Source organism: Leucobacter exalbidus (assembly GCF_017834145.1).
Classification (GTDB): Bacteria; Actinomycetota; Actinomycetes; order Actinomycetales; family Microbacteriaceae; genus Leucobacter; species Leucobacter exalbidus.
Map to the genome: position 1 here is coordinate 2,765,543 of NZ_JAFIDA010000001.1, position 57,366 is coordinate 2,822,908.

The 57,366-nt window shown below is 58.5% G+C and carries 54 protein-coding genes (2 of these 54 only partly in view); 34 read left to right on the top strand and 20 right to left on the bottom strand.

Annotation, left to right across the window (positions count from 1 at the left end):
• Together JOF28_RS12565 and JOF28_RS12570 are read left to right on the top strand one after the other, a co-directional pair.
• Positions 1 to 1,148: the 3' portion of an MFS transporter gene (locus tag JOF28_RS12565; protein ID WP_209706049.1), read on the top strand. Its footprint begins 238 nt before the window's first position; only the last 1,148 of its 1,386 coding nucleotides appear in the window; the start codon falls outside the window, past its left edge; its stop codon occupies positions 1,146 to 1,148.
• 77 nt (positions 1,149 to 1,225) lie between these two features.
• Positions 1,226 to 2,599, top strand: coding sequence for an FAD-binding oxidoreductase (locus JOF28_RS12570; RefSeq protein WP_209706050.1), 1,374 nt, complete (start codon positions 1,226 to 1,228; stop codon positions 2,597 to 2,599).
• A gap of 49 nt (positions 2,600 to 2,648) precedes the next feature.
• On the opposite strand, the gene JOF28_RS12575 is transcribed toward JOF28_RS12570, so the two are convergent.
• Complete coding sequence (locus tag JOF28_RS12575) at positions 2,649 to 4,751, bottom strand: acyltransferase family protein (protein WP_209706051.1); 2,103 nt, start codon at positions 4,749 to 4,751, stop codon at positions 2,649 to 2,651.
• A 118-nt stretch (positions 4,752 to 4,869) separates the two neighbouring features.
• Between JOF28_RS12575 and truA the strand changes: the two genes are divergently transcribed.
• From truA to JOF28_RS12605, 6 genes are all read left to right on the top strand, one after another.
• Positions 4,870 to 5,721, top strand: a complete 852-nt coding sequence (truA, locus tag JOF28_RS12580; RefSeq protein ID WP_209706052.1) for a tRNA pseudouridine(38-40) synthase TruA — start codon at positions 4,870 to 4,872, stop codon at positions 5,719 to 5,721.
• A 127-nt stretch (positions 5,722 to 5,848) separates the two neighbouring features.
• On the top strand, positions 5,849 to 6,295 hold the full coding sequence (gene rplM, locus JOF28_RS12585; protein ID WP_209706053.1) for a 50S ribosomal protein L13: 447 nt from the start codon (positions 5,849 to 5,851) through the stop codon (positions 6,293 to 6,295).
• A 36-nt stretch (positions 6,296 to 6,331) separates the two neighbouring features.
• Positions 6,332 to 6,811 carry a 30S ribosomal protein S9 gene (rpsI, locus tag JOF28_RS12590; RefSeq protein WP_209706054.1) on the top strand — a complete coding sequence of 160 codons (480 nt, stop codon included), beginning with the start codon at positions 6,332 to 6,334 and terminating at the stop codon, positions 6,809 to 6,811.
• 14 nt (positions 6,812 to 6,825) lie between these two features.
• A complete protein-coding gene (gene glmM / locus JOF28_RS12595) occupies positions 6,826 to 8,175 on the top strand; it encodes a phosphoglucosamine mutase (protein ID WP_209706055.1) in 1,350 nt (449 codons plus the stop codon).
• A gap of 190 nt (positions 8,176 to 8,365) precedes the next feature.
• Entirely contained in the window at positions 8,366 to 8,782 is a 417-nt protein-coding gene (locus JOF28_RS12600) for a Zn-ribbon domain-containing OB-fold protein (protein WP_209706056.1), read from the top strand.
• 197 nt (positions 8,783 to 8,979) lie between these two features.
• Positions 8,980 to 9,972: a thiolase family protein gene (locus JOF28_RS12605; RefSeq protein ID WP_209706057.1), complete on the top strand. Its 993-nt coding sequence runs from the start codon at positions 8,980 to 8,982 to the stop codon at positions 9,970 to 9,972.
• A 50-nt stretch (positions 9,973 to 10,022) separates the two neighbouring features.
• Here JOF28_RS12605 and JOF28_RS12610 read toward each other — a convergent pair whose 3' ends face one another.
• From JOF28_RS12610 to JOF28_RS12625, 4 genes are all read right to left on the bottom strand, one after another.
• On the bottom strand, positions 10,023 to 10,808 hold the full coding sequence (locus JOF28_RS12610) for a crotonase/enoyl-CoA hydratase family protein (protein ID WP_209706058.1): 786 nt from the start codon (positions 10,806 to 10,808) through the stop codon (positions 10,023 to 10,025).
• A 66-nt stretch (positions 10,809 to 10,874) separates the two neighbouring features.
• Positions 10,875 to 11,630, bottom strand: a complete 756-nt coding sequence (locus JOF28_RS12615) for a FadR/GntR family transcriptional regulator (protein ID WP_209706059.1) — start codon at positions 11,628 to 11,630, stop codon at positions 10,875 to 10,877.
• Entirely contained in the window at positions 11,627 to 12,523 is an 897-nt protein-coding gene (locus tag JOF28_RS12620) for an enoyl-CoA hydratase (protein ID WP_209706060.1), read from the bottom strand. Before JOF28_RS12620 ends, JOF28_RS12615 begins: the two co-directional genes overlap by 4 nt.
• The gene (locus tag JOF28_RS12625; RefSeq protein ID WP_209706061.1) at positions 12,520 to 13,614 is read right to left on the bottom strand and encodes a phosphotransferase family protein; all 1,095 of its coding nucleotides are present in this window, start codon (positions 13,612 to 13,614) and stop codon (positions 12,520 to 12,522) included. The genes JOF28_RS12620 and JOF28_RS12625 overlap by 4 nt, the downstream gene beginning before the upstream one ends.
• 273 nt (positions 13,615 to 13,887) lie before the next feature.
• Between JOF28_RS12625 and JOF28_RS12630 the strand changes: the two genes are divergently transcribed.
• From JOF28_RS12630 to JOF28_RS12680, 11 genes are all read left to right on the top strand, one after another.
• On the top strand, positions 13,888 to 15,357 hold the full coding sequence (locus JOF28_RS12630; protein WP_245190353.1) for a class I adenylate-forming enzyme family protein: 1,470 nt from the start codon (positions 13,888 to 13,890) through the stop codon (positions 15,355 to 15,357).
• Between the two features lie 23 nt (positions 15,358 to 15,380).
• Entirely contained in the window at positions 15,381 to 16,568 is a 1,188-nt protein-coding gene (locus JOF28_RS12635; RefSeq protein ID WP_209706063.1) for a thiolase family protein, read from the top strand.
• A 75-nt stretch (positions 16,569 to 16,643) separates the two neighbouring features.
• Positions 16,644 to 17,417: an SDR family NAD(P)-dependent oxidoreductase gene (locus JOF28_RS12640; protein WP_209706064.1), complete on the top strand. Its 774-nt coding sequence runs from the start codon at positions 16,644 to 16,646 to the stop codon at positions 17,415 to 17,417.
• A gap of 45 nt (positions 17,418 to 17,462) precedes the next feature.
• A complete protein-coding gene (locus JOF28_RS12645) occupies positions 17,463 to 18,449 on the top strand; it encodes a zinc-binding dehydrogenase (RefSeq protein ID WP_209706065.1) in 987 nt (328 codons plus the stop codon).
• Positions 18,450 to 18,552: 103 nt separating this feature from the next.
• On the top strand, positions 18,553 to 19,332 hold the full coding sequence (locus JOF28_RS12650) for an SDR family NAD(P)-dependent oxidoreductase (protein WP_342452173.1): 780 nt from the start codon (positions 18,553 to 18,555) through the stop codon (positions 19,330 to 19,332).
• 67 nt (positions 19,333 to 19,399) lie between these two features.
• Positions 19,400 to 20,695, top strand: a complete 1,296-nt coding sequence (locus tag JOF28_RS12655; protein WP_209706067.1) for an acyl-CoA dehydrogenase family protein — start codon at positions 19,400 to 19,402, stop codon at positions 20,693 to 20,695.
• Positions 20,696 to 20,820: 125 nt separating this feature from the next.
• Positions 20,821 to 20,964: a hypothetical protein gene (locus JOF28_RS12660; RefSeq protein WP_209706068.1), complete on the top strand. Its 144-nt coding sequence runs from the start codon at positions 20,821 to 20,823 to the stop codon at positions 20,962 to 20,964.
• A gap of 246 nt (positions 20,965 to 21,210) precedes the next feature.
• Positions 21,211 to 23,574: a CaiB/BaiF CoA transferase family protein gene (locus JOF28_RS12665; protein WP_209706069.1), complete on the top strand. Its 2,364-nt coding sequence runs from the start codon at positions 21,211 to 21,213 to the stop codon at positions 23,572 to 23,574.
• A 5-nt stretch (positions 23,575 to 23,579) separates the two neighbouring features.
• Positions 23,580 to 24,833, top strand: coding sequence for an acyl-CoA dehydrogenase family protein (locus tag JOF28_RS12670; RefSeq protein WP_209706070.1), 1,254 nt, complete (start codon positions 23,580 to 23,582; stop codon positions 24,831 to 24,833).
• Positions 24,834 to 24,850: 17 nt separating this feature from the next.
• Positions 24,851 to 25,942 (top strand): acyl-CoA dehydrogenase family protein, encoded by a 1,092-nt coding sequence (locus JOF28_RS12675; RefSeq protein ID WP_209706071.1) that lies wholly within the window; start codon positions 24,851 to 24,853, stop codon positions 25,940 to 25,942.
• Between the two features lie 46 nt (positions 25,943 to 25,988).
• Entirely contained in the window at positions 25,989 to 27,212 is a 1,224-nt protein-coding gene (locus JOF28_RS12680) for a cytochrome P450 (RefSeq protein WP_209706072.1), read from the top strand.
• 84 nt (positions 27,213 to 27,296) lie between these two features.
• On the opposite strand, the gene fabG is transcribed toward JOF28_RS12680, so the two are convergent.
• The 4 genes from fabG to JOF28_RS12700 are packed head-to-tail and all read right to left on the bottom strand — an operon-like array spanning position 27,297 to position 31,455.
• Positions 27,297 to 28,040, bottom strand: coding sequence for a 3-oxoacyl-ACP reductase FabG (fabG, locus tag JOF28_RS12685; RefSeq protein WP_209706073.1), 744 nt, complete (start codon positions 28,038 to 28,040; stop codon positions 27,297 to 27,299).
• A gap of 12 nt (positions 28,041 to 28,052) precedes the next feature.
• Positions 28,053 to 29,294: a CoA transferase gene (locus tag JOF28_RS12690; protein ID WP_209706074.1), complete on the bottom strand. Its 1,242-nt coding sequence runs from the start codon at positions 29,292 to 29,294 to the stop codon at positions 28,053 to 28,055.
• 2 nt (positions 29,295 to 29,296) lie between these two features.
• A complete protein-coding gene (locus tag JOF28_RS12695; protein ID WP_209706075.1) occupies positions 29,297 to 30,493 on the bottom strand; it encodes an acetyl-CoA C-acetyltransferase in 1,197 nt (398 codons plus the stop codon).
• A gap of 56 nt (positions 30,494 to 30,549) precedes the next feature.
• The gene (locus JOF28_RS12700) at positions 30,550 to 31,455 is read right to left on the bottom strand and encodes an HTD2 family dehydratase (protein WP_209706076.1); all 906 of its coding nucleotides are present in this window, start codon (positions 31,453 to 31,455) and stop codon (positions 30,550 to 30,552) included.
• A gap of 253 nt (positions 31,456 to 31,708) precedes the next feature.
• Here JOF28_RS12700 and JOF28_RS12705 point away from each other — a divergent pair, with 253 nt between their 5' ends.
• Positions 31,709 to 32,521, top strand: a complete 813-nt coding sequence (locus JOF28_RS12705) for an HpcH/HpaI aldolase/citrate lyase family protein (RefSeq protein WP_209706077.1) — start codon at positions 31,709 to 31,711, stop codon at positions 32,519 to 32,521.
• A 56-nt stretch (positions 32,522 to 32,577) separates the two neighbouring features.
• Positions 32,578 to 33,475, top strand: a protein-coding gene (locus tag JOF28_RS12710) for an IS5 family transposase (RefSeq protein ID WP_209705613.1) whose coding sequence is annotated in 2 segments (ribosomal slippage) — positions 32,578 to 32,934 and positions 32,936 to 33,475 — 897 coding nt in all. Because the reading frame shifts where the segments join, the coding sequence is not laid out codon by codon here.
• On the opposite strand, the gene JOF28_RS12715 is transcribed toward JOF28_RS12710, so the two are convergent.
• The 3 genes from JOF28_RS12715 to JOF28_RS12725 form a co-directional block, all read right to left on the bottom strand.
• Complete coding sequence (locus tag JOF28_RS12715) at positions 33,472 to 33,942, bottom strand: flavodoxin domain-containing protein (protein ID WP_209706078.1); 471 nt, start codon at positions 33,940 to 33,942, stop codon at positions 33,472 to 33,474. The genes JOF28_RS12710 and JOF28_RS12715 overlap by 4 nt on opposite strands.
• 46 nt (positions 33,943 to 33,988) lie before the next feature.
• Entirely contained in the window at positions 33,989 to 35,314 is a 1,326-nt protein-coding gene (locus JOF28_RS12720) for an FAD-dependent oxidoreductase (RefSeq protein WP_209706079.1), read from the bottom strand.
• Positions 35,315 to 35,417: 103 nt separating this feature from the next.
• Positions 35,418 to 36,785, bottom strand: a complete 1,368-nt coding sequence (locus JOF28_RS12725; RefSeq protein ID WP_209706080.1) for an amidohydrolase family protein — start codon at positions 36,783 to 36,785, stop codon at positions 35,418 to 35,420.
• Here JOF28_RS12725 and JOF28_RS12730 point away from each other — a divergent pair.
• A complete protein-coding gene (locus JOF28_RS12730) occupies positions 36,726 to 36,908 on the top strand; it encodes a hypothetical protein (protein WP_209707160.1) in 183 nt (60 codons plus the stop codon). The genes JOF28_RS12725 and JOF28_RS12730 overlap by 60 nt on opposite strands.
• Here JOF28_RS12730 and JOF28_RS14935 read toward each other — a convergent pair.
• A complete protein-coding gene (locus tag JOF28_RS14935) occupies positions 36,905 to 38,131 on the bottom strand; it encodes a CoA transferase (protein WP_425342481.1) in 1,227 nt (408 codons plus the stop codon). The two genes, JOF28_RS12730 and JOF28_RS14935, sit on opposite strands and share 4 nt — an antisense overlap.
• A 218-nt stretch (positions 38,132 to 38,349) precedes the next feature.
• On the opposite strand from JOF28_RS14935, the gene JOF28_RS12740 reads away from it, so the two are divergent.
• The 5 genes from JOF28_RS12740 (at position 38,350) to JOF28_RS12760 (ending at position 43,965) form a co-directional block, all read left to right on the top strand.
• Complete coding sequence (locus JOF28_RS12740; protein WP_209706082.1) at positions 38,350 to 39,456, top strand: enoyl-CoA hydratase/isomerase family protein; 1,107 nt, start codon at positions 38,350 to 38,352, stop codon at positions 39,454 to 39,456.
• Positions 39,457 to 39,662: 206 nt separating this feature from the next.
• Complete coding sequence (dctP, locus tag JOF28_RS12745; protein WP_209706083.1) at positions 39,663 to 40,940, top strand: TRAP transporter substrate-binding protein DctP; 1,278 nt, start codon at positions 39,663 to 39,665, stop codon at positions 40,938 to 40,940.
• Positions 40,941 to 41,054: 114 nt separating this feature from the next.
• Positions 41,055 to 41,690, top strand: coding sequence for a TRAP transporter small permease (locus JOF28_RS12750; protein ID WP_209706084.1), 636 nt, complete (start codon positions 41,055 to 41,057; stop codon positions 41,688 to 41,690).
• The gene (locus tag JOF28_RS12755; RefSeq protein WP_209706085.1) at positions 41,687 to 43,189 is read left to right on the top strand and encodes a TRAP transporter large permease; all 1,503 of its coding nucleotides are present in this window, start codon (positions 41,687 to 41,689) and stop codon (positions 43,187 to 43,189) included. Before JOF28_RS12750 ends, JOF28_RS12755 begins: the two co-directional genes overlap by 4 nt.
• A gap of 41 nt (positions 43,190 to 43,230) precedes the next feature.
• A complete protein-coding gene (locus JOF28_RS12760) occupies positions 43,231 to 43,965 on the top strand; it encodes an SDR family NAD(P)-dependent oxidoreductase (protein ID WP_209706086.1) in 735 nt (244 codons plus the stop codon).
• Positions 43,966 to 44,027: 62 nt separating this feature from the next.
• Here the strand turns inward: JOF28_RS12760 and JOF28_RS12765 are convergent, their stop codons facing one another.
• Both JOF28_RS12765 and JOF28_RS12770 read right to left on the bottom strand, forming a co-directional pair.
• Complete coding sequence (locus JOF28_RS12765; RefSeq protein WP_209706087.1) at positions 44,028 to 44,912, bottom strand: DUF6282 family protein; 885 nt, start codon at positions 44,910 to 44,912, stop codon at positions 44,028 to 44,030.
• Positions 44,913 to 44,951: 39 nt separating this feature from the next.
• Positions 44,952 to 45,752, bottom strand: a complete 801-nt coding sequence (locus JOF28_RS12770) for an SDR family NAD(P)-dependent oxidoreductase (protein ID WP_209706088.1) — start codon at positions 45,750 to 45,752, stop codon at positions 44,952 to 44,954.
• 209 nt (positions 45,753 to 45,961) lie between these two features.
• Between JOF28_RS12770 and JOF28_RS12775 the strand changes: the two genes are divergently transcribed.
• Positions 45,962 to 46,696: an SDR family NAD(P)-dependent oxidoreductase gene (locus JOF28_RS12775; RefSeq protein ID WP_209706089.1), complete on the top strand. Its 735-nt coding sequence runs from the start codon at positions 45,962 to 45,964 to the stop codon at positions 46,694 to 46,696.
• A gap of 10 nt (positions 46,697 to 46,706) precedes the next feature.
• Positions 46,707 to 47,651: an alcohol dehydrogenase catalytic domain-containing protein gene (locus JOF28_RS12780; protein WP_209706090.1), complete on the top strand. Its 945-nt coding sequence runs from the start codon at positions 46,707 to 46,709 to the stop codon at positions 47,649 to 47,651.
• Positions 47,652 to 47,734: 83 nt separating this feature from the next.
• Here JOF28_RS12780 and JOF28_RS12785 read toward each other — a convergent pair whose 3' ends face one another.
• Entirely contained in the window at positions 47,735 to 48,550 is an 816-nt protein-coding gene (locus JOF28_RS12785; RefSeq protein ID WP_209706091.1) for a CoA-transferase subunit beta, read from the bottom strand.
• On the bottom strand, positions 48,550 to 49,518 hold the full coding sequence (locus JOF28_RS12790) for a CoA transferase subunit A (RefSeq protein WP_342452174.1): 969 nt from the start codon (positions 49,516 to 49,518) through the stop codon (positions 48,550 to 48,552). Before JOF28_RS12790 ends, JOF28_RS12785 begins: the two co-directional genes overlap by 1 nt.
• Before the next feature lie 125 nt (positions 49,519 to 49,643).
• Between JOF28_RS12790 and JOF28_RS12795 the strand changes: the two genes are divergently transcribed.
• On the top strand, positions 49,644 to 50,564 hold the full coding sequence (locus JOF28_RS12795; protein WP_209706092.1) for a LysR family transcriptional regulator: 921 nt from the start codon (positions 49,644 to 49,646) through the stop codon (positions 50,562 to 50,564).
• Between the two features lie 33 nt (positions 50,565 to 50,597).
• Here JOF28_RS12795 and JOF28_RS12800 read toward each other — a convergent pair whose 3' ends face one another.
• From JOF28_RS12800 to JOF28_RS12810, 3 genes are read right to left on the bottom strand one after another with little or no spacing between them, the layout of a single operon-like run.
• The gene (locus JOF28_RS12800) at positions 50,598 to 51,746 is read right to left on the bottom strand and encodes an acyl-CoA dehydrogenase family protein (protein WP_209706093.1); all 1,149 of its coding nucleotides are present in this window, start codon (positions 51,744 to 51,746) and stop codon (positions 50,598 to 50,600) included.
• A gap of 28 nt (positions 51,747 to 51,774) precedes the next feature.
• On the bottom strand, positions 51,775 to 52,254 hold the full coding sequence (locus JOF28_RS12805; RefSeq protein ID WP_209706094.1) for a MaoC family dehydratase: 480 nt from the start codon (positions 52,252 to 52,254) through the stop codon (positions 51,775 to 51,777).
• 3 nt (positions 52,255 to 52,257) lie between these two features.
• Positions 52,258 to 53,409: an acyl-CoA dehydrogenase family protein gene (locus JOF28_RS12810; protein WP_209706095.1), complete on the bottom strand. Its 1,152-nt coding sequence runs from the start codon at positions 53,407 to 53,409 to the stop codon at positions 52,258 to 52,260.
• Between the two features lie 335 nt (positions 53,410 to 53,744).
• Between JOF28_RS12810 and JOF28_RS12815 the strand changes: the two genes are divergently transcribed.
• The 4 genes from JOF28_RS12815 to JOF28_RS12830 form a co-directional block, all read left to right on the top strand.
• Complete coding sequence (locus JOF28_RS12815; RefSeq protein WP_209706096.1) at positions 53,745 to 54,929, top strand: thiolase family protein; 1,185 nt, start codon at positions 53,745 to 53,747, stop codon at positions 54,927 to 54,929.
• Between the two features lie 67 nt (positions 54,930 to 54,996).
• Positions 54,997 to 55,773: an electron transfer flavoprotein subunit beta/FixA family protein gene (locus JOF28_RS12820; RefSeq protein ID WP_209706097.1), complete on the top strand. Its 777-nt coding sequence runs from the start codon at positions 54,997 to 54,999 to the stop codon at positions 55,771 to 55,773.
• Between the two features lie 11 nt (positions 55,774 to 55,784).
• Positions 55,785 to 56,762: an electron transfer flavoprotein subunit alpha/FixB family protein gene (locus JOF28_RS12825; RefSeq protein ID WP_209706098.1), complete on the top strand. Its 978-nt coding sequence runs from the start codon at positions 55,785 to 55,787 to the stop codon at positions 56,760 to 56,762.
• 284 nt (positions 56,763 to 57,046) lie between these two features.
• Positions 57,047 to 57,366, top strand: the start of a protein-coding gene (locus JOF28_RS12830; protein WP_245189967.1) for a cytochrome b/b6 domain-containing protein. Its footprint extends 1,105 nt past the window's final position; only the first 320 of its 1,425 coding nucleotides appear in the window; its start codon is at positions 57,047 to 57,049; its stop codon lies beyond the right edge, outside the window.

Here is a 57,366-nt window from a genome sequence, read left to right on the forward strand (position 1 = left end):
GCCCGCTCGGAGCGTTTCTCGCCGGCCACTTCGGCGACAAATACGGCCGCCGTGTCGTGCTGATGATCGCCCTCATTGTGATGGGCATCTCGACCGCGCTGATCGGTTTGCTGCCGAGCTTCACCTCAATCGGTATCGCTGCCCCCATCTTGCTGGTGCTGCTGCGCGTGCTGCAGGGCATCTCGGCCGGCGGTGAGTGGGGCGGCGCCGCACTCATGGCGGTTGAGCACGCTCCTAAGGATCGCCGCGGCCTGTTCGGGGCGGCGCCGCAGGTTGGTGTGCCCCTCGGGTTGCTGCTCGCCTCAGGCTCAATGGCCATCATGGCCGTGATCGCTCCCGGCGACGCGTTCCTCGAGTGGGGCTGGCGCATTCCGTTCCTGTTCTCGATCGTGCTCGTCTTCATCGGCTACTACATTCGCCGTCGCGTCGAAGAAAGCCCTGTATTCCTCGAGATCGCCGAGCGAAAAGAGCAGACCCAGGCTCCCGTTGTGAAGCTGTTTCGCAAGCACTGGCTGCTCGTCATCGTCGCTGCACTCGTCGTCGCGGGTAACAACGCAATCGGCTACATGACCACCGGTGGCTACATTCAGAACTACTCCACCGACCCCGAGGGTCCGATTGGCTTCGACCGTGAGCCCGTGCTGTTTGCTATCGCCGCGTCGGGTGTGACCTGGTTTATCTCCACCTGGTTCGCCGGTTGGCTGAGCGACAAGATCAACCGTCGCCGCACCTACGTCATCGGCTGGGTGCTGCAGCTCGCGGGCGTGCTCGCACTCTTCCCGCTCGTCAACACCGGTGAAATCGGGCTGCTCTTCCTCGGCTGTGCCTTCTTGACGGTGGGGCTTGGCTTCACCTACGGCCCACAGTCAGCGCTCTACTCTGAGCTGTTCCCCGCCTCGGTGCGCTTCTCGGGTGTCTCGATCGCTTACGCCATCGGTTGCATCCTCGGCGGCGCCTTCGCACCCACCATTGCGACGCTGCTCGTGCAGGCCACCGGCACCACCGCCGCGGTGACCGCGTACCTCGTCGTGATGACGCTCATCGGCCTCGCGGCAACTCTGCTGCTGCGTGACCGCTCAGGGATTCCACTGGGCCCCGAGCACGAAGAGGAACAGGCCGCAAGCCCGTTCCTGATTCGCAAGAAGTAACCCACCCGTAGACAACGAGGCCCGCCCACCGGCGGGCCTCGTTGTGCGTGGTGGGCCAGCCACCAGAAAGCAATGTGATGAGCGCGACGTTCTCAAACCCCTCACCCGCCCAAATCACCGAGCTGCGGCAGCTGCTGGGTGACCGTGTCGTCACCGACCCAGCCGAGATCGATGCTGCCGCGCACGATCGATCCAGGTACGCGCCCGAGGGTGCATCTGCGGTGCTGGTGCGTGCTGGGTCAACGGCCGATGTGTCGTGCGCGCTGGCGTGGGCACACGAGCACCGGGTGCCGGTGGCTGTGCGCGGCGCAGGTACGGGGGTCTCGGGCGGCGCGGTCGGCTACCCCGGCGGCCTGATCATCTCACTGACCGGCCTCAACCAGATCACGCGCATCGACGAGGTAAACCGGCTCGCCGATGTGCAGGCCGGCGTGATTACCTCCGTGCTCGATCGTGCGGCTAACGAACACGGGCTGTTCTTTCCCCCGGATCCCGCGAGCGTTGAAATATCAACCGTTGGCGGCAACATCGCGACGAACGCCGGAGGACTGCGCTGCATCGCCCACGGTGTCACCCGCGACGCGGTGGCCGCCCTGGAGGTCGTGCTCGCCGACGGCACCGTGATCAATACCGGAGCGCGCACCCGCAAAAATGTGGTGGGGCTCGACCTCACCAGCCTGTTTGTCGGATCGGAGGGCACGCTGGGCGTGATTACGGCCGCGACGGTGCGGCTGAAGCCCATTCCGCCGGGCACCCCGCACACTTTCCGCGCCAACTTCGACGACATTGTTGCTGCAGGGGAGGCCATTACGGCCATCGTCGGCGGGGAGGCGCAGCCCGAGGTGCTCGAACTGCTCGACGCCGCGAGCGTGCGGGTGATCGAAGCATTCCACCCTACCGGGCTGAACGTGCCGAACGCGGCCGTGCTGATCGGTCAAACCGTGGGCGCCGATGCGGCCCACCTCGCCGATCTCATCACCCAAACCTGTGCCGCCCACGGTGCCACAGACCTGTTGATTTCGCAGAGTGATTCGCTGCTCGAAGCACGTCGTCTCGCGAACCCGGCACTCACCGCGCAGGGGCTGCGCGTCTCCTGCGATGTGGGCGTGCCGGTGGGGGAGCTCGCGAATGTCTTTCGGGGCATCGCCGAAATCTCTGAACGGCACGGCCGGGCGGTCTCGATCGTGGCACACGCTGGCGACGGGAACCTGCACCCGACGGTCGAAGCCGAAGACACCCCCGAAGGGTACGCCGCCGCAGAGCTCGTCATTGACGACATTACGCGGCTCGCTATTTCACTCGGGGGCACGATGAGTGGCGAGCACGGTATCGGTGCGGTGAAGCACCATGAACTTTCGGCCCAGCTCAGCGATGCCGTGCTGGGGGTGCAGCGGTCGATCAAGCAGACGCTTGATCCCCACAACATCCTCAGCCCCGGCCGCGCTATCTAGCCCCGACTGTGCAATCTAACACAGGCCGGGCAAGCTAGGCCGGTCGCCCTTACCGCCTGGGAACAGTGAACCCGACGGCCTCCTGCGGGCTATCGAGCGCCGCAAGTGCGGTTTCGATGCTGGCCGCATAGATTTCGCCGCCGCTGGGGTTGGGGTGAATCTCATCACCGGCGAGTGCGTCGGGTACGCCCGCGACGTCATCATTCCAATTGGCGACCACGACGCCGCGGTGAGCGGCAGCGAACGCGTCGATCGTCTCATTCACGCCGGGGATCCATTCGCGGTCACCGTATGCGTTCACGAGCACGAGGGGGTGGCCCGCTGCGGCTACCTGAATGGCTTCGAGCTCCTCGGCGGTGACGGTGCCGTTGGTGCCGAGGCCGACCACGAGCACGTGTCGCAGGGTGCTCTGGGCGGCGGCGTCACCGACCAGCTCGACGCCGGTGGCCATGCCGCGCGAGACGGCGGCATCGATAGAAATGCCGGGGAACAGCGTATTGAGTTCGGGAGCGCTCGCGAGCATCACCGAATCGCCGACGGCGGTGATATCGGCGCCGGTGACGTGCGCGGGGGCCGGGAGGGCCTGGGCAGGCTGTTTGCCTGAGGCCGGCTTCTTCTCAGCCCGGCTTTTCTCGGATCCATTCTTCTCAGAGCCGCGCGAAGAACTCGGTTTGGTCGCCTCGCCTGATTTCAGTGCCTCGGCCGCCTTAGGCGCCTCGGCGGGTTTGGATGTCGTCGTGGACTTCTGTGACGACTTTGACTTGCTGGCGGCTTCGGCCTTCTTTTTCTTCTCGGCGGCGATGCGGTCTTGCTCGGCCTGCAACGCAGCAGCGTCTGCGGCTGCCTTCGCTTCGATGGCCTCTTGCACGGCTGCCCGCTCTGCGGCGACGCGTTCGGCTTCCACGAGCGCAGCGCCGCGGGCGATGGCGGCCTCGGCAGAGCTTTGCTCGGGGGCCGCCACCACGGCATATGCCGTTGCAGGAATAGACACCACAAGCACCGCGCCCACGGCGACCGCGACGGTGCGACGGCGGGGCGTTTGGCGCACGGGGCGCACGAGCAATCGCAGCGATCGCCGCAGGCCCAGCAGCCGCACGGGCTGCTCAACATACTTGAAGGAGAGGGCCGCGAAGGTGAGAGTGGCGAGGAGCGTCAGCAGCGCAATCTGCCACGCGTGCCACGAGGGGAACGCGGCACCGGCGATGAGTAGCAGCGGCCAGTGCCACAGATAGATGCCGTACGACCGGGCGCCGACCCAACTCATGGGGGCGTTGTCGAGCACACGCCCGATCCAAGCGCCGGGGCGGGTCACCGCCCACACGGTCGCGAGCGAGGCCGCAGTTGCGAGCTGGAAGCCGCCCTGGAAAGTCTGGGGGCTGCCCTCGGGCAGCGTCACCGCGAGGGTGGCCAGCGTGCCACAGCCGATGAGCGCGACCGCGAGGTAACTCAGCTGCGCACGCAGCCGGGGCATGAGCGCGGGCCCGGATCGCGTGGTCGCCAGTGCCAACGCTGCGCCCAAGATGAGGCCGAACGCGTGGGTGTCTGACCCAAAATAGACCCGGGTGGGGGAGGCGTCGGTGAGCGAAAGCTCAGCCATCCACACAGCAGAGGCCACACCGGCAACGAGCAGCAGTAGGGCGCCAGTGGGCTTGCGGCAAATCTTGAGCAGCAGCAGTACGACGAGCGGCAGCAAAATATAGAACTGCTCTTCGATGGCGAGCGACCAGGTATTGCGAAACAGCTCGGGGGTATCGCGAGTGAAGTAGTCGGCCCCTGCCGCGATGAACACCCAGTTACTCACGAAGGCGGCGGCGCCAGCAATTTGCCGGCCAATGCCGACGAGCAGGTCGCCGCCCACTGCTGCCGCCAGGCTGGTGCATACGAGCAGCACCAGTCCCAAAGCGGGGAGTAGCCGGCGTGCACGTCTGCGCCAGAAACCCGAGAGTGAAATGCGGCCGTGAGTGGTGCGCTCACGAATGAGCAGCGAAGTGATCAGAAATCCGCTGATCACAAAGAAAATATCGACGCCAAGAAACCCGCCAGGCAGTGCCTGTGGGAAGAAATGGTAGACGAGTACGAGGGTGACTGCGACGGCGCGAAGGCCATCGAGTCCACCGAATCGTGCCGTCGAAATGGCGGAAGAGGATTGCATGCAGCCCGGATCTAAATCTGGCGGGCGCTCGGATGCCCCCGCGTACAACCCTCCAGTCTACGCCGCTTTAATCGGCCTGCACACCCGAGTCGCCAGCTCATGGGAAGATTGCAGGGTGATGGAAGACGAAACTCACGCGCGATTGCGACTCGATCTCGCGTATGACGGCACCGATTTTGCTGGCTGGGCGAAACAACCGGGGCTGCGCACTGTCGAGGGAGTGCTCGAGACCGCACTCGAGACGCTGCTACGCACCACTTCGCCGAGGCTCACGGTCGCCGGGCGCACCGACACCGGTGTGCACGCTCGGGGGCAGGTGGCGCACGTCGACGTCACCGCCGCGCAGTTCGAAAAGTGGGGGACCGACAGCCGCACCCGCGTGCGCAAGCTCAATGGCGTGCTCAAAATGCACGGCAGGGACGTGGTGGTGCACTCCATTGAAGAGGTGCCCACCTCATTCGATGCGCGCTTTTCTGCGCTGCGCAGGCGCTACGAATACAGACTGCGCGGGGCTGAGGCACACCGTGACCCCCTCACCGCCCGGTTTACCGTCGACCTGGGGCAATCGCTCGACCTTGCGGCAATCCAGCATGCGAGTGATGAACTGCTCGGGCTGAATGACTTCACCTCCTTCTGTAAGGCGCGCGAACGCTCGACCTCGGTGCGCGAGCTGCTCTGCTTTGAATGGAGCCAGACCCCCGAGGGGGTGCTGGTCGCGCGCATCGAAGCAGATGCGTTCTGTCACTCAATGGTGCGCGCCCTCGTGGGCGCCGTCGTCGCGGTGGGCAGCGGTCGCATCACCGACGCAGAACTCACGGCGCTGCGCGAAGCGCGCAAGCGCACCAGCCAATTCACGGTGATGCCCGCGCACGGCCTCTCGCTCGAAGAAGTGGCGTACCCCGCTCACGATGAGCTCGCCGCTAGGGCTGAACTCACGCGCACGAGGCGCGATCCGGGCCTGCTCTTGTGATAGAGTAAGCGGTTGGTGCGCAAGCATCCGATTTGTTGAGCCCTCCACCTGTCCAGTTTCTCGCGAGAGAAACCGACCCGGAGTGGGATTCACGAACACCTCCAATTCGACAGAAAGCAGCACGACAGTGACTCGCACGTATTCACCGAAGGCAGCTGATCAGAAGCACGATTGGCTCGTTATCGACGCCACCGATGTGGTGCTGGGCCGTCTGGCCTCGCACGCAGCAGCTCTGCTCCGCGGCAAGCACAAGACCACTTTCGCTCCCCACATGGACATGGGCGACTACGTCATCATCATCAACGCTGACAAGGTCGTTCTGACCGGCAACAAGGCAGCGCAGAAGAAGGCATACCGCCACTCGGGTTTCCCGGGCGGCCTCACGGCAGTTAGTTACACCGAGCTGCTCGAGAACAACCCTGACCGCGCAGTCGAGAAGGCTATTCGCGGCATGCTGCCGAAGAACTCCCTCGGTGCGGATCTGTTCCGCAAGCTGAAGGTCTACACCGGTGCAGAGCACCCTCACGGCGCTCAGCAGCCGACCCCGTACACCTTCGGCCAGGTCGCGCAGTAGTCGCGCCAACGAGACTTTAAGAGAAGAGACTTCACAGTGACTGAAGAGCAGACCGTGGCCACCGAGAGCTACACCACCGAGACGCCCGCAGCTCAGGCTGCCGCCTCGAACCCGCGCCCCGCGCTCACCGTTCCCGGTGCAGCCGTTGGTCGCCGCAAGCAGGCTATTGCCCGCGTGCGCCTCATCCCCGGCGAGGGCAAGGCAACCGTTAACGGTCGCGAGCTCGCTGAGTACTTCCCCAACAAGCTGCACCAGCAGCTGATCAACGACCCGTTCACGGTTCTCGAGCTCACGGGCTCGTACGACGTGATCGCTCGTATCGACGGCGGCGGCCCCTCGGGCCAGGCAGGCGCACTGCGTCTCGCCATTGCTCGCGCGCTGAACGAGATTGACGAAGAGCACAACCGTGCAACGCTCAAGAAGGCTGGCTTCCTGAGCCGCGACGCTCGCATCAAGGAGCGCAAGAAGGCCGGTCTCAAGAAGGCCCGCAAGGCGCCTCAGTACTCGAAGCGCTAACCAGGAGCCCACTCATGGGACGCCTGTTTGGCACGGATGGGGTTCGGGGTCTAGCCGGGGTCGATGTGACCGCCGAGCTGGCCCTGAACCTCGCACACGCGGCGGCTCTCGTACTCGGGCGAGATGCTCGAGGCGAGAGCCGTCGTGCTATCGCCGTCGTGGCGCGCGACCCGCGCGTCTCCGGTGAATTTATTTCAGCAGCGGTGTCAGCCGGCCTTGCCGCCGCTGGCGTCGATGTACTCGATGCGGGAGTCATTCCGACCCCCGCAGCCGCGTACCTCGTAGCCGACACCGACGCCGATTTCGGCGTCATGGTGTCAGCTTCACACAACCCCGCTGCTGATAACGGAATCAAGTTTTTTGCCGAGGGTGGGCGCAAGCTCCCCGATGACGTCGAAGACCAGATTGAGGCGGCCATGAGCCGCCCAGCTACGGCGGTGACCGGTCGCGAGGTCGGTCGCATTCGTCGTTTCGCTGATGCTGAAGATCGCTACCTGGTGCACCTGCTGGGCACGCTCGAGGGGCTCTCGCTTGAGGGTATCCACGTCGTGCTTGACTGCGCACACGGTGCGGCCGCCGGCATTTCACCCGACGTCTTCACCGACGCCGGGGCGAAGGTCACGGTGATCGGCAACGATCCCGACGGCTTTAACATTAACGATGGCGTCGGCTCGACTCACCTCGAACCGTTGCAGGCTCGGGTGCTCGCCGAAGGTGCAGACCTCGGCATTGCACACGACGGCGACGCCGACCGCTGCCTGGCAGTGGACGGCGACGGCAACGTGATCGACGGCGACAAGATCATGGCGATCATCGCGCTCTCAATGAGTGCGCGAGGCAAGCTCGAGAAGAACACCCTGGTGGCGACAGTTATGTCGAACCTGGGGTTGAAGCTCGCGATGGCCAACAACGGTATCGACATCGTCGAAACCGGTGTGGGCGACCGCTACGTGCTCGAAGCGATCAACGCCGGCGGTTATTCGCTTGGCGGTGAGCAGTCGGGTCACGTGATCATGAGTGAGCACGCGACGACCGGCGACGGCATCCTCACGGGGTTGCACATCGCCGCAGAGATGAAGCGCTCGGGCAAGTCACTTGCCAAGCTTGCGGAGTGCATGAAGGTGTACCCGCAGGTGCTCGTGAACGTGCGCGGAGTCGACCGTTCTGGTGTGGCTGGGGACGAAGTGCTTCAGCAGGCCATTACGCAGGCAGAGATCGCGTTGGAGGGCAAGGGCCGTGTGCTGTTGCGCCCATCGGGGACCGAGCCCGTCGTGCGTGTGATGGTGGAAGCCGAACACGTTGACCAGGCGCAGCAGCTCGCTGATGACCTGGCAGGCATCGTGAAGGAGCGGTTGGCTATTTAAGCTGATCGTGCCGGTGCGAGCCCGTACGTAAAGAGGAGGATGTGCCCGTGGGCACATCCTCCTCTTTGCGTTCGGGGGGAGTGCGCACCGAGGAATCAAGGTGGTGTGCCAGACACGTCACTTATGTGATAATTATGATTATAATTTCTGTTCGGTTGGCTCGACACTGCAGCAAGAGGAGACTAAGTCGATGGCGACTTTTCGACCAATACCGGTTCCAGACGAAGCGAGTCAGAGCTACTGGGAAGGGGCGACACGCAATGCCCTGGTGCTGCCGCGCTGCAGTGGCTGCGCACAGTTCCACTTCCCTCCGCTGCTTCATTGCCCGCACTGCGGGAGCGGTGAGCTCGACAGCGTAGAAGTGAACGGTGCTGGAACAGTGTACTCATTCACCACGCTCAATACGCCTCCCGGCCCAGCGTTTATTGACCTGGTGCCACTCACCGTGGGAGTGATTGAACTTGACGTCCAGCCAATGTTGCTTATCACTGCAAACATGTTCGCCGGTAAATCTACGAAGATTCAGATTGGTGCACATGCGGAGATCTTCTTTACAACGATTGCTGAAGACGTAAGTATTCCTCAAATTCAGGTGGGTGAGGTATGAACATGTGGATAAACAGTGGCAAGGTTGCCATCGCGGGCATTGGCTACTCGCCGCTGACGCGGCTGACGGAGCGTACGCTGAGCGACCTCACGGTGGAGGCATGCGATGCCGCGCTCGCAAACGCGCGGCTTACGCGCGAAAGTGTTGATGGGATCGCCACGAGCCCGGCTATGCCTCGTTATGGCGGATCAAAGGGCGTGATTGACGGTATTGACGTCGTCACGCCAAATCATCTTGCTGAGCGTTTGGGGGCAAGATCACGGCTGGCGTGGAGCAGTTCAACGCTCAACATGGTGACATATTCATTGATCGACGCGGTGGCCGCTATCTCGTCGGGTCTCGCCCGCACCGTGATCGTCTATCGTGCGCTGCACGTACCGCAAGGATCGTACGTTAATTTTGATTCGTCGCTTGCCTCAGGGGATGACCAACACCGCGCACCCTATGGATTTTCGAGTCCTCCCGCGTGGGCTGGCACGGTCATGCAACGATACTTCGAACTCTACGGATATAAGCGCGAGGATTTTGCACCGTACATTGTTGCTAACAGGGCGAATGCGCAGAAGAACCCTCACGCGTATTGGCGCGACACAGCGCTGACATCTGAGAAGTACCTTGGGGCGAAGATGATCGCTGACCCAATGTCGATCCTCGACTGCGACATACCCGTTAATGGCGCTGTCGCACTCGTACTCACGAGTACCGAAATTGCGAGAACTGCAGGCGGGACACCCGCGTTGATTTCAGCGGTTGCCTCAACTTCAATGTCAGGACCAGGCGGCGTTCCGATGAACCTGGAACATATGCGGGCCGGCGCGCAGCACCTTGGCGAACGGTTGTTCGCCGGCGCAGGCGTGACGATCAAGGACATTGATACTGCGCAGCTGTATGACGGATTTTCCATTCTTGTGCCGCTGTGGGCCGAGGGAGTCGGCCTTGCCGCCACTGGCGGTGGACTCGCGTTCCTGCGAGATGGAGAAGCCCAGCTGGGCGGTGCGACCCCAGTGAATACTGGCGGTGGCGCGCTCGGTGAGGGCCGTTTACATGGTATGACTCAAATCCTTGAGGCGGTCATACAAGTCACCGACCAGGGCGGCATGAGACAGGTGCCGGGGGCCCTGCACTCACTCGCGACGGTTTCAAATGGTGTGGCAGGCTCGGCGGCATTCATCATTAGCCGCGACGCATAACATGAGAGCCCCTCAAGTTTGAGGGGCTCTCATGTTATTTGCGTTACTGATTAGCGACCTTGCCAAACAGGAACGCGCTTCTCACCAAACGCAACGGACCCTTCGCGGGCGTCTGCGCTATTAAACACCTCGGTAACAAACGGCTGCTGGCGTTCGAACGCCTCAGACATGGGCCATTCCGCTGACTCATCGATAATTGTCTTGGTGGCACGCACCGCGAGCGGGCCGTTAGCCGCAATACGATCGGCGAGATCCAACGCAGCTTGAAGCGCCCCGCCGGGGGCAGAGAGGATGTTGACGAGGCCAAGAGCGTGCCCGTCGACGGCCTCGATGAAATCGCCAGTGAGGAGGTATTCGACTGCTTTGGCTTTGGGAATTCGTTGGGGTAACCGGAAGAGCCCACCAGCGGCGGCTATGAGGCCGCGTTTTACTTCAGGAAGGCCGAATTTGGCTGACTCGCTTGCCACGATGAGGTCGCAAGCAAGCGCCAGCTCGAATCCGCCGGCGAGTGCATAGCCTTCGACCGCGGCAATCATGGGTTTTGCTGCGGGCAGCTTTGTGAAGCCGAGCCCGCGCACTGGATCATTGATCTTTTCGCCTGCCAGGAACGCTTTGAGATCCATGCCAGCTGAGAAGGTGCCCCCGGCGCCTGTGAGGACGCCCACTGTGAGTGTGGGATCTTGCTCAAGTTGTTCCACCGCTTGCGTAAGCCCCTGGCTTGCCGCCCGATCCAAAGCGTTCCGACGCTCTGCTCGGTTAATCGTAATGACCAGAACACTGCCTCGACGCTCGGTGATAATCACCGGGGGCGTTGGGGATTCAGCATGTTTGTGCATAGATATAGTCCTTCAAAATCATGGGACTCGCTCCCCACTAGCGTTCGGGAAGCGAGTCTGACGGGGTTAGCCGCCCGCGATCATCCAATCGATCGGGGCATCAAGGGAAGCCGGGAAGTTCGTTGCGGTGTAGTCCGCGTGTGCGTGGAGGTGACTCCGCATTAGCTTTTCTGCACGCACGCCATCACGATTCGCGATCGCATCGTAAATGTCGCGGTGAATCTTATTGCTGAGTTCCTTTACTTCCCTCGGATAAGTAACGCCCACTGTCGTGCCATCGAGAATGCCGAGCATGGCGGCGATGAGATACTGAAAAATGCTGTTACCTGACGCCTCTGCGAGGATCGCGTGGAACCGCTCGTTCTCGCGGTGGTAGTACACATCATCGTCGAGATGAGCTTCAACGGTCTCGACGTTGAGGCGGAGCGCTTCAAGCTGATCGGGGCTTGCGTTCTCAGCGGCAAACTTCGCCATAGCGGGCTCAAGTACGGTTCGCGTCTCCACGACGGATGCGAAGGGGCGCTTTTCGTAATGGAGCAACAGAGTAAGAGAACTGGCAAGCACGCTACTGTCTGGCTTCTGGACGATAGGTCCACCACCAGAACCGGGCTTGAGGGAGATCACTCCCTGCAGCTCGAGGATTCGGAGAGATTCTCTCAACGTACCTCGCCCAATTCCGTAGGTCTCAAGCATGATGTGCTCTGGGTCAAGTCGGTCACCGGGCTGCTTGCCAGCTTCAGTGATTTCCTTAACGATTCGCTGAGCGACTAGAAGCGCTGTCTTTTGTGGGCGGATTCGTGACATACGGGCCTCGCGACTCATGGTTGGTAGGGATCTGACACTGCAATGGGTGGCGCGGTTTTCCAATCAGGTAGCCCGTGCTCGGGCGTTCCAATTGGCATTGCTCCATCGGTCAAAACGCTCCAGTGGGCGTGGTTAAGCTGGTGAAGGCTGAAGCAAGCACTTAACGCATTGGTGAACCCCATTGCATCTTGAGCATCATTGACTGACTGTTTAATGAGTGTAGAGGTCATTGAAGGGAGCCGCGCAATGCGTTGTGCAAACGCCACTGTTTGCTGAGTGGTCTCACCTGCTTTAAAGATCTTGCTGACCATGCCCAGTGAGACCGCACGTTCGGCGTCAATCGCATCGCCAGTGAGGAGAAGCTCCTTCGCAAGTCGGGGACCAAACTCCCAGGGATGGGCGAAGTATTCCACACCACACATTCCTAATCTGGTTCCCACAACATCAGCAAAGATTGTGCCTTCTTCGGCCACGATCAGATCACAAGCCCAGGCCAGCATGAGTCCAGCTGAAAAGACTTTGCCCTGGACCTGGGCAATAGTAATCTTGCGGTTGTTTCGCCAGCGCAAGGTGTTTTGGTAGAAGTAATGCCACTCTTGGTGAAGGCGACTTTCAACCGGGGTGAATGTGCCACCGTTGCACTGGTAACTGGGGTCTTGCTCTGGACCGGGTGTGCGCTCGCGTTGGTAGTCGGGGGAGCCGAGATCGTGTCCGGCCGAAAACGACTTGCCCTCACCGCGAAGAATGATGACGCGCACACCATCGTCGGCCTCGGCCAAGCCGAATGCCTGATCCAGCTCGAGCAGCAGACCTCTGTTTTGTGCGTTATGGAACTTCGGTCGATTGAGTGTAATGGTTGCGATGCGTCCGTCATCGCTCGTGCCGTACGCGATGAACTGAAAGTTGCTCATGTGTGTGATCCTTTGGGGAGTGTGGATGCCGTTATGGGCTGGGCGACCGTGCCTGCTGTCTGTTCAGCGAGAACGAGGGACACCGCTTGCTCCATGAGGTAGCTCGCGGCCTTGTGGAGCCGTTCTCCAGTTTTTGCTGAGACAAGGCCGGCGATGGCGCGGGCATGTGACCCCTCGATAATGATTGCCAGGCGGAAGCACGCCAATATGCGAAACCAAGTCACATCTGTCTTGTTACGGCCGGTATGTGCGATATAACGGGAGATGAGCTCACCTCGGCTGGGGAGCTCTGTAAGCGGTTCGGCGGTGCCAGTAGTGCGTGGATCGTTAGATACCGGGTAACTCGCTAGGAAATGTCCGAGGTCGAGTAGGGGGTCGCCGACGGAAGCAAGTTCCCAGTCTATGACCGCCGTAAGTCCGCCATTTTCCCGGCTAAACAAGATATTGCCAAAGTGGAAGTCGCCGTGCACAAGCCCGGTACGGCTGGTCTCAGGCGTGTTTGATCGCAGCCATTCAGCTACGTGATCAACTCCTTCAAGCTGGTCGGTGCTCCAGCCGACGTGGGTAGCGTGCGACGCGTACAGTGACGCCCAGCGGTCGACCTGACTATCGATCCAGTGGTCTCGCACGGGGAGGCCTACTGTGTGAGGGTCGATGCCTTGGATCCCCAAGAGCGCGTCGACCGCGTCGAAGCCCATTCGCCGTTGTGCCTCACGTGAGGCCACAATGTGTGCAGGAACCTCTTCAGTGGCGGTGAATCCATCGATCGCATCCATTACGAAGCAAGCATCCCCGAACCGGGATTCGTCTTCTTCGCTGGCGCGTAACTGCGGGTGGGGCACTGTGCTGCCGGTCAGTGCGGCGAGAACCCGAGCCTCACGACGCATGGCTTCATCGCTGTTGCGTCGTTTGTTCGTAGGTGGGCGGCGAAGCACGTAGTCGTGACCATCGCGTGTAAATTTGACGAGCACATTTTGTGTGCCACCGGTGAGTGTGACGACCTGTGTGATAGGGCCCGCACCAACGCCTGCCTGGTCGAGCCAATCGATCATACTGTTGAGTGAGCGCAGCGGCTCGATGTCATCTGTCATTGGTGACTCCTGTCCATTGCTGCGAGTGAGGGTGGGCAACGTCGGTGAGAGGAATCAAACATTTTGACTCCCGACAACCCATTCCTTTCTAATTATGCATACAATGATCATAGTTCGTGGATCGGCTCAGCGCATGGCAATGTTTCAAGGTTGAACATCTTCGCTAGAGCCGACCTCCATACGACCCAGGCCTTGTGCCTATTCTGGGCTACTGACAATGAAGTTTGAAGAGCAAGAGAGATTACACAAATGGGAATAGAACTCGTTCTCGACATGGCGCAGGCAGTACACCCTGAACGCCGTGCCATTGGTCCGCGTGAAGACGGCGGGCTCGACTTCGCGACTCTTTCCCGGCTCTCGCTGGGTGGCGCTGCGCTCCTCCGTCAACACGGAGCACGGCACCTCGTCTTCTTGGCGGTCAACAGCCCCGCCTTTCCTGTTTCAATCATGTCGGCAGCGTATGCTGGGGTGCCGATTGTCCCGCTGAACTATCGGCTCAGCGTAGATCAAATTGCGGAGCAGATCCGTGAGCTCGATGCCCCATTGGTTGTGGTTGACCCTGCCTATGTTGCGGCGGTACAGGCAGCAGGGGTTCCCTCGATGCTCATCGATGATTTCGTCAAACTTGCTAGCGAAATCGAGCCACTAGAACCAGAGATGACCGCCGACGACTCGGTCGCCGTTGTGTTGTTCACTAGCGGAACCACGTCAAAGCCCAAGGCCGTATTGTTGCGCCATCAGCACTTGATGTCGTATCTCATGCAAACCATTGAATTCGGATCGGCAGATGCAGAAACCGCGACTCTAGTGAGTAACCCTCCATACCATGTCGCGGGCGTTGGTGCGGTGCTGTCCAACCTGTATGCGGGTCGTCGATTGGTGTATCTGGCCAACTTCACCCCGTCAGCGTGGCTGGAAACAGTGCGAGCAGAAGGAATCAGCAACGTCATGTTGGTCCCCACGATGCTCGCGAGAATCTTGGAACACCTCGATGGCGCACCAGCCGATACACCAAGCTTGCGTGGCCTGTCCTACGGCGGTGCTCGGATGCCGGAACCTGTTCTCCTGAAAGCGCTTGAAGCATTCCCAGAAGCCAACTTCGTCAACGCGTACGGACTGACTGAGACCAGCTCGACAATTGCGGTGCTTGGCCCTGAGGACCACAGGCTTGCGATTTCTGACCCGTCACAGCGTCACCTACTATTCTCTGCCGGCCGCCCGGTACCTGGCATCGAATTACAGATTCGGTCTGAAGCGGGTGACGTGCTTGAAAACGGTGAGACGGGGTTGCTCTGGGTGCGCGGCAGCCAGGTGAGCGGAGAATACCAAGGCCTTGCCTCTGCGCTAGACGCCAGTGGGTGGTTCCCCACCCGCGACCGTGCGCGGCTCGAAGACGGTTACCTCTTCATTGGAGGACGTGCCGATGACACCATCATTCGTGGTGGGGAGAATATTGCTCCAGCCGAGATCGAAGACGTGCTGGTGAATCATCCCGGCGTGCGGGAGCTCGCTGTGATTGGCCTACCCGACGATGAATGGGGTGAACGAATCGTTGCGGTGATCGTCCCCGCCACTGAAATACAGATTGACGAGGGCGAAGTGCGTGCCTGGTGCCGCACACGCCTGCGTGGTTCGCGTACGCCCGATCAAGTCATCGTGATCGAAGAGTTTCCTCGCACTGACACCGGCAAAATCATTCGCCCGAAGCTGCTGAGCCAGCTGGTCGATGCTGGCCAGGCCTGATCTGTACAAGTAAAGGAAGCACCATGCGTAGCGCCGTCATTGTTGAAGCTGTTCGTACACCCGTCGGGCGTGGTAAGCCCGGAGGGTCACTCTCTGAAATTCACCCCGTCGACCTTCTTGCGGTCCCGATCCGTGCGCTCATTGAGCGTACGGGGATCGATCCCGAACTCATTGAAGACGTTATTGCAGGCTGTGTGAGCCAGGGCAAGGAACAGGCGGGCAACATTGCCAGACACGGCGCGCTCGCAGCCGGTCTACCCGAGAGCGTTCCCGGCACCACGGTGACTCGTGCCTGCGGATCAAGCCAGCAGGCGGCACAATTTGCGGCGCAGGGCGTGATTGCTGGTGCGTACGACGTTGTGATTGCCGCGGGTGTCGAATCAATGAGCCGAGTACCGATGGGGGCTGCGTCAGCCGGTGCAGATTTTATCGGCAGCGGCGTGGCTGAGCGATACCCCGAAGGGCAAGTGAGCCAGGGGGTTGCGGCTGAACGGCTCGCTAGCAAGTACCAGATCACTCGAGAAGAGATGGACCGCTACGCCGCAGAATCGCATGAGCGCGCTACGGACGCGATCGCAAACGGCAACTTTGATGCCGAAATTGTTCCGGTCGTGACACCAAACGGAACGGTCACGGTAGACGAGACGGTGCGTTCGGGGACCACGGCTGCTGGTCTTAGCGGACTCAAACCTTCGTTTGAGAATGCTGTCGATGCCGCTCGATTCCCCGAGATTCAGTGGTCAGTGACGGCCGGAAGTTCCTCGCCGCTTACGGATGGTGCATCAGCCGTGCTCATTATGGAAGAGGAACTCGCGTTCAAATTGGGGCTGAAAGTGCGGGCGAGATTCGTGTCCTTCGCGGTTTCAGGGGTTAGCCCGATCGACATGTTGACCGGGCCGGTCCCGGCGACACGCAAAGCGCTCAAACGTGCCGGGCTTGATGTCGCAGATATTGATTCCTTCGAAGTAAACGAAGCATTCTCAGTTGTACCTCTTGGTTGGGCGGCCGAAATGGGGGTCGAGCGAGAACGTATGAATGCCGACGGGGGCGCCATCGCGCTCGGTCACGCAATTGGAAATTCGGGAACGCGATTGCTGACTACGTTGCTTCATCGACTCGAGCGCACAGGTGGTCGATTCGGGCTGCAGACTATGTGTGAGCATGGCGGAATGGCCAACGCACTGATCATTGAACGGGTCGAGACAGCCTAGGCAGCCAACTCGGCGGACCGCACCTCAGATTCGGGGCATGTGCATGATGTGTCCCACAGATACGAAGGAGTATTTATGCAGATTTCAGACTCGGTAGTAGTGGTCTCTGGCGGTGGGTCGGGTTTAGGCCTAGCCACGGTCGAACGGCTTCTCAAAGATGGTGCACGTATCGCCATTATTGATCTGCCTAGTTCGAATGGTGCGGAGGCAGCCCGTCGCCTGGGTGATCGTGTGGTGTTTGCGCCCGCCGATGTAACCGACGAATCGCAGGTATCGGCAGCGCTCGATATCGCGGAGGCTCACGGTGAAATTCGAAGCCTGGTGCACACGGCGGGCATGGGTCGTTCGATGCGTGTTCTGGGGCGTAATGGCGTATTCCCCCTCGACGTGTTTTCTCAGGTCGTCACGATCAACCTCATCGGCACATTCAACGTACTGCGGCTTACAGCAGAGCGGATGAACGCGCTCGAGCCACTACCTGGAGAGTTCGGTGACGAACGCGGTGTGATCGTGCTCACGTCATCGGTTGCGGCTTATGAGGGGCAGATTGGTCAAGCGGCCTATGCCGCTTCTAAAGCCGGTGTGGCTGGAATGACTTTGCCGATTGCTCGCGACCTGGCTAATAGGCAGATTCGCGTAGTTACTATTGCGCCGGGAACGTTTGACACCCCGCTGCTTGCCAAGCTGCCGCAGGATGCACGTGATGCTCTCGGAGCGCAGGTGCCTCACCCCTCACGCTTGGGCAACCCAGCCGAGTTCGCGTCGCTGGCCGCGCATATCATCGATAATGCGATGCTTAACGGTGAAGTGATTCGACTTGACGGCGCCATTCGCATGGCTCCGCGCTAGCAGGTCGGGGTGAGCTACCCTAAGGAACTGCACACAGCGGCGTGGGTGCTCCAGCGGCGCCCACAAGAGACGCTCCGAAGTGACGATGTGCGTTTATGCGATGTGGTGCTTCCCCTCGGGGGCGAAGGAACCGTGCGCGTACGTAACGTAGCGATGTCGCTGGAACCATACCTGTACGGGAGGCTGAGCGGAAGGGCCGGGTACGAGGCCGCCTATAACTTGGGAGAACCCCTGCGAGGCCCGGCCGTGGGAGTCATCGAAGACTCGGGGGTGCAGGGGCTCCCGGTGGGGGCGCACGTGTTACACGACTATGGCTGGCGTGACAGGGCGGTCCTGTCGTTGGATGAGTGCACCCTCATTGATGCGGCGCACGACCCCAAATTATCACTCGGTGTACTTGGCCTGACTGGCATGACGGCCTGGGTGGGGCTGCGCAAAGTGGCGCAGGCATGCGAGGGTGACACCGTGTTTATTTCTTCGGCTGCTGGTGCGGTGGGTTCTGCAGCGGTGCAGCTCGCGCTCGCTACGGGATGTACCGTTATTGGCAGCGCCGGATCACGCGCAAAGTGTGAATCGGTACTGCGGCTCGGCGCGCACGCGGTATTTAACTATCGCGATGGATCGATCCGGGACCAATTGAGAGCCTCGCTAGAGCGCGTAGGCAAAACAGGGATCGATGTGTATTTCGATAATGTGGGCGGGGAACAGCTCGAAGCCGCAATTCGAGAGATGGCAGTGCACGGACGTATCGCCCTGTGCGGGATGACGAGCGCCTACAGTGCGAGCACGCCGCAGCCGGGTCCGTCGAATCTCCTCAAGCTGGTGTGGAACCGTGTGCGGATGGAGGGGTTTCTGCTGCGTGACCATCGGGCCGACAAGAGTGAGTTTCTCGCTGAGATGAGCGCAGCGGTGGAAGAAAACACGGTGCGTTCGCTGGACACCGTGCTGCCTGGCGGACTCGCTGTAGCTTGGGAATCTTTTAGCCGTATGCGTGAAGGTGCTTTTGTAGGCAAGGTGATCATCGACCTGTAGGCCTGGCGAAAAATGGCGCAAATACTCTTGCGAGTTGAGGGTTGCCGCGAAATAGGTATATTATGAGCATAGTTTTTCAATGGTGAGAAAGGCGGGCCTGTCCGTGCAAACACAGACTGAACACCCCGAGCAAGTGTTGGCGGGGCGCATCGCCGTCGTCACGGGCGGAAGCCGCGGGCTTGGCAAAGAAATGGTACGGGCATTTGCCGCACGCGGCGCAGACGTAGTGATCGTGAGCCGAAAGCTTGAGAACTGCGAAGCGCTCGCCACTGAGGTGCGGAGTGAGTTTGGGGTAACGGCGTTGCCGATCTCTTGCCATATGGGTGACTGGGATGCGCAGGATGGCCTCGTGGAGCGAATTTACGGCGAGCTTGGCCGCGTGGATGTGCTGGTGAACAATGCCGGTATGTCGCCCCTCTACCCGAGCCTGGTTGACGTCAGTGAAGAATTGTTTGACAAAGTGGTGAGCGTAAATTTGAAGGGCCCGTTTCGGCTGACCGCTCTGGTGGGCAGTCGTATGGATTCGGGTGACGGCGGCTCGATTATTAATATTTCGAGCATTGCGGCTGAACGACCCACGCCCAGTGATCTCCCATATGGTGCGGCAAAGGCTGGGCTGCAGGTGCTTACGAAGGGGTTCGCGCAGGCGTACGGCCCCAATGTTCGAGTCAATGCGATTATGGCCGGCCCGTTTCTGACTGATGTGAGCAAGCACTGGTCCATGGATGCTGTGGCTGAAAAATCCAAAGCGTATCCGCTGCAGCGTTTCGGGCGGCCAGACGAGATCGTTGGCGCCGCGGTCTATCTAGCGAGTTCGGCCTCAAGCTTTACCACCGGTGCCGTTATCGCGGTCGACGGTGGCCGGAGTTCCATGACGACCTGATCTGCGCAAGATGATGCATTGCACACCCGTTGAATTACGACGCGCTTGACGCGAGCAGGAGGACACTATGAGCTGGGGTTTTGAAACTGATCCGGAGTACCAGAAGGTACTTGACTGGGCTGAAGCATTTGTTACCGAGGAGGTTGAGCCGGTCGATTGCGTGATTACCCACGCGTACGACATGGAAGATCCCCTCCGGCAAGCCTTGATTCCGCCGCTGCAGCAGCGCGTGCGAGAGAAGGGATTGTGGGCCACCCACCTGGGGCCTGAACTCGGGGGGCAAGGGTTTGGGCAGCTAAAGCTTGGCCTGCTGAACGAGATTATTGGGCGCACGCACTCCGGCCCCATCGTGTTTGGTGCACAGGCGCCAGACTCGGGAAACTCGGAGATTCTTGCGCACTATGGCACGCCTGAGTTGAAAGAGCGATTTCTGAAGCCGCTCGTCAATGGCGACATCGTGTCGTGCTATTCCATGACTGAACCGCAGGGGGGATCCGACCCGACGTCGTTCATCACCAGTGCGGTGGCTGATGGTGATAGCTGGGTGATTAACGGTGAGAAGTGGTTCTCGTCGAACGCGCGCTTCGCCTCGTTCTTCATCATTATGGCGGTCACCGACCCTGAAGCTGCGCGTACTGATCGTGCCTCGATGTTCATCGTTCCCGCAGACACCCCCGGCGTCGAAATTGTGCGCAATACGGGTGTGTGGGGACATAACTATGAAGTGGGCACCCACGCTTACATGCGTTTTACCGACGTACGAATTCCGAGGGATCACCTGTTGGGTGAAGTGGGGCGCGGTTTTGCTGTCGCACAGACAAGGCTCGGCGGCGGACGTATTCACCATGCGATGCGCACGGTTGGCCTGGTGCGCGCATCGCTGGACATGATGATGGAGCGAGCCAAGACGCGCCAGACTCGCGGGGGGAGCCTGGCCGATAAGCAACTGGTGCAACAGATGGTCGCTGATTCCTGGATTGAGCTTGAGCAGTTCCGCTTGCTGGTGCTCCGCACCGCATGGCGAATCGATCAGTACAAGGACTACCGCCGGGTAATCAATGACATCGCCGCGGTGAAGTCGGCCATGCCCAAGGTATTGCATGACGTCGCTAGCAGGGCGATGCAGGTGCACGGGTCACTCGGCGTCTCTGATGAGCTGCCCCTGGGGAAATGGTTGTCCGAGAGCTACCACATGGCTCTTGCTGATGGTGCTACGGAAATTCATAAGATGCAGATTGGGCGCAACCTTATGCGCAACGTCGAGCCGGCACCTGGACTGTGGCCCACGATGCACCTGCCGGCGCGTGTTGAGAGTGCCCGCGAAAAGTTCCGCCCACAGTTGGAAGATTTGGGCCTGTACTAGCTCTCTCTGGAAACGGCCGAGGTGAGTTTGTGCGCAGAGTGGGCACGTGTCGTCTAAACTCTGATAATAATTAGAAGATTAAAGACTCGTCATTGCAGACGAGCACCGTAACGCAAAGGAGCATCATGAGTGAGGGAACGAACGCACCCAACGGCAGTCGCGTGAAGTGTGAAGCATGCAACGCGGAAGCCATCATTGTCAAAGCCGAAAACCCCAGCTTGTCCTGCTGTGGTCAGGCGCTGACCATTACGTTCAAGCCCGGCGCTTAAGCGCTGCACCAGAGTCAGGAGAAGAAGATGAATCAAGTGGGAAAGCGGTATGTCTGCGCTGAATGCAGTACGCAGATCATGTGTGTGAAACCAGGCGCCGGTAGCTTTGTGTGCTGCGGCGCTGAGATGCAACTTGAGAGTGCGAAGCCGTTGCCCTCATCGGATTAACTCGTACTCCGGCACCAGTGACCTGGGTGCACCAGTACTCAGGCGCAGCAAGACTTCAGTTCAAAGGAGAACGCAGACATGAACTCGGGACCACTCGCAGGGCTTGTCGTCATTGACGCAAGCTGGGGAATGCCCAGCAGCATTGCCACCATGATTCTTGCTGACTACGGCGCACAGGTGATCAAAGTTGAGCAGCCGGGTGATGACGTGGACTCAGACGAGTCCCGACGTACCTTGCAGCGCAGCAAGTGGAGCATCACCGCTGATCTCACGACCGAAGTGGGCGCTGCGACGCTGCACCAGCTCCTGGGGAGAGCTGACGTGTTCGTTGAATCATTGGGGACTGATGCTGGTCAGTTCAGTTACGAACAGCTGCGCGAACGCTACCCAGAACTGGTTCAAGTTTCGGTGAGTGGTTACGGCATAGACGGTCCCTGGGCGACCCGTCCGGGATACGAGTCGCTCCTGAATGCTCGGCTTGGCATGACGGCTGAACAGCGCGGTCACCGTGACGGACCGATGTTCCTCGGACACCCAACGGTGTCATATGGCACGGGCTTCAACATTGTGATCGGCACACTCGCGGCGCTGCGTGCGCGCAAACTGAATGGGCTCGGTCAGCAAGTAGAAACCTCCATGCTGGACGGCATGCTGTCACTCGCGTCGATGAACTGGTGGTGGAACGAGAAAAACATTTCGTATCTTGCCCGCAGTGGCAAATCGACGGGTTTCGGGCGTACCAGGCTCATCACCGACCCGTTCGAATGCGGTGATGGCGAGTTTCTCACGCAGAATACGTCGTCTCCGGGTTCATACAAGAAGACCATGGACCTGCTTGGGTTTGGTGACCGCACACAGACCATTGAGGGCGCTGAAATGCGGGTGCCTCTGAACGATGAGGAATACGAGGTTGCACGCAATCTTGTACCAGAGGCGTTCAAGACGAAGACTCGAGATGAATGGGTACGCATTTTTCAGGAGAATGATCTTGCGGTACTCCCGGTGCTGCACACTGAAGAAGTTTTTGACGATGATCAGGTGCAGTACGCCGGCATCATCCGCGAAGTACCCGACCGCGTACATGGAAGTGTGCGGCAAGTTGGCCCAGTAGTGCTCTTTGAAAAGAGTGTCCCCGGCGAGACTGTCGAAGCACCACTCCTTGGCGAGCATAACGACCGCATCGAAGAGGTGACTAGGTCCGAACAGTGGGCCCCGGCCCCAATCGGTACTCCGATTAAAGCCCCACTTGAGGGCGTGCGCATCGTTGATCTCAGCACCTACTATGCAGTGGGCTTTGGTAACAGGCTGCTCGCTGACTTGGGTGCAGAAGTCATCAAGGTGGAAGCGCCCACCGGTGATCCGATGCGTCCGCTCGGAGACCTCTTTGAGTCAGCACAGCGCGGTAAACGCGCGATCACTGTGGATCTGCGCACTGAGGAAGGCCGTGAAGTGGTGCGAAAGCTCGTCGCGACCGCAGACGTGTTTACTCACAACTTCCGCCCGGGCAAAGCCGAAAAGATTGGTATGGGGTATGAACAGCTTCGCGCAGTGAACCCAGACCTGATTTACGTATACCTTCCAGGCTTCGGGTCGGCAGGGCCGAAGTCAGAACAGCGTAGCTTTGCACCGTTGATCAGCGGATTGGTTGGATTGCCTTATGAAGCCGCCGGAGAGGGAAACCCGCCAGTACGCCGCGCTATGGGGAACGAAGACCAGTACAACGGTTTTCTTGGCGCGATCTCGATTCTGCTCGGGCTGCAGCACCGGCTCAACACTGGTGAAGCGCAGCGCATCGAGAGCCCGCAGTTGCACTCCAGCATGCTCGTGATTAGCCAGAACGCGACGACCATGGACGGCACGCTGCTCCCTGCATTTCGGCTCGACCGCGAACAGCTGGGATGGCAAGCACTGAACCGGCTCTACCGTACCGCTGCGGACGGGTGGATCATGCTCGCAGCGCAAAGTGACGCTGAGTTCCAGAAGCTCACTGCTGCATTTGGGTCGCCTGAACTGAGCCAGGAATCGCGATTCAAAACCGAAGCGCTTCGTGCCACACATCGAGTCGAACTGGGTGAGCTACTGGCCGCTGAATTTGCTCAGCACACCGCTGAGGACGCTTTCACCTTGCTGGACAGCGCCGGCGTTCCCGTCGAGATTCCCGCTGATTACCCGGTGATCTCGGACCTCTTCTGGGAGGAATGGATGATCGAGAGCGGCCGAGTATGGGAACACTACCACCCCGAACACGGTTGGTCTCGGGAAGTAGGTCTCACGACCCGGTTCTCGCAGACCCCGGGCCTTATCCGTGGCGCGAATCCGAAGCTGGGACAGCACACAACAGAGATTCTCAAAGAGTTGGGCTATAGCGACGTAGCAGGCAAGGCGCTCATTGATTCGGGCGTCTGCATTCAAGCCATCACTGCTGAAACAAGTGGGGAATAGAGATCATGGAAACCAACTATCCACCGGAGGCGGAAGTCTTCCGCACACAGATCCGCGAGTTTATCGAGCGCAATTTGCCGGCAGCGTGGCCGGGTATTGGAGCGCTTGCTGAAGCTGAGCAGGACGCCTTCGTTGCCAGCTGGAGGCAGGCGCTGGCCGACAACAATCTACTGGCAGTCTCTTGGCCGAAGGAGTACGGCGGTGGTGGCCTCAGCGACATCGAACAGGTGGTGCTCGCCGAGGAACTCACACGAGCAGGACTGCCCGAGGGCACGGAGAATGACACCCTTGGGATCAAGCTGCTGGGTAATACGCTTATCGCCTTGGGTACGCCAGAACAGAAGGAAGAATTTCTTCCTAAAATTCTGAGCGGTGAGCATGTGTGGTGTCAGGGCTTCTCTGAGCCCGAGGCAGGGTCAGATCTCGCCGGTTTACGCCTGAAAGCGGTGCAAGATGGCGACGAATGGGTCATCAACGGGCAAAAGACTTGGACAAGCTCTGGCAGCAACGCCAACTGGATTTTTGCGATTGCCCGCACAGATCCGACGGTGGTGAAACACCGTGGGCTGAGTTTCTTGCTGATCCCGATGGATCAGCCGGGTGTTGAAGTTCGCCCGATCGTCAACGCTGCTGGGTACACCGCATTCAATGATGTGTACTTTACCGATGCGCGCACCAAGGTCATCAACATGGTGGGCGGGGTAGGCGACGGATGGAAGGTCGCGAACACGCTGCTTGGCTTCGAACGAGGCATTCGCGCAACCACAGATTCGATTCGATTCGGCCGTGAGGTTGAAGAGCTCTTTGCGCTGGCTCGTGAACGAGGCGTCGACCAGGATCCATTCATTCAGCGTGAGCTCGCCTGGTGTCATGCTCGTGTCCATGCCATGCGCGCACGCGGATACCGCATGCTCACCCAGCTGCTCACCGGAACGATGGCGCCGGTCAGTGGTTCGTATAGCAAGGCCATTTGGAGTCGCTTCTTTCAGCGCTATACCGAGGTTGCAACGCAAATCCTGGGGCCGGTGGCGCTTGCGCCTCGAGGCAAGGGCAATGCTGGGCTCCTTACCGTTGCGCATGTGGGAACGGGTAATTCCTCGCAGCGCTGGGTGGACGAAATGCTCTACGGTCGCGCTGCCACAGTGTATGGCGGCAGCCTACAGATCCAAAAGAACATCATTGGTGAAGCCGCTCACGGCCTCCCACGCGAGCCCCGGCTCGATGGCGGAGCTTTTCAAGACATCACCGCTGCAGCGTAGCGCGACAGGAGATCACCATGTATTTCGATTACGACGAAGATCAAAATGAGTTCCGTGCCGTACTGCGGCAGCTTTTCACGCAGCACGCCAGTATTGAACGAGTACGTGCCATCGCCGAGACTGGTCGCATTGACCGTGAGCTTTGGGCGGTTCTGTGCACTGAGATGGCGGCACCGGCGCTGCACCTCTCAGAAGACGTAGGGGGAGCTGGGTTTACCCTGGTTGAAACGTCGATCCTGGCGCAAGAATTGGGACGTACCCTGGCACCGGTACCCCTCATTGCAACATCGGTCGTCACCGAAGCCATTATTCAACTGGGTACGACGCAGCAGGTGGAAGCTGAGCTGGGGTCTATTCTCGCGGGCGAACGCATTGCTACAGCACCGATGGTTGCCCTCACCAACGCGTCGACGCTCGCTCAAGTGAATGCAGACGGCACGCTCTCAGGTTCGTTTGACTTTATCCCACACATTGCGGACGCTGACGTCGTACTGATCGGCGCCGCGCTTCGCGACGGCGGCACCGGCGTCTATCTGGTTGATCCTACTGACGCGGGCGTGACGCTTGACGCGGGAGAATCCCTCGACACGACCCGGGCGGGCGCACCCGTTCGATTCGAATCGACGCGCGGAGTGCTGCTCGGCAACGCCCAGGCATCCCCGGATCGCCTCGCCCGAATCGATGCAATCGGACGTACGCTGCTTGCGGCCGATCTGGTTGGGGCAGCACGGGAAGCCTTGCACGGCGCGGTTGAATACGCCAAGATTCGACGCCAGTTCAACCGTCAGATCGGCTCTTTTCAAGGGGTCAAGCATTTGTGCTCGGACGCCAGTATTGCGATTGAGCTGGCTCACCCGGTCACCGATTGGGCCGCTATGAGCTACGGAACGGCCGATTTTGCTACTCACTCAGTGCTGGCAAAATACGAGGCAAGTGAAGCACTGACGCTCGCGGCCGGCAACAGCATTCAAGTGCATGGAGGTATGGGATTCACTTGGGAAGCGACGCCGCACCTGTACTTCCGTCGGGCGACAGCCGCGGCACAGGCATATGGTGACGCGAACGCGAATCTGTTGGCGATCTACCAAGCGGCAGCACAAGCCGCCTAACGAAGAACACGCAGTTGAATCAACGAATGAGTAAGGAAGCACTGAGATGACGCAGGAATCTACGGCGGTGAGGGCGAAAGCCCAGGGCTGCCCATTTAGCAACACCGATTACAACCAAGATGCAGCAGTCTATGGGCACTACGAACAGCTTGAAGCCGATCGGCAGCAAGGGCAGTTTGTCTTTAACGATACGACTGAACGTGGCTTCTACATGGTGCAGGGGTTCGACGACGTCGTCGCTGCTCTGAATAACAAGAACTTCACCAATGATGTCACCAGCGCCCTGAACCCCGATCGCAAGGAATCGAGCACCTTCTATCCGCAGGAGCTTGATGGTGATGTGCACACAAAATTTCGGCGCGTACTGAATCCATATTTCTCGCCTGTAGCTGTGCGCAGGCTCGATGAATTCGCATTGCCACGATTACGCGAAATGATCGGGGAAATTAAGCGCAACGGCTCGGTGAACTTTGTCGAAGATTTCGCGATCAAGTTCCCCGCGGAGGTGTTTTTGCATCTCCTGGGGCTGCCTCACACCGACGTTGATTTCTTCCTGCGAGATAGCGAGATTATGCTCAACAGTCTCTTTAATGGGGACCGTGATGCAGGTGCCGCCGCTAATAAGCGACTGCTGGCCTACTTTGATATCGCGGTGGCTGAACGCCGTGACAATCCGGGTGATCCCAAGACTGACTTTCTCACTCGTGTGATGGACGCCGACATTGACGGGCGCCCCATGACGCACGACGAGGTGCTGGCGGTGTGCCTGTCGGTGACGCTTGCGGGGCTAGACACCACCAGATCAGCCCTCGGGTATGTGTTCTATTACCTGGCAAACCACGACGAACTGCGTCACGAGCTCACCGAGAATCCGGCAATGATCCCGCACGCGATTGAAGAGTTCATTCGAATGAACCCGCTCGTTTTCCAGGCGGGGCGTGAAGCGCAGTCGCAGCAAGACTTTCGTGGTCTGGACGTCGAAGCCGGTGACGTGATGTGGTTAGGGATGGCTTCCGCTAATCGTGACCCAAACAAGTATCCAGAACCAGAAAAGTTTGTGCTCGATCGTGAAGGCATTAATGCCCATGTGGGCTTCGGCGGGGGCCCGCATCGGTGCCTCGGACGGCACCTTGCCAGGCACGAGCTCAGAATGGTGCTTGAAGAGTGGCACAAGCAGATTCCCAATTATCGGGTGTCAAACGCCGATGAAGTGGTCGAACGCGGTGGCCAGCTGACGCTGAAGTCGATGAAGCTCGACGTTCTTGAATAAAGTTCGCAGCTCTCCCTATTTAGCATGAAACTGACTGAGGGGCCGGATCAAATGATCCGGCCCCTCAGTCAGTTCTTGGGCTTGTTACATGTGACGTCCGCCAGTTACCTCGACTACCGCGCCGGTGATGTAACTTGACATATCGCTTGCCAAGAAGAGGACGGCCTGAGCGATTTCGGTGGCTTCACCCATACGCCCGAGCGCAATCTCTTTGAGCCGGGCTTCTTTGATGTCTTCGCGCATCCCCTCGGTCATGGGAGTGCGAATGAGGCCCGGCTGGACCGCATTGACGCGAACGTTGGCGAACCCGACTTCCTTCGCGGCAGCCTTCGTGAGTCCGACCATGCCGGCCTTTGCCGCGCTGTAGTTGGTCTGACCCATGAGGCCAACCTTGCCTGAAATGGAGGAGATATTAACGATCGATCCGCCGCCTGGCTGCTCGCGCATGACGGCAGCCGCTGCGCGTGTACCGAGCCAGCTGCCGCGCAGATGCACGGCAATCACCTGATCGAACATGTCCTCGGTCATCTTGCGCATGGTCGCATCACGGGTAATTCCGGCGTTGTTGACAAATACATCGAGCGATCCAAAACGGTCAGTGGCGGCCTGCGCGAGCGCAGCGACATCGGCTCCACTGCTGACGTCACATGCGACTCCAATCGCGCGGCTACCGATGCCGAGCTGCAGTGCTGCGGCTTCGGCAGCATCTCCATTAATGTCAGCGATGACGAGGTTCGCCCCCTCGGCAGCAAACGCTTCGGCGATTGCGTATCCGATGCCTTGTGCTGATCCGGTGACAACCGCGGTACGGCCTGCGAGCAAACTCATGTGATGACTCCTCTAGTGGTTCTCGAGCGAATGTAAAGTGTGCGTACGCGCGAGTACTCGGTGTTCGCGTAGACGCGTGAGTTCTGCATCCGATGTGCCCAATACTTCAGCCAGGACCTCGTCGGTGTTCTCGCCCAAAAGCGGGGCCGGCACCGCGGCAGGAACAGGGGTACTTCGGAACACCAGCGGAAGGCTGGGGGCGAGTACACGACCGACGCCGGGCTGGTCGATTTCAGTGAACAGCGGGTTGTTCGTTGTGCAGCGAGGATCCTCATGGACGAGCTGTTCGAACGTTCGAAAAATGCCCTGCAGTACACCGGCATCTGCGAGCCGCGTGGTCGCTTCTGTCGCAGTACGCGCCGCGAACCAGGGGCGTAGTACCGCATCGATGGCCTCACGGGCGTCGTATCGACCGCCTTCAGTGGCCAGATCAACATCGAGCATGGGCCCAATCATTGCAAGCTTGTCGGTAAGGCCCGTGGCTTCTCCGAGGGATCGCCATTGCCTATTTGAAATTGCGACAACCATCACTTCTCGCCCGTCGCCCGTGGCAAAGCTTTGCCCGTACGCTCCATAGAGTGCGTTGCCCAGCGGACCGCGCGTCGAACCATTGGTCTGCACCTCGGCAATGTATCCGAGGTTGCCGACGGTGGCGAGCATTACGTCAGACAGCGCAATATTGATCTCCTGCCCCTGGCCCGATGAACGCCGTTCCAGCTCAGCGCTCAGCACGCCTGTGGTCATGTACAGGCCTGCAGCGACGTCCCATGCAGGGAGCGCATTGTTGGTCTGTTGCGCATCGAAGCCAGTGACGGTCGGAAACCCGCTTGAAGCGTTTACGGTGTAGTCAACAGCGGGGGAGCCGTCATGGTTGCCTGTGAGCCTCAGCATGATCAAATCAGGGCGGTGCTGGGCGAGGTTCTCATAACTCAGCCAGCCGCGGGCGGGCAAATTGGTGATGAGAATACCAGCCGACGCAATGAGTTCGGTCGCGAGACGTTGGCCGTCTTCGCTTTTGAGATCGAGCGTAACTGAACGCTTGCCCTTGTTAAGGCTTGCCCAGTAGATGCTGTCGCCGGCTGCGGTTACCGGCCACCGCGTGTGGTCGATATTTCCACCGATGGGATCTATTCGGATCACCTCGGCGCCTAACTGTGCCAGCGTCATACTGCCAAGAGGTGCCGCTACAAAAGCTGAGATCTCAACGATGCGTACACCCGCAAGCGGCGCTTGGCGTTGCCCTGTGCTCGTCACGATTACACCACCTCGAAGAGCGCAGCCATGCCCTGGCCGCCACCGATACACATGGTCTCGAGGCCACGACCCCCACCGCGACGGTGTAGCTCATGCAACATTGTGGTCATGATGCGTACACCGGTGGCACCAACAGGGTGTCCAAGCGAAATACCTGAACCATTGACATTGAGTCGCTCGTGATCGTCCCAGCCCCATCCGCGCAGCACTCCAAGTGATTGGGCGGCAAACGCTTCGTTGAGCTCTACGAGATCGATGTCGTTCCAGCCTCGGCCGGTGCGGCGAAATAGCTTTTCGACGGCGGGGACCGGGCCCAGCCCCATCTCGGCGGGGTCGCATCCGACCGCCGCCCAGCCCTCGAGGAACGCGATGGGTTCAACCCCGTATTCGTCGAGTTTGTCCTCAGACACGATGAGGCATGCTGCCGCGGCATCGTTCTGCTGACTTGCGTTTCCGGCGGTGGTGATCCCGCCCTGCATCAGCGGGCGTAACCCAGCTAACACTTCAACCGAGGAGTTTGGGCGAATGCCCTCGTCTCGACTAAAGATCAGCGGTTCACCCTTACGCTGCGGGACTACTACAGGTACGACTTCGTCATCAAACGCGCCCCGATCCCACGCTGCTGCAGCCTTCAGGTGGCTAGAGACTGCAAAAGCGTCAGCCTCTTCGCGGGTAATCCCGTAACGGGTCGCAACGTTTTCAGCAGTTTCGATCATGCCGGAGATATAACCGAATCGCTCGGTGGGCTGAGAGCGTTCGCGACCTCTCTCGAGCCGGTCGTACATGGTGACGTTGCCCGAGCGGGACCCCCAACGCATATCGGTTGAGTAGTACTCGATGTTGCTCATGCTTTCAACGCCGCCAGCGATTACGACGTCAGCGGCACCGGTTTGCACCATCATGGCCGCGGTGGCGATTGCTTGGACACCGCTGCCGCAGCGCCTGTCGAGCTGCATGCCGGCAGTATGGATAGGGAGACCGGCCTGCAACCCAATCCAGCGGCCGACGCAGGGAGCCTCACTCGAGGCATACGATTGCGCAAACACGACATCTTCAATGAGCTGAGGATCGATTCCGGAGCGTTCGATGACGGCTTTGACAACGGTCGCGCCGAGGTGCTCAACGGAAACGTCGCGAAGCGACTTCCCGTAGGCGCCGACGGCGGTTCGGGTGGGTGCGATGATTGCGGCTCTGGCCACGGGGTGCTCGCTCTCTTTGGACGTTCAGCGTGATTGAAGAATGAAACTGGTGGTGGTTAACGGAAAGTAATGTGCGCGGTGACTGCGACGCCGCCACCGGGGGCAACGACCGAGAGCTGTTCGGACGAGGCATCTGAGGATGTGTCCTCGACGCGACCGACCACGTGGAGTTGTTCTCCCACAAAGATGGGGGATCGCGCCTGAAATGTGAACGACGTGATGACGGCTTCCGGATGGTGCTTCACGAAGCTATCCATGATGTAGGTCGCCATAAGCGGGCCGTGCACAACGAGGCCGGGGTAACCCTCGACCTCAGTGGCGTACGGGAGGTCGTAATGGATACGGTGCGAATTGAACGTCAACGCTGAATACCGAAACAGGGTGATCGTGTCAGGCCGCTTAGTCTCAACCCAGTCCCAACCTTCGGGTGCTGGCGTGTCCTCGCGTGGCGGACGCGACGTAGCTTGAGGGTTTGCCGCCACCGGAACTGCCTCGCGATATACAATCGTCTGTCGTTCTGTGAGCGCAAGTGTCTGGTCGGCGGCGACGTCATGGCGTAAGACCACAAAGCACAGCGCCCCGCTCGATCCGTTCTTGGGCGTGATCGATTCAATCGTGGTGATGCGAGACAACTGCTGACCCACACATATGGGGCGATGGAAATCTATGCTGCTGCCCGCCCACATGCGTCGGGGGAGCGGGAGCGGCGGCATAAACCCGCCGAGCTTGGGATGGCCGTCTGCGCCAAGTTCGTCTTGTACGGAGGACGGAGTGAACTGGAGCCAGTGACCGAGCGGAAAGAGAGCGTTGCTGTGCGCCTCTTCGAGCGACCGAGGGTGGTTGAGGATAGCTGCGAGCTTTACCGAGGCCGAGCTTGAAGCGACGTCAGAGAGCGTTTCGGTGTTTTCGACCCAGTCGCTGAAATCTACAGTCTCCGGGTTGGTGAATTTGGTGGGGTTCACGATGCCTCTTCCACTGTGTGTTTTCGGGTTGTGTGGGCCACCGGTGCAGCCGTCTTTGGGGGTTGAACCATGTAAATGCACTCCCACATCTCTCTTGACTATCTCAAAACGATTGAACCGGGTCAAATACCTAATTCAACATGATTCATGTATTTTGGTTATATAACGCGTCGTTGCTCCACGGGCCGCAAGGTTATGCATAATTGAAGGCGTTGGCCGGCTGGCCGGTACCCATTGAACGGAAGAAGCTGGCATGCTGCAATCCTCGATCTCATACCTGTTCGTTCCGGCCTCTCGCCCGGAGCGGTTCGCGAAAGCCTTGGCTGCAGGCGCAGGCCAAGTCATCATCGACCTTGAAGATGCGGTGGCGGTGGAAGATAAAGACACCTCGCTGGCGCACCTCATTGAAGCGTTGAATGATGGGTTGGACACGCCAGTGCATGTGCGCATCAATGCCGCTGACTCGCCCTGGTTTAATCGAGACATCGCCGCCCTTGCGGCCCTTACTGCACAGGGGAGTGCGGGCCTTTCTGGAGTGATTATTCCCAAAGCTGAGGACGCGGCGGTGCTCGCCGAGGTACGTACAGCGTTAGGGGGTGACATCGAGTTGATTGCGCTTGTGGAGAGCGCACTCGGTGTGAGTCGTGCGCGAGAATTGGCGCAGTCGCCGGAGCTCTCGCGGTTCGCCGTGGGGGCCGTGGACCTGAGTTTCGATCTCGATGTCGAAATCTCTTCTTCGACGATTGACTATGCGTACGCTGCCCTGGTCGTAGAATCGCGCCTGGCGGGACTCCCTGCGCCTATCGCCTCGCCGCCCCTGTCGTTGCACGACACCGAGGGGAACGAAATTGATGCGCGCAGGTTGCGCGGTATGGGACTTACCGCGCAGCTGTGCATTCATCCCGCTCAGCTCGCGCCTATTCATGCTGGATTCCTGCCCACGGCTGAGCAGTTTGCTTGGGCCAGGAACGTGCTCGCTGCTGAAGGTGGGGCCTCCCAGGTGGGTGGCCAAATGGTTGACAAGCCCGTTCAAGATCGGGCGCGACGAATCCTTTCACACGAGTAGCGGGCATTAGGGCGTGTCTCGTAAAGATTTGGGGTGGAGTCTGGGATCGTTGATGCGTGTCAAGATTCCAGCTCCTCAACGATGACCAGTGGAACCTGATTTCGGGATCGCTTCCTGGCCCGACTGGTCGACAAGGGCGCCCCTATGCCGATGCCCGCACCATGGTCGAGGGCATCATTTATCGCTACCGGTGCGGCATTGCTTGGCGTGATCTTCCTGCCGCGTTCGGACCTTGGCAGACAGTGTGGCGGTGGCATCGCCGCATGGCCGCAGACGGCACCTGGGATGCCCTCCTTGGCCAATTGATGGCGGAGGCAGATGCTGCCGGAATGGTTGATTGGTCGATTTCGGTGGACTCCACGATCGCTCGCGCGCATCAGCACGCAACGAACGTGACGCGCCTAAAAAAGGGATACATCGAATTACAAGAATCTGCTGACCGAGCCGCTTGATCATGCGGTGGGTCGTTCTCGCGGCGGCCTCTCGACTAAAATTCATCAGCTCGTAGACGGCAACGGGTTGCCGCTGGTGACTGTCTGCACGGCCGGGCAAGACGGCGATTCGCCGATGTTATTGCCGCTGCTTGAGATTCTGCGTGTGGAACGAACCGGGCCTGGCAGGCCGCGCACTCGCCCGGACGCGGTCCGCGGCGACAAGGCATACTCGTCTCGCGCAATTCGCGCCCATCTACGCGAGCGCAGCATTGAGGCGGTCATCCCTGAACCGAGAGACCAGATCGGGCATCGCAAACGCCGCGGAAGTCAGGGCGGTCGCCCACCCAAACTCGACGCCGAGAACTATCGAGGACGTAACGTGATCGAGCGACGGTTCTGCCACGTGAAACAGTGGCGAGGCATCGCAACCCGGTACGACAAACTGTCGTTGACGTACCGGGCAGCAGTGTTACTTCACGCGGTCATCGCCTGGACACAACATTTACGAGACATGCCCTAGGCGTCAATAAGTTCACGCACGAACGGCGTGAGCTCGGCTGCCCAAGCTTGGGCAGCCGAGTCGACGTAATCGGCACTCGATGCGTCGTGCATGCCGTGTTCGCCGATGCGGGTCGCGCCGAGCTCCTGTAGAAGCTTCGATAGTTTGATGCTCGCAAAATTAAAGGTTTCGTAGGTTGTGTCTCCCAGCCCGAAAATGGCATAGTTGAACTTTGAAAAATCGGGTCGGGTTGTGTTTAACGCCTCCGCAAAGACATCGGCGCCATCGGAATATTCTCCATCGCCATAGGTGGAACAGCACACAACCAGGAGGGTGTCCTCGTGGAATTGCTCAAGTTCAAGCTCGGTGAGTGACACGAACTCACTTTGTATCATGTTGCTGAGTGCGGCCTCGATTTCGACTGCCGCCAGCTCAGCATTGCCAGTTTCAGTGCCGTAAGCGATGATGGCGTGGGTGGGAATTGCCATGTCGTAAACTCTCCTTTGAGTTGATAGTAAAGTGCAGGTCAAGCGGTTATGCGGGGGAAAGTGGCGTACGGGCGTGGTGGAGGATTTCAGCACGATCGCGAATTTTGTGACGGGTGCGCGATGCTCCGGCGCGATTAGTTTCTACCTGATTGACGCGGAGCCAGCCGGGAAACTCCACCGGTGGTTGTGCGAGCTGTGTCGTGACGGCTGAATAGCCAGGCTTACCGAGGGTGAGGAGGCCCGTGGAAATGTCTGTGATGACGCTTCCCGCGACGAGCTGGGCATCTTTGCGGTTCTCAGGGATTGTGCCCCGTGGGCCGCGTCTCAGCCAGCCTACGCAGTACAGCCCAGGGGCGATGCGTCCTGATTCTAAATCGCTGTGAGCGTGCGATTCTGGATCGAGCTCTGTGCCGGGGCTTTCGTGTTCGAAGCCGATGGCTGTGATTACGTGAGACGTCTCGAAGCGTAAGGTTTCCCCTGAGTTAATGACGGTGCACTCAATACCGCCTACTTGCTCGGTGCCCAGTACTGATGTCGGGCGCATTCCGAAATGGAAATGTACGGTGGACGTCGCATCAGGGCGTTCCAGCGCGGACAAAAAGGCGAGTGCCTCGATGCGCCGAACGGCTTCCTTTGCGAGTAGTTTACCTGCAGCGATTGCGTGATCGATCTCGCGCTGTGCTGAGACGAGCATGTGGGGATCGCAGGCAAATCGAAGTTGTGGCTGTTCGGCAAGTTCCCTTACCATCCCTGGATCAAATTTTGCGTCGAGAGGGAGGGAACGGCCCACGAGATGAACGTCTTGTAGCGGGGCCGGGCGCATACAGTGAAGAACATCATCTGCGAGGTCTGAGCCCGCATACTGGGCACTCGTTTTAGTGAGGAAACGTACGAGGTCGATTGAAACGTTGCCATGCCCCACGATTACTGCTTTGTCACGGAACGTGACCGGCTGGGCTGAGTCCGACGGGTGGCCGTTGATAAGACGAGTGACCTCGCCCGAGCCATGAACTCCAGGTAAGCGGTCTCCGGGAATGCCGAGGCGCCGATCTTGCCATAAGCCAGTGGCGAGGATGACCACATCGAACGAGATACGCAGTGTATCGAGCGTGATGTCGGTGCCAATGTTGACATTGCCCGCAAAAGCCAATTGACCATTCTGAAAGAGGCGGTCAAACTGCCGCGTGACGGCCTTGGTTCCTTGATGATCTGGGGCGACCCCATAACGGACCAGGCCGAATGGAGTTACTAAACGATCAAACACGGTGATCGCAGATTCAGGGAACTGGCGCAGAATAAACTGCGCGGTGTAGCAGCCGGCAGGGCCGCTGCCCACGACAGCGATGTGTGGATAGGTGGTAGTTCGCAGCATAAGTCATCCGCCTTTGGTGCTTAGTGTCCCGCATCGTAAAATGATGCGCATCATTAACATGTATGATGTTACATGATTTCCCATTTATGGGAAGGTCTACGCGCTACTGGTGTATCCAAGACCCCGCGATCATGGTGGCCCGTACTGGGTTGCGCGGGATCTGCTCAAGCGCGCGAACCAGGGGAGTCTGTAGTAGAACGATATCGGCGGCGACACCAGGGACAATTCGGCGAGGTGCAGCGCCAGGGCTGTCGAGTGGCGCGAGATAGGCCATAAGCGCCTGCTTCGGATCAATTGTCTCATCGTGATAGGTGCTGCGGTGGCTTCCAGAAACCCCAATTGTGGCGCCTGTGGGTGTGCGCCTGTACTGTGCGGCATGAATAACCTGCCAGGGTGATAGTGGGCCATAAGGCGCATCACTCGAGAGCGCGAGCGGAATCCCTGCTCTTATGAGCGAAGCAACGCGATAAAGGTCGGTGTCCTTGGCGTGTCCTAGATCGTCTCCCAGCTCATCCCCGCGGTGCGCAATGAATCCTGGCTGCGTGACCACGGCTAACCCGAACCTCGCGATATCTGCCACAAGGGCTTGGGGAATGACCGCGGCGTGTTCAATTCGATCGCCAATTACGGGGGGCACTGCTTCAAAAGCTGCTAGTAACAAAGCTAGAGAATCGAGAGTGACTGAGTGCACTGCGACGGCGCGGCCCTCGCTGCGCGCAACAAGGAGTTCGGCGACGAGCGCGTTATATGACGGAAGCTGATGATCTGCGAGCACGATCTTGCGTGGTCCGATCTTGGACTGCCCGCCAGCTGCGCACCTCACCCGGGGAACTGCGAGATCTGGGCTTACCTGTGCAGGGCTGGCCGCATGGCCCAGCAATTGCAGCCTCTGAGGAAGCGCGCCTGTGCGCTGCGCTGCTTCAAACGCGGTGAGTGCAGTGGTGTCAAGCTCTGGTGAAGCGTCGGTTATTCCCGTAATGCCGAGTCGAGCCAGTTCGTGGCCCACACGTGAGAGCTGTGGCGGTTTCGCTGGTGCCAGTTCCCGCAGCCAACGATCGCCGCGCCACACTCGACCGGTTGGATTTCCAATAGCATCGAGTTCAAGCGACGGGTGTGGCAGCTTCGCCTGATCAAAATTGTGCAGCAAACCGAGTGTTCGTAGAGCGGCCGAGCTGAGTATCCAAAGTGCCCCGCTGCGATGCTGCACACGCACGGATCGGTTGCCAGCGAGCTTATCGAGTGCCTGCCTGTCGAGTTTGCCAGCCAGCGACTCTGAATAGCCTGTCGCCCGTACCGAACCATCAGGGCCCTTTGGTGCAGTACGCAGCAAAGACCCCAGCTCTGCGGGGCTCGATGCAGAGCGACAATCAACGGAAGTATACGAAGCAGCAAGTGCAAATAGATGCAAGTGATGATCGTGAAGACCGGGGAGGAGAGCAGCGCCGTGTGCGTGAACGACCTGCTCAGACACACCGGGGATGATTCGTTTGCTGACCTCAGCGATGAGGCCGTGCCTGATACGAACGTCGTACAGGGCGGGGGACGCATGGCCAATGGGATTCGGCCCGAACGGGAGCTCGGCCTCGGTAATTAGCATTGGGAGCGCTTCAAATCTGTACCGACTCGGCGATTGAGGTGGGGGGAACTTAAGAACCTGGCGTTATCCTCACCCAGCGCGTGAGGTGCCGAATATTGAGGCAGCACGCGTGCGGTCGGCGGGGTCGCAGTTTCCAAGCCTGGACTCGGGCTGAGCCTGTCTGCTGCATCGAAGCCCCATAAGGTATGGCGAACGATGTTATACATGGATATATCCCAAAGCTCGCCGCGGCGGCGACGATTATTTGTGCCTTGATCGGACCCCTCCGCGGATCCCTTTGTGGTCTCCTCCATTGCGCTTACAGTGTTACCAGGCACCGTCATACAGGAAGCTGCAGCGAATAACCCGGCAAGTGGATCAGCAATGGCGTCTCCCACAAAACAAGGGCTACCGTCATGGTCGCGTGCGATGAGACCGGCGCTCGCCGCAACGTCATCACCAAAACCAATGCGTGAGCTGGTCCGACCAGCCGCCGTGATTGATACCCAGGTGGCCCCTGTCGCGATATGTGCCTCTGCATCGATACCGAGGCGCATGAGGGCACGAGGCCTTGAAGCCTCGATGATGATATCGGCGCTTGCAACCAAGTCATGCAGCGCAGCGAGTGATGACGGATCTGAAGGTGTGAACGACACAGCTTTGTGTCCAGAGTGTAGGAGGCTGTAGAACTTCTTATTGCCGTACCTGGCGCCATCGGGCCGCTCGGTGGACTCGACCTTGATGACTTCTGCGCCTAATAAGCCGAGGATGTGTGCGCATAGTGGCCCCGCCCACAGAGAACTGAAGTCGATGACGCGCAGCCCAGCGAAGTCTCGGGGCTGCCGGGTGGGCCAGATGGCCTGGCGTGGGAGCGACGCGGGTGGTTCCGATTGGTCCACGGGCCAGCAGGGTAGTGAAAGCTCGAGTGCCATTCGTTGCACATCTGAGGAAGTGGCTTGGGACATACCGAGTGTGAGTGCGGGCCACGGATCCGTAGGCATAACGGGCGTACCGAGTGCCGCGGAGTACAACAGCGGATCATCAACTCTTGCGCAGGACACAGCAGCGAGTGAACCGTCTAGGAGCGGGAGTAATCTACCTGCGCCGCCCACAGTTGTCGAGCCTTGCCTGCAAAAACCCGTGTAAATGGCACGCTCACTCAGCAGCGCTGAGCCATTAAACGAGACTTCGGGGGGAAAATTTTCCCGGTTCTGAATCCATTCACCGAGTGCGCGAGCCATGCTTGCTGCGCGACCAGGGGGGAGTAACGGTGGTCCATCTTGTGAACCAGTGAGCCATGCGCCCCCATCTACCCAGTCGGCTTGTGGATCGAGTTCGGGAATCCGGGTGCTCAAAAAGTTGAGCAGATCGGCAGGTCCAGCGAGGGAAGCCGCTTGTGAAGACGACTCGGTAGGTAACTTATTGATAATGATCTGCCTCCAGTCGGCATACTAGGACGGTGACCCAAATCCCTCATCGCGACCAGGCCGTACTCACTCTTACGGTATCTGAGCTTGCCGCTGGACGTTTGCCGGTACCGCTGCTAAACGGGGAGGGTGCGCCTGAGCAGGTGGTGCTCATTGTCGACCTCGACACAGCTCTGGGCTTGGATACAGCAGATCTTTCCGCTGCATCCAGGGAGTGTCGAACGTTTGAATCCGTGGTACGAATCGGGATTTCTCACTCGCAAATTGCTGTAGAGAATTTTGTTGAGGACTGTGGGGAGATGGTCGACGCCCTCGACGTCATCATCGTGCCTGAGGCGTCTGCGCTTGCGCAGTTGCGGAGCTGCGTCGGAGCTCGCGATGTTTCAGATGCATTGGCTGAGATTACAGATGCGGTCATTGCGCATCCCACCGCCGCGATCTTCCTCACGCAGGTGTTGCGGGCGGGGGAGCGTGTAGGGCTTCTCGAAGCAGTGAACATTGAATCTTTCGCTTTTTCAACGCTGTTGGGATCAAATGAGTTTCAATTTTGGCTAAGTGAAGTGCGGGATCCAAAATTTGTGGCCCCCGATCACATAGCGAATCCTGTACTGATTGACAGGGCAGTCGAAGAATTGTTTATTGTGCTGAATCGGCCTGAACGGCGCAACGCCTATGGGCGGCAACTGCGAGATTCTTTGGCGGATGCTCTTCGGGTTGCGCTGATTGACGACAGCGTTGAACGCGTGCATCTGAGTGGTTCTGGGCGGGCGTTTAGCTCTGGAGGAGAGATATCAGAATTTGGGCAAACGCCCGATGTTGGTCGCGCACATTTTATCCGTACACGTGCAGGCGTGGGGCACTTGATTGCCGCGTTAGGAGACCGGTTGACGATTGAAGTGCACGGAGCATGTATCGGGGCCGGAATTGAGATAGCGGCGTTCGGGGCACATGTCGTGGCACGGGGCAGCACAGTTTTTAAGCTCCCCGAAGTGGGAATGGGCTTGATTCCTGGTGCCGGGGGCACCGCCAGTATTTCGCGAAGAATTGGGCGACACCGCACTGCTTGGCTCGCGCTGAGTGCGCGCACAATTGCGCAAGATCGTGCGTTTGAATGGGGTCTCGTCGATGAGTTGGTGTAAAACATTGACCAACTTTTGAGTCTAAACACGTGCGCTAATGTCATCTATTGGGGCAGATGGGGCCGCAAAAAAAGAATATGACTTGCGCAATCAGGATAAACATGTTCATAATTATCACGAAAAGCTAAGTTATGAGTCTTTTCACCCGAGCGATCAACGGCGAACTCGGGAGCCAATGCACATTGCCGTGAATATTGGAGAAACCAATGGTTCTGAACAACCGTAGTTCTCGCGCGCTGACAGCGATTGCGGGAATTGGAGTGCTTGCGCTCGCCTTGAGCGCGTGCTCGAGCACAGCTACCGAAGACGTAAAAGACACAACTGCCAGTGAGGAGGGTGTCGCTTTTGGCGCATCGAAGGATGATTGGAAAGCCGCATTCGCTGACGTCGATTCGATTGAACTGCGTACGCAGTCTTCGTCTGCAAAGGGCGCGGCCAGCGGCAAAGATTTTGAAGACTTTGTTGCTGAAATTGAAGAGTGGTCTGATGGCAAGATTACCTTCGATCTCGGTTACTCGAGTGCCTACGCCTCGCCTCTAGAAGGCATCGATGCGTTGAACGATGGTCGCCTTGATATCGCGCACGTGATCCCACAGTACTTTGCTGAGGAACTTCCACTCGCCGCATCTTTGGTCAACATGAACGTGATCTCAAACGCGAGCCCGATCTATGGTGCAGTGTCATCAAACGTATGGCCCCTGCAAGCCGGTTTTGAGAGCGAAGAGCTCATGGCTGAATCGGAGGAGCTCGGCATGGTGCCGCTTGCTCCCTATTGGAACACTGGTGCCGGCGCGCTCATTTGTTCCGCTGAACGTAACAATCTAAAGGAACTCAAGGGTGCCGTAGTAGCTGCTTCAGGCGCGCTACAGCAAGAACAGGTTAGCGCTGTTGGTTCGTCACCGACGTCAATGCCGTTCACCGAATTCTATGAAGCACTGCAGCGCGGCGCGGCCGATTGCGTGCAGACCACTGGCACGTCTGCTCTGGCCGTGAGTATCCCCGAGGTTGCCCCTCACGTTGTAATCGATCCAGAGGCGAGTTTCATCGCCGGTGCTTCGATGCTGAACTTCAGTAAAGCAACGTGGGATGCATTGCCGCTTGTAGCTCAGCAGCTCATTTGGGATCGTACTTCAACGTTCGTGGCGGGCAATATTACCAAGGTAATTGGCAACTATCAGCTGCTGAATGATGCCGTGACCGCCAGCGGTGGCAGTATCGAAGAGTTCGACGCAGATGCCGTTACAGCTATGAACGACACGAAACCGGCCATCTTAAGCACCGTGGCCGAGACTGCAGGTGAAGACTTTGTTAGTAACGCAGAGACGTTGCAGAGTGACTGGTTGCAAAAGACTGCAGACGCCGGTTTCGACGTCGACGTGAAATATGCAGACATTCAGATATGGCTCGACGACAACCAGGATTCCCTCAACGAGTTCATCCAGGCGGATGTTGCAGAGGCTGTCTACAAGCCCTACCGCCCGTAAGTCTTAGGCAACAGCACCTTCAAGGTTCCGTAACTGCGCAACTGTGCAATTACGGAACCTTGAAGGCTCAGCAACAAACAGACACTTCATTTAACCAATTGGGAGCAGCGGGACATGACTGTGCAAACTCAACCTAAATCCCGAAAGACTCTTCGGGATCGACTCCTCAACTTCATTGAGGTAGCAGCGGTCATCGTGCTCGTTGTGATGATGCTGCACGTGGTTCTCAACGCGCTGTCCCGTTCGCTCTTTAAAATGCCGATCTACGGGACCCTCGAACTCACTCAGTTCTGGTACTTGCCGGCGTTGACACTGCTGGGCCTCATCGCTGCCCAAGCTCGTAATGAGCACATTGTCGCCGACCTGTTGTTTGATTCGTTCCCGGCCATCATGCGTAAATGGACGTCTTTTTCCGTGAACGTAATTACTGCAGTCGTCGCAGCGTTGATTTCTTGGTACGGGCTGAGCGAGACGGTTCACGCGTTCGACAAAATGATCATGGCTGGAGCTACTGATTTCCCGCTCTGGCCCATTGAAGCATTGCTTACTATCTCGTACGCAGCCTTCGCGATTCAGTTGCTATACACCGCAGTTAAAATTGCGCGATTCGGTGAGGAAATAGATCCAGATGGCATCCCGAATGATGATGGGGTGGGTTTCGGTGATGACCCGATCGCGCGTGAAGAGGACCTGCGGGCGCGGGGCCTGCTGGAAGCTGACGCCACAGCGAGCAAGGAAGGTTCACGATGAGCGCGGTCACCACACTACTGAGTATCGGTGTTGAAAAAGAGCCCAGAGAGCCAGGATTTATTAAAGGCTGGTTATCTTTCTCTATCAACACAATCGCAGTTATAGCCTCCGGCGGCTATATGTTCCTGCCTAGCAGCGACAAAATTGGCATCGGAATAGCGGGTGTCGTCATGATGGTCGCGCTGCTATTCATGAAGTTCCCTGCTGCGATGGCCATGATCCTGCCGTCGCTGCTCGCTATGTACGCGATGCGAGGGTGGGCAATTGTTGAGACCTCGCTCATGAACGTCCCTATCGATTCAATTTCAAGCTGGAGCCTTTCAGTGCTCCCCATGTTTATCGTTATGGGGTTGCTTATGTGGCGTTCTGGTATGACGGAGGGAGTGTACAAAGCCGCACGACAATGGTTTTCATGGATGCCTGGCGGTCTTGCTGTTGGTACCAACCTGGCGGGCACTGGTCTCGCCACGGTGAGTGGCTCGACGGCTGGCGTTGTCTACGCATTAAGCCGGATCGGTATCCCCGAGATGCTTAAAGCGGGTTATGACAAACGTCTAGCCCTCGGTTCGGTGATCGTGGCGAGCCTTCCAGGCCAGCTAATCCCGCCCAGCATCCTCCTCGTGCTCTACGCGGGCATTGCCGAGGTGCCGGTGGGGCAACAGCTGCTGTCGGGCATTCTTCCCGGCGTGGTCGTCGCGATTATGTTCACTGTCATGCTCGTAATCATGGCTTCGTTCTTCAAAATGGGCGGCCAGAAAGTAGCAGGCAAGGAGACTGCCCCGACGTCATGGTCTGAGCGCTGGCGGTCTCTGGCACGGACATGGCCGCTTCCGATTCTCGCGGCGATTATCATCGTGGGTATGTTCTCGGGGCTATTTACAGCGACCGAAGCAGGTGCCTTCGCTGCCCTTTGTGCGCTGATCCTTACTTTCCTTTGGAAGCCGGCTGGCGGCGGCGTGTCTCGGCCGATTACAGCGGTGCGTAAGGCATCGATTGGGGCTGTAGCAAACGTCGGCGGTATCTTTTTCATGCTCGTTGGCGTTGAGATGTTGTCGAGAATGATGACGCTCACCGGTATCGGAAACGGCATGGCAGACCTCGTCGCGGCGTGGGATCTTAATCGCGTAGAGTTCCTTATCGTAATGACGGTTGTCTACTTGGTGCTGGGCGCGTTTATGGAATCGCTGCCGATGATGGTTTTGACTGTTCCACTGCTTATTCCTACGCTCGAATCGCTCGATATCTCGCTGCTCTGGTTTGGCGTGTTTGTTGTATTTATGGGTGAGCTGGCGGTGCTTTCACCACCAGTGGGAATGCTCGCCATGATTATTCACAGCATCGTGAAAGATCCCGAGGTTAACCAGGGGCAAACCATCAAGCTGAGCGATATTTTCTGGACCATGCTTTGGTTCCTGCCGATGGCGGTACTGGTGGTGGCTGTACTAATCGCCTGGCCCGACCTCGCAACAATCATCCCAACGATGTCGAACGCTGGCTAGTTCAGCCTTCAAATGAAACTTGGAACGAAGGAAGAAAAAATATGACTGGTCGCTTATCTGGCAAAATCGCGCTGGTGACTGGTGCCGGCTCAGGCATTGGCAAAGCCATCGCCACGAAGTTCGTTGCGGAGGGTGCTCATGTGATTGTTACCGACATCAGTGGCGCCGAGGTTGACGCGGCGGCCGAGTTAGGCGCGCAGCATCGACGTGTAGACGTCTCTGATGAACGCAGCGTACGGGAGCTCGAAGAATGGATCCGTGCTGAGCACGGGGGCTTAGACATTCTCGCGAACAACGCGGGTATCCCTGGTGGGCAAGCTCGTATCCATGAGTATCCAATTGCTGAATGGGACAAAGTGTTCGCAGTTAACAGCCGAGGCATGTTCCTCGTACTCGCCGCTGGTCTTCGACTGATGCTCGAAAGCGGTGGGGGATCTGTTGTGAACACGGCTTCGCTTGCCGGACTGCGCGCTACGCCACTGACCTCGGGGTATGTCGCGTCGAAAGGCGCGGTCGTGCAACTTACCAAAGCGGCTGCACTTGAGTATGCCAAAGACGGGATCCGGGTGAATGCGATCGCGCCCGGAGTTGTCAATACCGCGATTCTTCAGGCCTGGGATGAAGACAATCTGCGCCGTATCTTGGACAGTGTGCCTATGGGGCGTGGCGGGGAACCGGAAGAACTCGCCAATGTTGTTGCATTCCTTGCGAGCGACGAGGCCTCGTTTGTTAACGGTCAGGTTTGGGCTGCAGACGGTGGGCGCACTGCGAGGTAGCAAGCAGTACAACGGCGAAGGGCGAAAGGCATCTGCCTTTCGCCCTTCGCCGTTGTACTGGATCAGCTGAGCCCGAGGAGGCGTTCTGGCACGTCAACGGTCATTGTGCGTAAGTCCTCATCGGACATACCCTGTGCCCAGAATTGGTTAATGAAGCTCTGGAATCCGGCTGCGGGGTGGGGGGCGTGCACAGTCCACCCGTAGTCAGTGGACAGTGCGACACGTTCTGCACCTATGCGGGTCACTGCCCGCACTACCTGATCAAAGATCGCTGGTTTGCCATGGCATGAATGCGCAGCGAACTCGATAATTGCCCCCAACTCGGATAGCTCCACGCACTCCTGGGCGGTGAGGCTGGGGCCGGCCGTTTCTTGCATGGCATGGGTTACGATGAGGCGATCCTTTTCGGAGAAAGCCCGCGCGATCGCGAAGTGTTCTTCGCGTGAAATATGTCCAGTCGCGAGGACTGCATCATGCTCACGTACGAGGTCCATGATTTGACGCACTTCTTCAATGATCTCCCCCTCATGGTCGAGCACGCGAAGCCCCTGGGTGACACCGAACGCGCGCTCGAGTAGTACCGGGGGATCTTGGTGGGCTGAGAGTGTTGGCAGCCAGACGACCTTAGCGCCGTTGATAAGTGCGTTTTCTGCGGCCTGGGGGTTAAGGCCTCCAACGGGATGATCCATACAAATACTGCTGAATACCTGAACATCAGGAACAGCCTTCTGCGCGAAGTATGCAGACATCGTGGACGGGAATTCGTGTGCTTTGAGTACTATGCCGCGCATACCAGCAGCCGCGGCTTCCAGCGCTGCTTCAACGGGGTCGACAGCGTGTGTGGCCTTGACGATGTTTGTGACAAGTTGTTCTGGGCCAAAGTGGCAGTGAAGGTCGATAGCGCCGTCAATGGTGATGGGAGTCAGGCCCGCATTTCGCTCAGTCATATGGCTGTCCTTTGCTGATTTCGGTGTTGTCCACGAATGCTATTCAGCGGTGACTCCGCCATCTACCAACAATGATTGGCCGGTGATATATGAGGCATCGCTCGATGCGAGGAACGCGGCGACGGAGGCGATTTCATTGACTTCACCGTAGCGTCCCATGGGTACCGTAAGCTTGTTTCCGCCGGCTACTTGAAGCGCGGAATCAGTAACGCCAGCGGGCACGAGCGTTGCTGTGTTCTGCTTGAGCCCGGTAACTACGGCGCCAGGGCAGACGCAGTTGACACGGATGCCCTTCGACGCGTATTCCATGGCGAGCGTTTGAGTGAGCATCTTTACGCCGCCCTTTGACGCTCGATATGGTGCCATGCCTCCACCGAGCGTGGCGACGAAGGAAGAAGTCGAACCGCAGGTCACAATAGACCCTCCACCACCGCGAAGCATCGAAGGAAGAGCGGCTCGTATGGTGAAGAAAGTGCCGGTGAGATTGATATCGAGTACCCCAAACCAGGCATCATCTGGAAGTTCGTGGCTGGGGATCTTGGATCCTGCTACTCCAGCTGCCGTAAAAACGACCGTGATTTCTCCGTACTCCTTAGTGATAGTGGCGACAGCCTCGTCCAGTGATTGCGCGGAGCGGACGTCGGCAGAATAAGCGCTGGCCCGACCGCCTGCATCGACGATGGACTGGGCAACTTGGGTAGCAGCCGTGGCGTTGATATCGATGACGGCCACCGCTGCGCCCTCGGCTGCGAAGCGTCGCGCTGCGGCCTCGCCTATCCCTGATCCAGCGCCAGTGACGAGGGCGACATCTTTAATGAATCGTTGCGCGATTGTAGACATGATTGGAAACTCCCTTGTTGCCGTTGTGCAGGTCAAAATTGGTACTGAACGGAAAACTCAACACCATGATGAATACTCTGACTATCATGATCAGACTAGCGTACGATGGTTGAAGCGGCGGCTGGAAGTTCAGAAGCTGAACGCGCGTCGGGCACCGTATTGTCTGGCGAACGCTGGCGCCGTACACAGAGAAGTGGAAGCGAGATGCAATGGGGCGTGTAGAAGGAAAGATTGCTTTGGTTACTGGCGGGAGCCAAGGGCTCGGCGAAGCGATTGCGCGGGCGCTGATCGAGGATGGCGCGCGAGTAGTGGTTACAGGGCGTAACCCAGAAAACGTCGATGCGGCCGTCGTGCGCCTAGGGGAGAACGCCCGCGGTGCAATTCTCGAAGTGAGTGACGTTGCCCAATGGGACGACGCTGTGAACTACACTCTGGAGCAGTTTGGCAAGATCGATATTCTAGTTAATAATGCGGGCATTGCAAACTTTGGACATCTTGCCGATTACACGCATGAGCAATGGCATGCGGCTATCGATACGAATCTGCATGGGCCGTTCAATGGGATTAAAGCTGTCATCCCGCATATGAGTGAAGCGGGTGGAGGCGTGATTCTCAACGTTGCGTCCATTGCGAGTCAACGGGCCGCTCAAAACCTCGCGGGATATGTGTCTTCCAAATTTGGGCTGAGGGGACTCACCAAACAGGCTGCGATTGATCTTGCGGAGCTTAATATTCGGGTGAACTCGATCAATCCCGGAGCTTTTGTGACGCCACTTACCGAAGGCTTAGACCAGACGCAGAAACATGTACCGCAAAAGCGCATGGGCCAGCCCTGGGAAATGGCAAATCTTGTGTTGTTCCTGGCGAGCGACGAGTCCCCATTCATTACCGGATCTGAGTTCACTATTGACGGCGGAGAAACCGCTGGTCGTGTGAAGCACTAAGGATAAAACTATGCATGCTTGGCAATTTGAACAAGTTGGAACGCCTCTTGTCTTGCGGGATATTGAGGTACCTAAGCCGGCTTCGGATGAGGTGTTGATCGAGATCAAAGCAGCGGGGCTTTGTCACACGGACGCTGGCATCTTGTATGAGCCGCACTGGTCATCCCGCATTGGCCCATTCCCTCTGACACTTGGGCACGAACTCGCCGGCATCATTGTCGAAGTGGGTTCGGACGTGCACGATTATGCAGTGGGTGACCGCGTCGGAGTGTTTCCCGGTGGCCGTACACGCCCCGGTCTGGGGCGTGACGGAGGTTTCCAGACCTACTGCACCGCGCTTCCTGAGGACCTGGTGTTGGTGCCAGACGATGTGTCATATGCTTTCGCCGCTATGGGTACGGACGCGGGCCGCGCGGCTTATCGAGGTCTTTCCATTGCGGGCGGACCTCTGCCTGGTCAGCGTATTGGCATTATCGGATACGGCGGGCTCGGCCAGATCGCCGCACAGATCGCGGTCATCGAAGGCGCTGAGGTTTACGTCGCTGAGCCCAAGGAATCCCTCTGGGAGGAGATTCGCGCAAGCGGTGTTTCGGGCGTCGCCGCGGACATTCGTGATTTTGCGGATGTCGGGCTCGAGCTGATCGCCGATTATGCCGGCTTCGGCACAACTACTGCCGGAGCAATTGAAGTGATCGCGGATAATGGTTCGATCGTTCAAGTGGGGATGGGGCGCGAGACCGCTGAGATTTCGACTGCGAAGCTCGTTTTCAAATCTGCACGGCTTATTGGCTCGAAGGGCGGTACCGTCGACGATATTGCGTATGTTTACCACCTGATGGCCGAGCGCGGTTTGAACCCCACGGTTGTTCCGATCACGTTTGATGATATTCCCTCGGCCCTTGACGAGCTCTACAGCGGTAAAGCTAAAGGACGGTTGGTAGCGTTGTACAAATAGCCCAGGGCGCGCGGCGCAAGGCCATATATAAGGGAGGGAAGGAACAAGCAAAGCTTGCTCCTTCCCTCCCTTATATATGGCCGTTATCGAAGATAGAGGCGTACCTTGTCAATTTCATTGCGCAAAAGATGCACTTCGTGATTGGTGGGGAGCTCAGTGCGGGTGACATGGTCGGCGATCTTTAACGGCCAGCCTGTGTTTTCCAACACTTGCTCGACGGTGACTCCGGGATGCACGGAAGTGAGTACAAGCTCTCCCAGCGGGTCATCTCGGGTAAGGACAGCCAGCGGAGTGATTACTTTGCTCACGCCGTGTCCAGAAGGCGGCATCCCTTTGTGGTCTAGGGCCGCGCGCACCGGGCTTGGGGAAGTGCAGAAGTCGAGTTCTTCAGGAAGTGACTCACGGTCATGTCTGCGCATGATGATGAACACTTCTTTCGCGTTCTGCATAATCTCTAGTGCGCCGCCAGCACCGGGGAGGCGGACCTGGGGCTTCTCCCAGTCGCCAATGACCGTGGTGTTGAGGCTACCAAAACGATCAACCTGGGCGGCCCCGAGGAAACCAACATCGATGTAGCCGCCCTGTAACACATACCCAAAGAGCCCGGCCATGCTTAGCACCGCTTCTGAATACGAGACCACCACTGAATCTGCTATGCCCTCGGCCATCGCTGTAGGGTGAGCGCCGCACACGCCAGATTCGTACACCAGATCAATATCTGGATTTGAGATGCGGCGGGCGAGGTCGACGGCCAGCGTGGGAAGCCCGACTCCTGCAAATACACGATGTTTGTTTCCAAGCTCGTGAGCAGCCACAGTCACGATGATTTCAGAGGTTGAAATCGGATCTGCTTCGAGATCAATGGTGGCGGTAGGCTCAATCAAATTCTGCTCAGTCATCACGAATTCTCCAATCGGCGGCCGTAGTTGACTGTGCCAGAGAGATTCTCGCCGACGGCGAGTTCCTCCCATCGCGCGGAACCCAGCTTGTGTGCGTATTCTTCGGGGCCAGCGAGGTCGTAGACCCATTCTTTGAGCCAGGCCTGCAGCTTTTCTGGCTCTTTGCTGATGGCAGTCCAATCCCGGTAAAAGCGGCAATCACGGTCGTAGTAGCCCTGTGCGTATGAGGGGTGTGCGCCGCGGGGGGCGTGTACGACCGCACTGACGGCATGAGCGGGCAGAACTGTTCGGTTGGGGTCAGCTTGGATAATCTCGTTGTCAACGATCTCCTCGACCAGCACGATTACGTTACTAGCCGCGTAGCAGGCCTCTTGCTGTGCACCGAGAATGCCCCACATTTGAACGTTTCCCCTGCGATCGGCGCGCTGCGCTTGCACGATCGTGACGTCAGGGTTTAACGCAGGCACAACATAAATGGAGCCGTCGGAGTATGGGTCCTTCACGCTTTGGATATTTGGATTAACCTTGGGAAGGTCGCTGCCTGTGTAAGAACGTAGCGGCATGAATGGGATTCGCGCGGCGCCAGCGTGGTAACGGTTTACCATGCCAAAGTGCGTGTATTCCTCAACTTCAAGCGGTTCCGGGATCTGTTTCTCAACTCGACGACGAATCTCATAGAGTGAGCCAGCCGACCCGCTTGCGAAGAACGATGCTACGAGTTTGCTGACGCAACCCGCAGCGATGAGTTGATCGCTAATGATGTCGGGTGTCATCCGGCATAAAGTGAGATTACGTTTACGCTGGCGAATAATCTCGTGAGCCGCAGCGAAGGGGATGAGGTGAGACATCCCCTCGAGAGCAACGGTGTTTCCGTCGTGCACGAAGCGCGCAACGGCCCCCATGAGCGACATCACTTTGGGGGATTCTGGTGTGACAGCGTCACTGGTCGCGGTGTGGGCGATTGCCACTGGCCCTCCATCTGAGCGTGAAGATAGCTGAATTATGCAGGTCTAGTCTCACTTTCCCAGGCTGATCTATGCGTGTCAAATGCCTAATTGTTCTTAATTGTGTCCCCATGCGCAATAATTGATATATGGAGATTTCACAGGTGCGCGCCTTCCTGGCTGTCGCGGAAGAATTGCACTTTGGGCGTGCAGCTGACGACCTTCGGATCGCACAGCCACAACTCAGCCGAACCATCCGACAGCTCGAGGTTCAGTTGGGGGGCAGACTCTTTGAACGCAGCACTCGTCGTGTGAGCCTGACTGCGCTAGGTCAAACGGTGCGCGGCCCCATGAAAGCTGTAATGCAAGCTGTGGACTCAGCGGAAGCAGCCGCTCGAGCCGCAGTGGAAGGGAAGATTGGGCGTGTGCGAATCGGGTTCGGTGGCATATCGTCGCACGAAGTCATGGGGCAGGTCGCAAGACTCGTGCGTTCGGAACAGCCAGGTATTCAGCTCGAGATCGATGGAAACCAGTTTGGAGTACGTGCGCTAGAGAGCGTGGCTAATGGTGATCTGGACCTTGCGATCGTGCGTTTCGATCGGGAGGTGCCGGGCATTTCTATGCGCGTCATGGGGCGTGAGCGGTTTGTGCTGGCGGTGCCTGAGGGAAGCCCGCTGGCGCTTGTGGAACGCATTACCTTCGCGGATCTTGCGGGGGAGTGGTTCGTTACTCTTCCTAGTTCGCAGGGATCGGCACTGGCAAACGCGCTTCTCATGCATGCTCACCGAGCTGGCTTCGTGCCGAAGATTGCGCAAATTGCACCAGATTCACGGGTGGCAATGGTGCTCGTGGCTGCTGGCGTGGGGGTGAGTCTCACCGTGGAGTCGGTGAGCGAGCGAGTGCGAACACCAGGGGTGGTGTTCCGGGAGCTTGACCAGGGGCTGCCAACGCTTGAGGTTAGGTTGGCCTGGCGGGAGAATGCTTCGAATCCTGCGGCAGAGGCGGTGCTCGAAATGGTCGAGCGTGTAATGCCTGACTTCAATGCCGTTGCGGCAGGAGGCCTTCGATGAAGGGTTGAAGGCCCCCAGCCGCGAAAGGGGTACTTACATCCCCGCAGATTTCAATAGCTGTCGCGCCAAAACGAGCTTTTGCACTTCGCTCGTTCCCTCATAGATGCGAAACAAGCGGGCAGCGCGATAGAACCGCTCAACGGGCACGGAGCGCATATATCCGAGTCCTCCATGAATCTGCACGCCTCTGTCGGCGACACGTCCGAGCATCTCGCTTGCAAAAAGCTTGGAGGCCGATGGGCCTAACTTTCGGTCGGTCCCGTCCTGGTAATCTCGTGCTGCATCTAGTACTAGCGCTTTCGCGGCACGGAGCTCGGCGTACGACTCGCCAAGCATTCCCTGTATCAGTTGGAAGGTGCCGATGGGTTTACCGCCCTGCTTTGCCTCGGCGGCGTAAGACACTGACTCGTCAAGGATGCGCTGTGCTTGCCCAACGCAGATAGCTGAAATGTGTAAGCGCCCCTTAGCAAGGGAGGCCATGGCCGCGTGGAAACCAACCTCTTCGGCGCCACCCACCAGTCGGTCTGTGCCGACGGTCACATCGTCAAAGAATATCTCGCTAGTCCATGCGCCTTCCTGGCCCATCTTCTTGTCATGTGGTCCGATGGTGACACCTGGAGCGCTGGTGTCCACGAGAAAGGCCGAGATTCCCTTGGTGCCGGTTGCCGCGGGATCGGTACGCGCGAAGACTATGAGTACCTGGGCCAGCTGGGCGTTGGTGATAAAACGCTTGGCCCCATTAATTCGGTATGTGTCGCCCTCCCGAACTGCGGTCGTGCGCAGCCCACTTGGGTCAGAGCCGGCCTCTGCTTCTGTGAGCGCGAAGGACGCAATCACTTCACCAGAAGCGAGTCGCGGAAGCCAGGCCTGTTGTTGTTCGGGGGTGCCGTAATTGACGAGCACCTGCCCAGCAATGCCGTTATTGGTGCCAAACAGTGAACGGAAAGAAGGCGTGGTGTACCCAAGTTCCATCGCGAGGCGCACATCTTCGACTGCGTTTAGCCCAAGCCCACCATGCTCCTCGGGAAGTGCCCAGCCGAAAAGACCGAGATCTCTCGATGCGTCGATGAGCTCGTCGGGAATGCGATCTTCGTCCTCGATCTGCTCTTCGAGTGGGATAACTCGGGTCCGAACGAACTCACGCACCGTGGTGAGCACGTCCTGAAAATCTTCTGCATCCATTGGGATGTCCTTTCTCAGATCTTTCGAATTATGACTGTGGCGTCGACGCTGAGGTAAATAAAATCACTGTCTGCGCGACGCAGACTGGCTTGCCACCAGAGTCTGACTCGACCACATGGCCGAAGGTGATCCGGCTGCCTGTTGGCGTAGCTTCGACAGACACTACGGTCACTGTGTCACGAATGCTTGAACCAGCCAGCAGCGGTTGTGGAAACCGAACTTTCTCCAGGCCGTAATTCACTCTGGCGCTGAACCCGATAGCTTCGAACGTTTGGTTTGCGAGCGCTGGGATAAGCGAGAGCAACAAAAATCCATGTGCGATGGTGCCCCCAAATGGGCCCGTTGAGGCACGCTCAGGGTCGACATGAATCCACTGCTCATCACCTGTATTGGCGCCGAACCTGTCGATCATGCGCTGGTCGACGAGAAGCCAATCGCTGGTGCCTACGGTTTTGCCGATGAGTGCGGTAAAGCCTGTAGTCCCGTCGATAATGCGTTGCTGTGTCACTACTTACAACCCACCCCGGGAAACGAGCTGAGCCGCGATGACATTGCGCTGAACCTCGTTTGTGCCTTCGCCGACGATCATGAGCGGTGCGTCACGGAAGTAACGTTCAACGTCATACTCGGTGGAGTAGCCGTAGCCACCGTGAATTCGCACCGCATTGAGCGCAATTTCCATGGCGGTCTCCGAAGCGAAGAGCTTCGCCATACCGGCTTCCATGTCGCAGCGTTCGCCGCTGTCGTACTTTTCGGCCGCGAAGCGTGTGAGCTGGCGAGCAGCTGTAAGTTTCGTAGCCATATCTGCAAGGTAGTTGCCGATGGACTGGTGTTTCCAAATGGGCTTGCCGAAGCTCTCGCGTTCCTGCGCGTACTTGAGCGCATCTTCGAGGGCGGCGGCTCCGACGCCGAGGGCGCGTGATGCCACCTGGATACGGCCGGTTTCCAAACCTCGCATCATCTGGCCGAACCCTTCGCCAGATACGCCACCCAGAACAGCTGACTTATCGATGCGGTAATCTGTGAAGTTTAGCTCGCAGCTCTCGACACCCTTGTAACCGAGTTTGGGTAGATCGCGCGAGACCTCGAGTCCGGGGCCGTGCTCAACGAGCACAATTGAGATGCCCTTATGGCGGGGACTTGCGGTGGGGTCGGTCTTGCAGAGCAACGCGATGAGATCCGACCTGCGGGCGTTTGATATCCAAGTCTTCGAGCCATTGATGACGAGACTGTCATCCTCTTCGCGGGCAACTGTGCCCATGGCCTGCAAGTCTGATCCGCCGCCAGGTTCGGTCAGCGCCATAGTGGCGCGCACCTCGCCAGTGGCCATGCGCGGTAGGTAGCGTTGCTTCTGTTCCTCTGTGCCAAAGAGTGTGAGGAGTTTCGCGACGACGGTATGTCCACCCATGGCGCCTGCAAGAGACATCCAACCTCGTGAGAGTTCTTCGGTGACGCTTACGTAGCAGGGCGTGGACACCGGCATCCCACCATATTCCTCGGGCACTGCGAGACCGTAGATACCGATCTCCTTCATTTGCTCGATCCACTTTTCGGGATACTCGTTCGCGTGTTCTACCTCGCGCACGGTCGGCTTGACATCGCGGTCGACGAAAGCTCGAACGGTTTCGACGAGGAAGTCTTCTTCTTCAGTGAGGTGCGACATGAAAAATCTCTTCTCGGTACGTCTGTGTACAGGGGCCAGGGTGGACGATGCCGATAAAAGTGCGGCACCGATCCCGTGACGGCTACTCTAGACCATAAACCTGCGCATAGTTTTTCTGGGTGAGTATTTTTGGGATCTGATTCAGGGCGCCTCGTGGCTGGTGGTCGAGGGGGTGAGTGTGCTGGCAGCTTCTGTATTGGTGCCACTGCGGGTTTTGGTTGTGACTCGAGCCGCGGTTCAAAGGGGGAAAATGTGCAAGTTTTTAAAGATGATAATTATGCGCAGAATTAAGTTATAGTGAGTTTTATTATCCTGAAGCGGAACCGGAGAAAACCGTGGCTCGAGACAAAGTTGTCATTCTGAGTGGTGCACGCACCCCCGTAGGCTCCTTCGGTGGGTCATTGAAAGATGTTGACGCATATGCACTCGGTGCTGCTGCGGCTGTCGAAGCGCTGCGTCGCGCGGGAGTCGCCGGCAGCGAAGTAGGTGAAGTCATCATGGGATGTATTTCTCAGGTGGGGCCAGATGCCTATAACGCGAGGCGGGTAGCGTTGGGTGCGGGGCTACCGCCGTCCGTACCTGCCGTGAACGTTAACCGATTGTGCGGATCTGGACTTCAGGCAGTGTGGTCAGGCGCTCAGGAACTTCTGTGGGGTGGAGTCGACGTAGTTGTCGCGGGTGGAAACGAGTCAATGTCACGCACTCCGTTCCTCGATTTTCATTCACGAGGAAACTTACGCCTTGGCAACAGAGTCACACTGGACGGCACACTTGCGATCCTCACCGATCCTTTCAGCGAGCAGCACATGGGTGTCACCGCGGAGAACGTTGCAGACAAGTTCAACGTCAGCCGAGCTGAACAGGACGACTTTGCCGTTGAATCGCAGAGGAGAGCTGCAGAGGCTGCCGCGCAAGCCGCGTTCGCCGAAGAAATTGTTTCGGTATTTTCTGGTGGACGTATGTCGACCGAAGTTTCTACAGATGAACACCCCAAGCCCGAGACCACAATAGAGACGCTCGCAACGCTGCGACCAGTGTTTCGCGCTGAGGGCACGGTGACGGCCGGAAACGCCTCAGGTATTAATGATGGTGGAGCTGCCACTGTACTGATGCGTGAATCTGATGCACGTGATCGGGGGTTGTCGGGGCTCGTTACCTTAGAAGCGGTCGCGACAGCTGCGATGGAGCCGGAGCTGATGGGGTATGCCCCGGTTATCGCGCTCGATCGGTTGTGGCAACAGACTGGGCTGACTCCGGCAGATGTCGACGTATTCGAACTTAATGAGGCATTTGCGTCCCAAGCCATCGCGGTGATCCGCGATGCCGGGCTCGATACCGAAAAAGTAAACCCATACGGCGGGGCGATTGCGTTAGGGCACCCAGTAGGTGCGACCGGTGCCATCTTGACGGTTCGTGCGGCGCTCCATCTGAAACGTCATGACTTGGAGTACGCGGTCGTCACGATGTGTATTGGCGGCGGTCAGGCGTTAGCTGCGCTCCTGCGCCGTTGGGAATACTAACAGCGCTCCGTCGCGATGAACGATCAACATTTTTTAAAAACTAGTAAGTAAAAAAGGAGCGAGCTCAATGAAAATTATTGTGCTGGTGAAGGAAGTTCCTGACACCTATGGTGACAGGAAATTGAACTTGGAGACGGGGCTTGCCGACCGTGCGGCGAGTGAATCGGTGCTTGACGAGATATCGGAGAGGAGTCTCGAAGTAGCCTTGTCTTATGCGGACTCGCAGGCGGGTACCGAAGTAGTCCTTCTATCAGTAGCCCCGGAGGGATCTACCGCGACGGTGCGCAAAGGTCTTGCCATGGGTGCAGACTCAGCGATTCATATTGCAGATGTAGGGCTCGTCGGAGCCGATATCACGCTGACCGCTCAAGTTCTCGCCGCAGCGATTAGCAGAGTTGGGTTCGACCTGGTCATTGCAGGTAACCTTTCCACCGATGGGTCGGGGGGGATGGTTCCTGCCGCACTTGCTGAGCTCTTGGACGTCGCGCATATGACCGGGCTGAACGAGATCACGATTACGTTAGATGCCGTCTCAGGTGCGCGTGAGATTGAAGGCGGTGCTCAGCAAGTTTCGGCGGCACTACCGGCAGTCGTGTCAATTACGGAAGCGCTACCTGATGCGAGATTCCCTAATTTCAAGGGAATCATGGCCGCTAAGAAGAAGCCGCTCGAAGTGCTGAGTGCTGCTGACCTGAACGTCGACATTGACGACTCGCAGATCGCCCGCACAATCATGTTGAGCGTTGCGCAGAAACCACCGCGAGCCGCTGGCGTGCGGATCGTGGATGAGGGAGACGCCGCTGAAAAGCTTGCGGATTTCCTCGTCGAGAACCGTTTGGTATAAGGAGACCGCACATGACGAATTACCCTGCTAACGCGATTCTTGTTCTGGTTGAAACGACTCCAGCGGGTGAACTAGCCAAACCGACTGCTGAGCTGATTGGTGCGGCTTCTACGGTAGGAGTACCTGTCGCACTGCTGTTGAGCCCTACCGGGGTGGATTTGTCTGCTCAGGTTGCCGGACTTGGAGCAACCTCAGTGCTTATTGCAGAAGAAGCTGTACTTGGGGGACTGAGTCGCAACGCCGTCGATGCGCTCGCCGCTGCGGTTTCCGTGGTGCAGCCAGACGCGGTGCTGGCTTCGCACTCCGTGAGCAGTCGCGACATTGTGGCACGGTTTGCGGTGCGTAGCGGTTCCGCGGTATCCGTAGACGCCGTAGGTCTTTCACGCGATGATCTTGGCGTGGTGGCCGAACATTCGGTGTACGGCGGCGCTTATAATGCGACCTCCTCGGCGACATTTGGTGCTCCTATTATTACGCTGCGCCAGGGATCAGTTGATGCGCGCGCAGTACAAGCTCCGCTGGTCGCCGCGCCGCTTCAATTTGTGGCCGGAGACAAACCTGCCGCGCGGGTGGACTCATTCGAAGCCGAGACCACACAGTCCTCTCGACCTGAACTTCGCGGTGCCGCAAAAGTTGTTTCTGGCGGACGCGGGCTTGGTTCAAAGGAGCAGTTCGTGCTTGTCGAACAGCTTGCAGATGCGCTCGGCGCCGCAGTTGGGGCGTCACGTGCCGCAGTCGACGCGGGTTATGTTCCACAATCGCATCAGGTCGGTCAGACCGGGGTTTCGGTATCGCCGCAGCTCTATGTCGCGCTCGGAATCTCGGGTGCAATTCAGCACCGGGCGGGTATGCAAACTGCAAAAACAATTGTGGCGATCAACAAGGACGCCGACTGCCCAATCTTCGAAGTAGCTGACTTCGGGGTGGTCGGTGATCTATTCCAGATCGTTCCGAAGCTCATCTCCCTCCTTGAAGAGAAGAAGAAGTAGCCATGGCGACTTATTCCGGACAGCTTAGACAAGGGCTACCTCGGTTGCCTGGCGGAGCACCGTGGCCTACAAACGGCGTTGCGCGTGGCATGGCCACAGACGCGGTTCTGCGAGACGGGGCTGCGGCAGATGCCACCGCGAAGACAGCTGAGACGACGATCCCGGATTCAGTGTTGCTCCTACCACTTAATCCGTCCGCCTCAATCTTGCCAACGCCATTAACCGCGCTGCGACGCGGATTACCACGCGTGCCCGGTGGAGAACCATGGCCTCTCGAAGGTGCCATGGCAGCTGCGCCGGTCATAACTGCGTCGGTTGGAATCGCATCGGTGCTTAAACCTGCCAATCTCCAGAACGAGGCGACGGCGTATCGAGAAGAGCATCGTGTAACTGTGCGCAAAGCCGAAATTCCTGAAACGCAGGCTGCTGCCGTGAGTCCCAAAGCAGCGGAGTCGCTCAGTACACCTGAAACAGGTGAGGCCAGCCACGGTGCCATATTAAGGCGCGGTCTGCCTCGGGCGGCAGGTGGGGCACCATGGCCCGATGCAGGGTTCGCTCCAGGAAACCCTATGCCGCAAAGAGCGCCGGAAGTGATCGTCGAGGC

Excerpts from the sequence above, each read along its gene's own strand:
- JOF28_RS12570 (WP_209706050.1), top strand. The coding sequence starts at position 1,226 with ATGAGCGCGACGTTCTCAAACCCCTCACCCGCCCAAATCACCGAGCTG.
- JOF28_RS12575 (WP_209706051.1), bottom strand. The coding sequence starts at position 4,751 with ATGCAATCCTCTTCCGCCATTTCGACGGCACGATTCGGTGGACTCGAT.
- truA (WP_209706052.1), top strand. The coding sequence starts at position 4,870 with ATGGAAGACGAAACTCACGCGCGATTGCGACTCGATCTCGCGTATGAC.
- glmM (WP_209706055.1), top strand. The coding sequence starts at position 6,826 with ATGGGACGCCTGTTTGGCACGGATGGGGTTCGGGGTCTAGCCGGGGTC.
- JOF28_RS12600 (WP_209706056.1), top strand. The coding sequence starts at position 8,366 with ATGGCGACTTTTCGACCAATACCGGTTCCAGACGAAGCGAGTCAGAGC.
- JOF28_RS12610 (WP_209706058.1), bottom strand. The coding sequence starts at position 10,808 with ATGCACAAACATGCTGAATCCCCAACGCCCCCGGTGATTATCACCGAG.
- JOF28_RS12615 (WP_209706059.1), bottom strand. The coding sequence starts at position 11,630 with ATGAGTCGCGAGGCCCGTATGTCACGAATCCGCCCACAAAAGACAGCG.
- JOF28_RS12620 (WP_209706060.1), bottom strand. The coding sequence starts at position 12,523 with ATGAGCAACTTTCAGTTCATCGCGTACGGCACGAGCGATGACGGACGC.
- JOF28_RS12625 (WP_209706061.1), bottom strand. The coding sequence starts at position 13,614 with ATGACAGATGACATCGAGCCGCTGCGCTCACTCAACAGTATGATCGAT.
- JOF28_RS12630 (WP_245190353.1), top strand. The coding sequence starts at position 13,888 with ATGGCGCAGGCAGTACACCCTGAACGCCGTGCCATTGGTCCGCGTGAA.
- JOF28_RS12635 (WP_209706063.1), top strand. The coding sequence starts at position 15,381 with ATGCGTAGCGCCGTCATTGTTGAAGCTGTTCGTACACCCGTCGGGCGT.
- JOF28_RS12640 (WP_209706064.1), top strand. The coding sequence starts at position 16,644 with ATGCAGATTTCAGACTCGGTAGTAGTGGTCTCTGGCGGTGGGTCGGGT.
- JOF28_RS12655 (WP_209706067.1), top strand. The coding sequence starts at position 19,400 with ATGAGCTGGGGTTTTGAAACTGATCCGGAGTACCAGAAGGTACTTGAC.
- JOF28_RS12660 (WP_209706068.1), top strand. The coding sequence starts at position 20,821 with ATGAGTGAGGGAACGAACGCACCCAACGGCAGTCGCGTGAAGTGTGAA.
- JOF28_RS12665 (WP_209706069.1), top strand. The coding sequence starts at position 21,211 with ATGAACTCGGGACCACTCGCAGGGCTTGTCGTCATTGACGCAAGCTGG.
- JOF28_RS12670 (WP_209706070.1), top strand. The coding sequence starts at position 23,580 with ATGGAAACCAACTATCCACCGGAGGCGGAAGTCTTCCGCACACAGATC.
- JOF28_RS12675 (WP_209706071.1), top strand. The coding sequence starts at position 24,851 with ATGTATTTCGATTACGACGAAGATCAAAATGAGTTCCGTGCCGTACTG.
- JOF28_RS12680 (WP_209706072.1), top strand. The coding sequence starts at position 25,989 with ATGACGCAGGAATCTACGGCGGTGAGGGCGAAAGCCCAGGGCTGCCCA.
- fabG (WP_209706073.1), bottom strand. The coding sequence starts at position 28,040 with ATGAGTTTGCTCGCAGGCCGTACCGCGGTTGTCACCGGATCAGCACAA.
- JOF28_RS12705 (WP_209706077.1), top strand. The coding sequence starts at position 31,709 with ATGCTGCAATCCTCGATCTCATACCTGTTCGTTCCGGCCTCTCGCCCG.
- JOF28_RS12715 (WP_209706078.1), bottom strand. The coding sequence starts at position 33,942 with ATGGCAATTCCCACCCACGCCATCATCGCTTACGGCACTGAAACTGGC.
- JOF28_RS12720 (WP_209706079.1), bottom strand. The coding sequence starts at position 35,314 with ATGCTGCGAACTACCACCTATCCACACATCGCTGTCGTGGGCAGCGGC.
- JOF28_RS12730 (WP_209707160.1), top strand. The coding sequence starts at position 36,726 with ATGATCGTGAAGACCGGGGAGGAGAGCAGCGCCGTGTGCGTGAACGAC.
- JOF28_RS14935 (WP_425342481.1), bottom strand. The coding sequence starts at position 38,131 with ATGGCTCGCGCACTCGGTGAATGGATTCAGAACCGGGAAAATTTTCCC.
- dctP (WP_209706083.1), top strand. The coding sequence starts at position 39,663 with ATGGTTCTGAACAACCGTAGTTCTCGCGCGCTGACAGCGATTGCGGGA.
- JOF28_RS12750 (WP_209706084.1), top strand. The coding sequence starts at position 41,055 with ATGACTGTGCAAACTCAACCTAAATCCCGAAAGACTCTTCGGGATCGA.
- JOF28_RS12755 (WP_209706085.1), top strand. The coding sequence starts at position 41,687 with ATGAGCGCGGTCACCACACTACTGAGTATCGGTGTTGAAAAAGAGCCC.
- JOF28_RS12760 (WP_209706086.1), top strand. The coding sequence starts at position 43,231 with ATGACTGGTCGCTTATCTGGCAAAATCGCGCTGGTGACTGGTGCCGGC.
- JOF28_RS12765 (WP_209706087.1), bottom strand. The coding sequence starts at position 44,912 with ATGACTGAGCGAAATGCGGGCCTGACTCCCATCACCATTGACGGCGCT.
- JOF28_RS12770 (WP_209706088.1), bottom strand. The coding sequence starts at position 45,752 with ATGTCTACAATCGCGCAACGATTCATTAAAGATGTCGCCCTCGTCACT.
- JOF28_RS12775 (WP_209706089.1), top strand. The coding sequence starts at position 45,962 with ATGGGGCGTGTAGAAGGAAAGATTGCTTTGGTTACTGGCGGGAGCCAA.
- JOF28_RS12780 (WP_209706090.1), top strand. The coding sequence starts at position 46,707 with ATGCATGCTTGGCAATTTGAACAAGTTGGAACGCCTCTTGTCTTGCGG.
- JOF28_RS12785 (WP_209706091.1), bottom strand. The coding sequence starts at position 48,550 with ATGACTGAGCAGAATTTGATTGAGCCTACCGCCACCATTGATCTCGAA.
- JOF28_RS12795 (WP_209706092.1), top strand. The coding sequence starts at position 49,644 with ATGGAGATTTCACAGGTGCGCGCCTTCCTGGCTGTCGCGGAAGAATTG.
- JOF28_RS12800 (WP_209706093.1), bottom strand. The coding sequence starts at position 51,746 with ATGGATGCAGAAGATTTTCAGGACGTGCTCACCACGGTGCGTGAGTTC.
- JOF28_RS12810 (WP_209706095.1), bottom strand. The coding sequence starts at position 53,409 with ATGTCGCACCTCACTGAAGAAGAAGACTTCCTCGTCGAAACCGTTCGA.
- JOF28_RS12820 (WP_209706097.1), top strand. The coding sequence starts at position 54,997 with ATGAAAATTATTGTGCTGGTGAAGGAAGTTCCTGACACCTATGGTGAC.
- JOF28_RS12825 (WP_209706098.1), top strand. The coding sequence starts at position 55,785 with ATGACGAATTACCCTGCTAACGCGATTCTTGTTCTGGTTGAAACGACT.